This window comes from Streptomyces sp. STR69 (assembly GCF_024519455.1).
Classification (GTDB): Bacteria; Actinomycetota; Actinomycetes; order Streptomycetales; family Streptomycetaceae; genus Streptomyces.
In genome coordinates, this window is record NZ_JALJRY010000030.1 from 29491 (window position 1) to 87161 (window position 57671).

Sequence of the window (57671 nt, forward strand, 5' to 3'; positions counted from 1 at the left end):
GGCCGGTGCGGCGGTTCCGCCCGGCGAGGCCAGCACCCGCCGCAGATGGGCGGCGATCTCATCGACGTGCGGCGGGTCGAGCAGCGACAGGTGATGCCCCGACACCGGTACGACCGTCAGGCGCGGGCAGACCTCGTCCCAGCCGAGTGCGTCGTCGTCCCGCTCGTACGCCGGGTCGCGCACGGTGTGCGGCGCCGGTTCCGTGGCCCGGTACAGCACCACCGGGCCCTCGTACCGGCCAGGGCGGTGTGCCTCGCCGATCCTCAGATCCAGGTAGGAGGCACGCTGGTGCTCCAGGGCGGCGGGCGGCACCCGTACGGCGCCGCGCAGGGTGCGCAGCACGGCGTCGATGCGTGCGCGGTCGTCGTCCATCGCCACGAGTTCGTCGTACGGCAGCGGCAGTTGGACGCCATACGTGTCGGCGATGTGCCGTGCGAAGCCCGTGAGATGGGCGCGGACGCGGTCGGCGGGGGAGCGGCCGGGTTGGGGGAGGGCGCGTACGGAATCGATGAGCGCGACGAGTCCGACGTCCCGCCCGGCGGCGACCAGCAGGCGTGCCGTCTCCTGGGCGACGAACCCGCCGAAGGACCAACCACCCAGCACGCACGGCCCGTTGGGGTGGACGGCGGTGATCTCGTCGACATAGCGCCGCGCCTTCTCCGACACCGTACGGGCGTCCTCGATCCGGTCGAGACCGTGCACCGGCCGTTCGTCGCCCAGGTGTCGGGCGAGTGCGCGATAGACGTCGGCGGTGCCGCCGGCGGCGTGGAAGAGGAAGAGCGGGGCGTGCGTGCCGCCTCCGTGCAGCGTGCGGAGAGGGCCTGATGTGTCGGTCAACTGTCTTATCCGGTCCGCCACTTCGTCGATGGTCGTTGCGTCGAACAGGTCACGCAGATGCAGCTCGATCCCGAACTCGCGGTCCAGAGCGGTGCGGATCCGGACGGCCATCAGGGAATCCAGACCGAGGTCGGCCAACGCGGTGGTGGGGGTGATGCGGGCCGGGGAATGCCCGGTGACGGCGGCGATGTGGTGGCTCAGCCGGGCGACCACCGAATCGGGCGCGGGCTCCACGACAGCGGCGGGTTCCGGGACAGCGGCGGGCCGTGCCGGCCGGTCCCCTGTCACACGCCCCCGCCCGTCCGTCCACCAATACCGCACGTGCCGCCAGCGCGGCAGCGGAAGGTCGACAACTTGGCCGGTCGGCACGGGCAGGGACAGCCCCGCCGCGTACAGGGCGCCCAACTCCCCGAGAAACGCCGCGGATCCGGCCGCGTCGCGGCGCAGCGTGCCCACGGTGAGCGCGTCGGGCACGGTGTCGGTGATGGACCGGGCCAGGACCGGATGCGGCGAGATCTCGACGAAGGCGGTACGACCGTCCGCCGCAGCCGCCGCGAGGGCCCGGTCCAGCCGTACCGGCCGGCGCAGGTTGGCGGCCCAGTGGTCGGCGCCGAACTCGCAGGCGCCGCGCGGGTCGTCCAGGACGGTGGAGTAGACGGGGATACGCGGCGACCGGCCTCGGAGGTCCGCGAGGGCCTCGACCAGCTCCGGCAACAGCGGGTCCACGTGCGGCGAGTGTCCGGCGCCGACGACCCGCATGGCCCGGGCGGCCCGCCCCCGCTCCTCCATCCGGCGCACCAACCGGGCCACCGCGACCTCGTCACCGGTGACGACCTTCTGCCGGGGCGAGGAGTGCACGGCGACCTGGACACCCGGGAACTCCCCCTCCAGGTCGGCCAGTTCACCGTCCTCCAGTTCCACGACGGCCATCGCGCCCCCGCGCAGCCCACCGAGCAACCGGGCCCGTACGGCGACGACCCGCGCCGCGTCCACCACGTCCAGCGCGTCCGCGCAGACAGCGGCGGCCACCTCGCCCAGGGAGTGGCCGATCACGGCGGCGGGTTCGACGCCGTAGGACCGCCACAGCTGGGCGAGTGCCAACTGGGTGCCGAAGAGGACTGGTTGGGAGACATCGAGCCGGTCGAGCGGTCCGGCGGAGGTCAGGTGTGCGCGGAGCGAGAAGCCGAAGACGTCGGCGAGCCGGGCGTCGAGTTTCTCCACTGCGGCGGCGAAGGCCGGTTCCTCTGCGAGGAGTTGACGTCCCATGCCGGTCCACTGGGTGCCGTATCCGGAGAACACCCACACCGGACCGCGCCCCACCCGGTCGCGGTCGCCCGTGAGCACCCGCGGGTCCCGGTCGCCCTGGCCCAACGCGCCCAGTGCATCGGCCAGTTCACGTCCGTCGCGGGCGACGACGGCGGCGCGCACCGGCCCGCGCCCGGTGCGTCCCGCGAGTGTGCGCGCCACATCGGCGGGCCGGGCCGCGCTTCCGACCGGTGTGCGCAGCCACGCGGCGAGCCGGGCGGCGGTGTCGCGGACCCGCTCGTTGTCGATGTCGGAGAGGAGATGCAGACGGGCGGTCGGCTCCTCGACCGACGTCCCCCCGACCCCCTGAGTCGCAGGCACGGTCGGCCGCCGTTCCTCCACCACCGCATGGGCGTTGGTGCCGCCGAAGCCGAAGCCCGAGACACCGGCGGTGGCCGTGCCGCTGTAGCGGGGCCAGGGTTCGGGCTCGGTGACCAGGCGCAGCCGTGGGTCGGGGTGCGAGGTGCCGTGCAGCGACGGCGGGACGAGGTCGTGATGGAGGGCGAGGACCGTCTTGACCAGGCCGGCGAGACCGGCCGCGGATTCCAGATGACCGAGGTTGCCCTTCACCGAGCCGAGCAGCAGGGGCTGTTCACGGTCACGGCCCGCGCCCAGCACCGCGCCGAGCGCGCCCGCCTCGATCGGGTCGCCCAGCGGGGTACCGGTGCCGTGCGCCTCCACGTAGTCCACGTGGGCCGGGACGAGTCCGGCCCGCCCGTACGCCGTGGCCAACAGGGCTTGCTGCGCGGCCGGGTTGGGGGCGAGCAGGCCACCCGAGCGGCCGTCGGAGTTGACCGCCGTGGCGCGGATCACCGCGAGGACACGGTCACCGTCGCGCTCCGCGTCGGACAGCCGTTTCAGCAGCACCGCCACGCAGCCCTCACCGCGCCCGATGCCGTCGGCCGTCGTGGCGAACGGCTTGCAGCGGCCGTCCGGCGCGAGCGCCCCCGCCCGGGCGAAGGCGACGCCGACGGTGGGCGAGAGCAGGACGTTGACCCCGGCGGCGATCGCCGCGTCGGTCTCGCCGTCGCGCAGGCTCACGCAGGCCTGGTGAAGGGCGACCAGGGAGGACGAACAGGCCGTGTCCACCGCCATGTTGGGACCGCGGGTGTCCAGGACGTACGCCAGTCGGCCGGCCGTCACACTGAGGGCCGCGCCCGCCGGGGCCCAGGGGTCGACGGCGTGCGCGTCGGCGCCGGTGAGGCGGCCGTACTCCGGCGCCGAGACTCCGACGTAGATGCCGGTGGCCGTGCCCGCGAGGGCCGTGGCCGGGACGGCGGCGTGGTCGAGCGTCTCGCGGACGACTTCCAGGAGGATCCGCTGCTGAGGGTCCATCACCGCGGCCTCGCGCGGGGTGATCCGGAAGAAGTCGGCGTCGAATCCGGCGATGTCGTCCAAGTAGCCGCCGTACAAGGGTGCTTCGGCGGGCGGAAACGGCGTGAAGTCGCCCCATCTGTCCTCGGGGACGCGCCTGATCGCGTCGACGCCGTCGATCAGCAACTGCCAGTAGTCGTCCGGGCCGCGCACTCCGCCGGGCAGTCGGCAACCGACCCCGATCACCGCGACGGGCTCGCCGGGCGCTGCCCGCACGGCCGGTGCGGGGACGTGACGCGGGTCGGGCCGGGGGTCCGTACCGCACACCCGCGCCACCAGCGCGTCCACGGTCGGCGCCTCCCACAGCAGCGTCGCCGGCAGTTCGTGCCCCGTCAGCAGCGACAACTCGCCCGCCAGCACGACCGCGTCCCGCGAGGACATACCGAGTTCGGCCAACGGCCGGTCCGTCGCCACGTCATGGGCCGGCGTGCCGTGCCACTCGGCCACCCGCTCCAGGATCCGGCGACGCAACGCGTTCTCGTCGGCGGCCGTCATCCGTTCCCCTGCCCGGTGGTTCGGCCCGCTCCCGTCGACGGCCGTCATCCCGTGGTCTCCGTGGCGTAGTCGCCCTCCAGATACCGGGCGCGGGTCAGGGCCCGTGACACCTTGCCGCTGGAAGTGCGGGGCACGGTGCCGGGAGCGACCAGGACGACATCGGCGAGCCGCAGCCCGTGCCGCGCGGAGACGGCCGCGCGCACGGCACGCGTCAGGGCCGGCACGTCGAGGTCGGCGAGGCTGGTGCCCCGCGTGTGTTCGGCGACGACCACCACCCGCTCGCCTGCGCCACCCACCCCGCCCGTTCCACCCGGCACCCCGAACGCGGCGAGCCGGTCCCGCCGTACGGCCCGGTGCGCGTCCTGCGCGGTGGCCTCCACGTCCTGCGGATAGTGGTTGCGGCCGTCGACGACGATGAGGTCCTTGAGCCGGCCGGTGACGATCAACTGCCCGTCCAGGACGGTCCCCAGGTCACCGGTGCGCAGCCAGCCGCCCGGCGCTTCGCCGCCGAGCGAGGCGCCGAACACCCGTCGGGTCTGCGCGGGGTTGTTCCAGTAGCCGCGCCCCACGTTGGCACCCTGCACCCAGATCTCCCCGACCTCCCCCTCGGCCAGCACGGCGTGGGCGACCGGATCGACGATGCGCACCCGCTGCCCCACCGGAGTTCCGCACCCCGCGAGGAGCACGGCCCGCGGATCCTCGGGCCGTGCGGGCAGCGCCTTCCCGGCGGCGAGGGCGTCCCGGTCGAGGGCGAACCGTCCGAGCGGCCGGCCGGGCCGGGCGGCGCTGACGAACACGGTGGCCTCGGCGAGCCCGTACGACGGACAGTGCGCCTCCGCCGCCAACCCCTGTGCGGCGAACGCGGCGTGGAAACGGTCGGCGGTGCCGGGCCGGACGGGTTCGCTGCCGTTGATCAGCGCGGCGACCCCGTCCAGCCGCAGCCCCTCCTTCTGCGCCTCGGTGACGGTGGAGGCGCAGTAGTCGTAGGCGAAGTTCGGCGCGGCACTCAGCGCGCGCGGATGCGCGGCCAACAGCCTTAGCCAGCGCGCCGGTTCGTGCAGGAACGCGGTCGGATCCATGAGGACCGACGGCACTCCGCGTACGACGGGGGCCGCCACGCTCAGCACCAGCCCCATGTCGTGGTACAGCGGCAGCCAGCCCACGCAGGTCACCGGATGCGCGTCGGCGCCGTAAGCGGCAAGCGCCTGGCGGGCGTTGGCGACGACATTGGCGTGAGTGATCTGCACGCCCGCCGGAGCCCGGGTCGACCCGGAGGTGTACTGGAGATAGGCCGTCGCGTCCGAATTCGGCTCCGGCGCCAGCCAGTTGAGGGCGGCGGTGTCGGGCACCCGGTCCGCCGCGAGGACCGGCACCTCCGCACGCTCACAGAAGTCCGTCACCTCGGCCAGGACCCGGTCGGTGGTCAGCACGACCGCGGGGCGCGCGTCCCCCAACACCCCGACGAGCCGGTCGCCCTGTCCCGGGAGACCGGGCGGATACAGCGGTACGGCGACCATCCCGGCGGCCAGTGCCGCCAGGAACCCGGCGATGTAGTCCGTCCCCTGCGGGCACAACAGGGCGACCCGCGCCCCGGGTTCGGCCTGCTCGGTGAGCCGGGCGGCCAGTGCCCGTACCCGCAGATCGAGCCGCTGCCAGGTCGACGTGCGGTGCACACCACGGGAGTTGGGGGCGGGATGGTCGACGAAGGTGAACGCCCGGCGGTCCGGGGTGAGTTCGGCCCAGTGCCGCACGTACTCGGGCAGGGTCCGGTACGCGGGCGCGAGCGGCGGGCGGCGACTGTCCATCGGACGGGCTCCTCACGAACAGCAGGGCGAGCGGCGGGGGAGTGGCGTGAAGGGGGTGAACTCAGCGGTCAGAGCGGGATGTTGCCGTGCCGCCGCTCCGGCATCGGGGCTCGCTTGCCCCGCAACGCGCGCAGGGCGCGGCCGACATGGACCCGGGTGTCGCGTGGCGCGATGACGTCGTCGACATACCCGCGTTCGGCGGCGAGGTACGGAGTACCGTGCGTGGCCTCGTACGTGGCGACCAGGTCCGCCCGCAGCGCCTCCGGGTCGTCCGCCGCGGCGAGTTCACGCCGGTGCAGCACGCCCACGGCGCCCTCCGCGCCCATGACGGCGATCCGCGCGGTCGGCCACGCGAGGTTGAGGTCGGCGCCGAGATGCTTGGAGCCCATCACCGCGTACCCGCCGCCGTACGCCTTGCGCACCACCACGGTGACCTTGGGGACGGTCGCCTCGGCGTACGCGTACAGGAGTTTGGCGCCGCGCCGGATGATGCCGCCCCGCTCCTGGCACACGCCGGAGAGATAGCCGGGGACGTCCGCGAAGGTCAGCAGCGGGATGCCGAACGCGTCGCAGAACCGCACGAACCGCGCGGCCTTCTCGGAGGCGTCGATGTCGAGGACCCCGGCCGAGTGCAGCGGCTGGTTGGCGACGACCCCGACACTCGCCCCCTCGACCCGGGCCAGCGCGCAGATGATGTTCGGCGCGAACAACTCCTGGACGTAGAGGAGTTCACCGTCGTCGACGACCGCGCGCAGGATGTCCCGCATGTCGTAGACGTGGCCGAGCCGGTCGGGCACGACCTCGTCGAGCGGGGCCCCGGCGGCGACGGCTCCGGGCGCGTACTCCGGGGGCGGCTCCAGGTTGTTGGCGGGAAGGTACGACAGCAGGTCGCGTACGGTGTCGAGCGCGTCCTCCTCGTCGGCGGCGAGGAAGTGGGCGTTGCCGTTCACGGAGTTGCTGGTGCGGGCGCCGCCCAGCTCCTCGGCGGTGGCGCGTTCGCCGGTCACCGCCTCGATGACGTCCGGCCCCGTGACGAACATGTGCGAGGCGCCGTCCACCATCACGGTGAAGTCGGTGATCGCGGGGGAGTAGGCGGCGCCGCCCGCGCACGGGCCCAGGACGACGGAGATCTGCGGGATCACCCCGGACGCCTTCACATTGCGGCGCACCAACTCGGCGTACAGCGCGAGGGAGTTGACGCCCTCCTGGATGCGGGCGCCGCCGGAGTCGTTGAGCCCCACGACCGGACACCCGGTCTTCAGGGCGAGGTCCATGAGGGCCACGGTCTTCTCGCCGAAGGCCTCGCCCATGCTGCCGCCGAAGACCGTGGAGTCCTGCGCGAACACACAGACCGGCCGTCCGTCGACCGTGCCGTACCCCGTCACGACCCCGTCGCCGTACGGCCGTTGGGCACCGTCGCCCGCCGTTCTCGCCCGCACGAACACACCGGTCTCCGCGAACGAGCCCGCGTCCAGCAGCCGTTCGATCCGCTCGCGCGCACCGAGGGCCCCGCGTCTTCTCGGCGCGCCGGTGACCACCGCCCGTGCCCGTCGCTCCGCCAGGTCGGCGATGCGTCCGGCGGTGCGGTCCGCCGCAGGTGTCACTGCCGTCAGGGATGTCGTCGCCTCTAGCGTCACAGCCACCTCCGAAGTGGTTCTCGAATATGGCAGCGATTCGGCGACGGACCGGAGGATCGCCGTTCTGTTTGCGGGAGTTGAGTCCTGGGCGACGGAGGTTCGTCCTGAGGTGACAACGGAGCGGCAGGGGGCCGCGAGGGGCCGGGGGGTTCCGTGGTCCAGACCATTATGTTGTCATGGCAATGGAAACGTTGCCCTACGGGAGGACACCGGATGAGATCACCACTGGCGCCGATCGGCGGAGCCGAGAACCCCCGCCGGCGCCGACTGGCCCTCGCACTCACCGCACTCCTGCTCGGTGTGGCGGCACTCCTGGGAACCCCACACCCCGCCCAGGCCGCGGCGGGGACCGTGACGGCGTACCCGGTCCCGTCCATCTACCCGGCGTCCACCGACTACAAGTTGACCGTCAACGGAACCTCCGTGCCCGTCACCAAGTACACGGGCTACGACATCGCGCAACTCGCCCTCGGGACCGGCACCGCCCCCATCTCGGTCACCAAGCTCAACAACACGGCCATCGGTGCCTACAGCATCAGCCCGCAGAAGCTCGGCATCACCGGGACCGTCAGCGGCCCGACCCTGACCTTCACCGTGCAGAACGACGAGTATCTGATCGTCAAGCTCGACGGCCGCCCCGAGCTGGTCATCGCCGCCGACCCGGCCGAGACCAACCGCCCCGCCACGAGCGGCGCCGGCATCTTCAACGTGCAGAGCGTGCCGTACTCGGCCCAGCCGAACACCGGCGCCTACACCACAACTCCCTTCCAGAACGCCCTCAATGACGCCGCCGCGTACGGCTCCGCGAACGGCACCCAGGGCATCGTGTACGTCCCGGCCGGTGTCTACACCCTCGGCAACCTCTACCTGCGCAGCAACCTCGCGCTCTACCTCGCACCCGGCGCGGTACTCCGCTACACGGGCGAGGCCGCCCACTATGTGGTGAACGGACACAAGAACTCCCAGGGGCGGGACCTCACTTGGTTCATCTCCACCCGGTACTCCTCGACGAACATCAAGATCTACGGCCGCGGCATCGTCGACGGCAACGGCCAGGCCGCGCTCGCGCCCTCCAACCTCGGCGTGAACCTCCTCGCCCCGATCTACACGAGCGGCTTCACCGTCGACGGGATCACCTTCCGGGAGTCCAGCAGTTGGGCGGTCATCCCGCTGCGCTCCTCGGACCTGGCCTTCCGCAACATCAAGCTGTTCAACAGGTTCGACATGGGCGAGAACGACGGCATCGACGTCATGGAGTCCACGAACGTCACCGTCGACCACGCCATCGGCATCGGCCTCGACGACCCCTTCAGCACCAAGACCTGGCCCGACGTCGCCGACATCTACAGGACGGTCCCCGGCACCGCCCGCCCTCTCGACGACGTCACCTTCAACGACCTTGTCTCCTGGACCTATTGCTACGGCGTCAAGGTCGGCCAGGGCGTCTACGAGCCGCAGGACAAGGTCACCTTCCAGCATGTCGTCGTCTACGACGCGGCCGTGGGCATCGGCGTCCACTACAAGTACGGCACGGCCGCCGCGACCAACCTCAAGTTCGACGACATCGACATCGAACGGCTCAGCTACAAGAACGACGACAACCGCACCTGGCTCGCCCTGATGACCGGCAGCACGGCGGGCACCGGCCCGGTCACCGGCATCACGATCTCCAACGTCCGCGTCCGCAACGCCGGTACGACCGCCGCCCGCATCAACGGCCTCCCGGGAGCGCCCATTTCAGGCATCACCCTGAGCCACATAGTGATGCCGGGCACCACGACCGGGGCAACGACTCCGAGCCAACTGAACCTCACCAACCTGTCGGACTACGACGGCCTCACGATCACGCCGTGAGGCCGGCCAGGCGGGGGCGCCGCTCCTCCGGCCGGGATCAGCGCTGGCCGGCAGGCTTGCTGGGCAGTTCGGCGCGGCTGCCCCGGCATGAGTAGACGATCTCCACCGAACCACCGGGGAGGGCGCGCTCGCGTTGGAAGACCAGCCCGGTGTCGGGACCGAGCATGGGGGTGAGTTGCATCCCACCACCGAACAGCATCGGCAGTACGACCAGTTCGAGGGTGTCCAGCGCGCCAAGGGCGTGGAACGTCCCGATCGTTCTCGGGCCCCCGATGAGGTGGACGTCGCCGCCCCGGTTGGCCGAGCGGAGCTTCTCCAGCAGCCGTACCGGGTCGCTGTCGGTGATGACGTGGTCAGGGGTGCCGTCCGGACGGTGTGAGCCGAGTACGAACACGTCGAGGTCCGGCCATGGCCAGCGGTTGTTGGTGAGCGCGGGCTCGAAGGTGGTGCGGCCCATCAGCGCCGCCTCGCAGCCTTCGAGGAACTCCCGGATGCCGTGGCTCTGGCCGGAGACGAACGCGGGGTCGGCGGTCTGGGCGGGCCACCCGTTCGGTGTGGTCACATAGCCATCGGCACTCATGCTCATACGGGCGCGGATCTGCATGACTTCTCCTCGGGGCGTCCGGCAGCCGGCCATACGGTCGGCAACCCGAACCTCTCGTCGACGAATGGACAGTACTTGCTGATCACAGAGCCGCGGCCCGTCCGGATTCCGCCTCGCGGGCCGCGCCTCCACCCACCCGTCGAACGGGGGATCCACCGATCGACACGCTGCCGAGGAATTTTTCTAAGAAGTCAGGAGCCCCCGAGCCCGCGGATGCACCGGAAACAGCTGCCGCACCCCCTCCCCGCACACCTCAAGCGCCAGCTCGCAGAACATCGCGTTCGCCCAGCCGAACCACTCCCGGGTGAACCGGCCCGGCGCGTCGACATGGAAGCTCTCGTGCATCAGGCCGGTACCGGCGGTGGTGGCCGCCAGGATCTCCAGGGCCCGAGCCGCCTCGCCCGCGTCGCCCGTCAGACCGGCGGTGGCGATCGCCAGCGGCCAGACGTGGCGGCCGGGCGTGTGCGAACTGCCGATCCCGGACGCGTAACTGCCGCTGAAGTAGGAGGGGTTGGCCGGGGAGAGCGCGAAGCGCCGGGTCGGCGGGCGGCGCGCCGTTCGCCGACGACGTCCACCACCCCACCAAGACGACCATCGACACGACGTACACCGACGGTGTCCGCAAGGTCGCGGCGGGCATCAAGAGCGGGGCCGTCGCACCGCCCGGATACGACATCAGCAACCAGCAGGCGCTGTTCGCCGCCGGGCAGATCCCGATGCTGTGGAGCGGCCAGTGGCTGGCCGCCGGCTTCCTCACCGACAAGCCGAAGATCAAGTACGGGTTCGCGCCGCTTCCCCAGCAGACGAAGCCGGCCATCCTGTACGACGCGGTGGGCATCTGCACCCCGTCGTACACCCAGAACGCGGACGCCACCTTCAAGGTCCTCAAGTACCTCGACTCCACCGTGTGGACCAAGGTGCTGCCCGACTCCCCGGTCGCGGCCCCGGCCTATCTCTCGGCGCAGAGCGCCTACTACGGCGCCCTCGACAAAGCCGGTCTGACGACCGTCGAGTCCACCGTCAAGGCGGGCCTGAACACACCGACCACCATCGGCGTGCGCTTCACCACGCAGTGGGCCAGCCAGTCCAACGACTTGATCACCGCCTACTGGCCGGACCTCCTCAACGGCAAGAAGCCGCTGTCCGACCTCCAGACGATGACAGGCAAGATCAACGACGTGATCAAGAGCAACGGTTAGGGCCCCGGGCCGAGCGGCGGGCCGGGACCCGATACGTATCCTGAGGGCGGTCCCGGCCCCCGGTACGCGATGGAAGGTTGGTCTTCAACTCACGTGAGAAGTCGTCCCCCGCACAGCCAGAACACCAGGCCCACGATGCGCGACGTCGCGGAGCGCGCCGGAGTCGCCGTAGTCACCGTCTCCCGCGTCGTCAACGGCATCGGCACGGTCCGCGAGGAGACGGCCGAGCGCGTGAACGCGGCGATCACCGCCATCGGCTACCAGCGCAACGAGATCGCGCGCTCCCTGCGCCCCGGCCAGAACTCGATGACCATCGGGCTGCTGCTCGGCGACCTCACCAACCCGTTCTACGCCTCCCTCGCCAAGGCCGCCGTCGACGTCGCCAACGAGGCGGGCTACGCAGTGCTGTTGAGCACCGCCGACGAGGACCCGGAGGTGGAGCGCCGGGCCGTGGGCGAGCTGATCGGACGCCGGGTCGCCGGGCTCATCATCGTCCCCGACCAGGGCGACCACGCCTTCCTGAACGAGATCAACGGCCACGACCACGTGCCCATCGTCTTCGTCGACCGCCCGGCCACCGGCGCCGAGGCCGATGTCGTCCTCGTCGACAACGAGGAGGGCGGACGCAAGGCCACCCAGCACCTCGTCGACCAGGGCCACGACCGGATCGCGATCCTCGTCGCGCCCTCCTACTACAGCACCGGCCGCCGGCTGCGCGGCTACCGCAAGGCGCTGCGCCGCAGCGGCATCGAGCCCGACAACGACCTGGTCGTCACCCTGCGCGCCGGCACCACCGAGGAAGCAGAGGCCGCCACCCGCACCCTGCTCGCCTCCGCGAACCCGCCCACCGCGGTCTTCTCCACCACGGGCTTCCTCACCGAGGGCGTGCTGCGCGCCTGCCGTGAACTCCAAGTCTCCGTGGCGGTGGTGGGGTTCGACGACTTCAAGCTCGCCGACATGCTGCCCACCCCGGTCACCGTCGTCACCTCCGACACCGAGGAACTCGGCCGCAGGGCCGCCCACATCCTGCTGGACCGCATCGACGGCGACGACTCCCCCTCCCAGCGCACCGTTCTCCCGGTCGAGTTGATCGCGCGCGGCACGGGGGAGATCGGGCACCCGTAACGTCAGTAAAGCGTCCGCCACTTGGTGCGCGACCAGGCGAGCACGGCGTAGAGCTGCACCAATGCCGCCTGCTGGATGGCCTGGGTGCCACCGGCCGTGTCGAAGTGCACGAGCCCGGTGGCGGGATCGCGCATCGTGTCCCACACCTGGTCGGCGTAGTCGCTCATCGCCCGGTGGTAGGTGTCCTTCCCGGTCACCGACTCCAGGAGCAGCAGGTTCTTGAAGAAGATCGAGTTGAAGAACACGGGCTGGGTGAACAACCGCCCCTGCGTGACGTAGTAGGCGTACGCGGCGGCGGCAACCCGCTCCGCCCGACGCAGGTGGGCGCGGTCGCGGGTCACCTGGTACAGCAGCACCGCCACACCGACCGGCACGCCCTGGTTGTAGGACCAGAAGGTCTTCTCGATGGTCCCCTGGAGGTCAAGGTGGTCCCAGTACAGGCCACTTGGGCTCTGGAGGTGGGTGTTCGTCCAGTCGTAGAGGCGCTTCGCCCAGTCCAGGTAGTCGGCCTCGCCGGTGATCTGGTGCAGGCGCAGGGCGAGTTGGGCGCCCGGCATGTTGGAGACGGTGTTGCGGTCGTGGCTCCAGCCGGCCTGCGTCCAGAAGACCCCGCCCGGCGCGGCATGACCGCTGTCGGTGTCCCAGCCGGACCGCACCAGGGCGAAGATCTCCTTGGCGCGGGCCAGCGCGGCGGTGTCCCCGGCCTGCAGATACCGCTGGACCTTCGCCAGGCCGACCCATTCGTTGTCGTCGTAGAACATGTCCCCGCCCGAGCCGTACGGCGCGACGGGGTAGGAGGCGTAACCGGGGAGGCCGGTGGTGCCTCCGCCGGCGTTCCAGTAGTGCTCTTGCGCCGCCGCCCGTCGTGACAGTTCCGGCTCCGACTCCGGGTCCACGGCGGCGAGATCGAGGGCGGCGATGTGCACCTGCGAGAAGGGCCATTCGTACGAGTACGGGTTGTCGCCGCCGGCCGCCGGGATCTGCTCGCGGACGAGCCCGGAGCCGTCCGTCGTGTCGAAGTGTCTTTTCAGCGCGGAGTAGGCGTCTCTCGCGCGGGACAACGCCCTTGCGGAGCTCGGGCGTTCGGCCGCGTCCGCCGGTGCTGCGGCTGTCGCCGTCAGCGCGGCCAGACCGGAACCGATCAGCACTCGCCGGGAGGGGCGCAGGGACATGGTGGCCTCCAAGGATGCGGGTGATGGAAACGTTGTCATCGACTCAGGAGGCCGTCAACGCCTCTGCCGGCACGGGCAGTTCATCGCTGGGACATTCTGGTTCGGACCATTGACGGCCGAACCCGGCTGGTGGAACCCTCACGATGGTTACGTTTCCAACGGTGAGTTCGTCCGGCCCCACACGGCGAAGCAGGAGACCTCGACATGACCGTTCCCGCACCGTTCAAGAGACGCCTGAGCGCCGCCCTCGCCATGGCGCTGCTGCTGGCCCTCGTCCCGGCCCTGCTGGTGCTGCGCGCCGCACCACCCGCCCAGGCCCTCGACAACGGCCTCGCCAGGACGCCCCCGATGGGCTGGAACGACTGGAACGCCTTCGGCTGCAACGTGACGGAGCAACTCGTCGAGCAGACCGCCGACTATCTCGTCTCCTCCGGGCTGAAGGACGCCGGGTACCAGTACGTCAACATCGACGACTGCTGGATGACCTCGTCCCGCAACGCGGCGGGTCAACTCGTCCCCGATCCGGTCAAGTTCCCGAACGGCATCAGCGGCACCGCCGCCTACGTGCACAGCAAGGGCCTCAAGCTCGGCATCTACGAGAGCGCCGGCACCGCCACCTGCGCCGGCTACCCCGGCAGCCTCGGCCATGAGCAGACGGACGCCAACAGCTTCGCCGCCTGGGGCGTCGACTACCTCAAGTACGACAACTGCAACCACCAGAACGTGCCCGACCAGCAGCGCTACACCGCGATGCGCGACGCCCTCGCGGCCACCGGCCGTCCGATCGTCTACAGCCTCTGCAACTGGGGCCTCGCCGACGTGTGGACCTGGGGCGCGGGCGTCGGCAACAGTTGGCGCACCACCGACGACATCAACGTCAACTTCTCGACCGTGGTGTCCATTTACAAGGCCAACGTCAAACTCGCCGCGTACGCCAAGCCGGGCGCCTGGAACGACCCCGACATGCTCGAAGTCGGCAACGGCATGTCGTTCACCGAGGACCGCTCCCACTTCAGCCTCTGGTCGGAGATGGCCGCGCCCCTGATCGCCGGCACCGACCTGCGCAAGGCCACGGCGGCCACGCTCTCCCTCTACGGCAACAAGGACGTCATCGCCGTCGACCAGGACTCCCTGGGCAAGCAGGGCACCGAGATCTCCAACTCCGGTGGCCTGCACGTCCTTTCCAAGCCCCTCGCCAACGGCGACGTGTCGGTGGTCCTCTTCAACGAGAACTCCTCGGCGGCCACCATCACCACCTCCGCGACGGCGGCCGGCCTCCCGTCGGCGTCGTCGTACAAGCTCAACAACCTCTGGTCGCACGTGATCAGCAGCACCACCGGCACCATCTCGGCGAGCGTCCCCGGCCACGGCTCGGTCATGTACCGGGTCTCCGCAGGGAGCGGCACCAGCGTCGGCACCACGCATCCCCTGATCGGCGCCTCCTCCAACCGCTGCCTCGACGCCTACAACGGCGAGACCGCCCCCGGCACCAAGATCGAGATCTGGGACTGCGGCGGCGGCACCAACCAGGCCGTGACCATCACCGCCGCCGGTGAACTCCGGCTCTACGGCAGCACGCAGTGCCTGGACGCCTACAACAACCAGACGAGCAACGGCACCAAGGTGCAGCTCTACACCTGCAACGGCGGCGCCAACCAGAAGTGGAGCCTCAACCCCAACGGCACCATCACCGGCACCCAGTCGGGCCTCTGCCTCGACGTCACCGGTGGCGACCAGCCCGCAGGCAACGTCAACGGCATCGCGCTCGAGCTCTGGTCCTGCAACGGCGGCGCCAACCAGCAGTGGCGCCTGGGCTGACCGCTCCCTTTCCCCCACCTCGATGGAGCCGGCATGAACTCAACAGCAAGACGCATCAGGCGAGTCGGGACCGGCCTCATCGCCGCCCTGGCCCTGTTCGTGCCGGTCTCCACCGGCGTCGCGACCGCCGCCGCCGAGGCGACGATCTGCAACAAGTACTGCGACGCCCGCGACCCCGCCCTGTCCCCGGTGGACCGCCAACCGGTGTCGGCCACCATCTACTCCCGCACCCTCACCCTGCACTTCGACGACACCGACGCGATGGGCTGGGCCTCCGTCACCAACGGCAGCCCCGGTGACGAGGTCTGGCTCGACCGCTCCTTCGACGGCGGGCGCACCTGGAGCTCGGGCAGCAAGCTCGGCGACACCACCATCCCTGCGGGGCAAGGCGGTTGGCGCACCCTGATGTACAACGTCGACGACTGGAACGCCCTCGGTGTCGGCGCCCTGCGCGCCTGCGGCAAGGCCGGTGACCGGGCCGAGATCGCCTGCACGCAGTGGGCCCGGACGACGTGGAACGCGGGCAGCCGCCCAACTGCCGCCGCCACCGCGCTGATGCAGTCCTACAACCTGGGCACCGGCCTCTTCGACACCACCGGCTGGTGGAACTCCGCCAACGCACTGACCGCCCTCATCGACAACATCCGCGTCACCGGCATGGGCAGCTACAAGTACGCCATCGCCAACACCTACGACCGCAACCTCTCGGCCCAGGGCGGCAACTTCACCAACGACTACATCGACGACACCGGCTGGTGGGGACTGGCGTGGGTCGACGCGTACGACCTCACCGGTGACTCCCGCTACCTCAACACCGCCCGCGCCGACGCCGATTACATGGCCCGCTACTGGGACTCGACCTGCGGTGGCGGGGTCTGGTGGAGCACCGCCAGGACCTACAAGAACGCGATCGCCAACTCCCTCTACCTGGAGCTGAACGCGGCCCTGCACAACCGCATCGCGGGCGACACGACGTACCTCGGGCGCGCCAACGCCGAGTGGTCGTGGTTCAAGGGCACCGGCATGATCAACGGCTCCCATCTGGTCAACGACGGCATCAACCTGGCGACCTGCGGCAACAACGGCGACACCACATGGTCGTACAACCAAGGTGTCCTGCTCGGCGGTCTCTCGGAGCTGTACCGGGCTACCGGTGACTCCACCCTCCTCACCACCGGCCGCCAGATCGGCGACGCCTCGACCACGTCGACGGCCCTCAACTCCGTCGGCATCCTGCGGGAACCGTGCGAGGCGAGCGGCTGCGGTGGTGACGGGCCGTCGTTCAAGGGGGCCTACATCCGGGGGCTGAGTGCCTTCAACTCCCGCCTGTCCGACCGCCCTTACACCTCGTACATCGCGCGCCAGGCCACCGCCGCGTACGCGAACGACCGCAACGCCCTTGACGCGTACGGGCTGCACTGGGCCGGGCCGCTGGACTCCACCGACGCGGCCCGGCAACAGAGCGCGCTCGACCTGATGAACGCGGCGAACTGACGGTCCGTCACATCCGTTTCGCGGATGCCACCAAGGCCTTGAACTCGTCCCACCGCACCCGGGGGCGAGCCAGGCCGCGCCGTTCCAGATAGCGGGCGGTGGCGCGGCGGGTGTCGCGCAGGACGCGGATCGCGTCGGTCGGGCGGCCCGTGCCCATGGGTTCCACCACCTTGGCGGGGACCAGCAGCCAGCCGTCGTCAACGGCCTTCAGGGTGCCCCGGACAAGGGCGTTGTGCATGTGGTTCAGCCGCTCGTCGTGCCGGTGCACCAGGAGCGAGGCGGGACCCGCGGTCGCCGCGCAGTCGGCCGGCACCTCCACCGCGAAGCCGTCCTCGGTCGGCACGGGCCGGGTCCGGGCGAGCACCGGTGCCCCGGACGCGTCGCGTGCGGCGAGCACCGCCGAGGAGAAACCGGCCAGTTGGGCCGCGCCCGGCAGCGAATGCCCTGCCTTCGCGCCCTGTTGGTCCGACGCGGGGAGCGGCGGTCGTACGACGATCTGGTCCGGGGTGACGGTGATCAGCAGCCGGAGGTAGTACCAGGTCATCAACGACCGCAGGGGAGCGGCGACATACGACCTGCTGTGCGGCTGCCGTTCGAAGAGCATCCGCCAGTAGTCCTCGGCTCCCCGAGGGCCCGTCATGATCTCGTCGGGGCACTCGGCACGGCCGCCGACGAAGATCTGCGGGGCGTGGTCGAGGCCGCTGCCGGTGGGGTCGGAGAACAGGAGGGCCACGCGGCCGTCCCGGCGGATGTTCAGCGCCTTCTGCGCGAAGGCCAGGGACGTGCTCAGCAGGAGCGTGCCGTCCTTCCGCCGCCGCACGGCGGTCGGCCAGGCCAGCGGTGTTCCGTCGCGGCCGAGGGTGACGAACTCGCAGGTGCGGTAGGCGTCCAGGACGTCGAGCGGCGCGGAGTCGAGAAGGGTCATCGGCTCTGCTCCCCGTCCAGCGGGCCGCGTATCGCCCGGCAGGCGGCGGCGTACTGGCGGCGGCCCACGGCCTTCCACAGCAGTCGGCCGACCAGCGGGGTCCTGTCGAGGAAGTACGCCCGCTCCTCGGGCGTGGCGTCCTCCAGGATCGCGCCGAGCGCGAGCAGCAGCCTGTTCCTGGGGATCCGTTCCAGCCCACGGCGTCCGACCAGGTCCCATTCCTCGGCCGACAGCTGCTCCGCGACCAGGGGCAGCACCAACTGCTCCTCGTCGTCGAGGTGTTCGAGCAGCACTGCGGAGTGCTGTTCCAACGCGAGCGCCAACTCCTCGCCGGCGATGGGGTCCGCGGCCCGCTGCCAGGCGGCCGTCCACTCCGTCACGACCGTCAGGCTCACGTCGATGTGCTGGTGCTGTTGCTCCATGCGCGACACCAACTGGGCGTCTGCGGCGCGGCTTTGAAGGTGCGGCCAGATGAGGTCGTCCTCGACGGAGTGGTGGCTGTGCAGTCCCGTCACGTACTCGCGCAGGTGTTCCGCGACCTTCCTCGCGCGGGCCGTGTCGCCGTCGGGGACGGCCCGTACCAGGCGGGGCAGATACGCCGACTCGCGGCGGAAGACCCGGTGGATCACGATCATCTCGTGGGTGTACGGACGCTCGGCCGTGGGAAGTTCGTCCGTGGTGCTGGTGGGTGACACGCTTGCTTGCTCCAACGATCGGATATCGGCAACAGCCTCCCAGGGTCGTACGGCCCTCTTGGCGTCCACTTGGCGCGATGGCTTCGTTGATCTCCGCAGGCCCGTGGGAACGGCGTTTATCGTCTGTTGACTGGTCTGCACCACGGCTCGGGTAGATTCCCGCGCCGTGCTGCGTATTCGAGTCCTGGGTTCGTTGGGCGCCGATGACGAGGGGCGACCGGTCGGACTCGGTGCTCCGCGCCAACGGGCCGTGCTGGCGCTGCTGATCGCGGCCCGCGGCACCGTCGTACCCGTCGACCGGATCGCGGACGCGCTGTGGCGCGGCGCACCGCCGGACCGTGCCACGGTCTCCCTGCACACCTACGTGTCCCACCTGCGCCGCTCCCTCGAACCGGGCCGGCCGCCGCGCACCCCGGCGACCGTGCTGGTCACCTCGCCGCCCGGCTACGCCTTGCGGCTGCCCGAGGACGCGGTGGACGCGTGGCGCTTCGAGACCCGGGTGGCCCGCGCCCGGAACGCCCCGGCCGAGGAGGCCCGCGCCCTGCTCGCCGAGGCGCTCGCCTGGTGGCAGGGCCCGGCCTTCGCGGAACACGCGGACGAGGCATGGGCCGAGCCGGAGGTGACCCGCCTGACCGCGCTTCGCGCCGAGGCCCGCGAACTCGCCGTCGCCGCCGACCTGCGCACCGGACGCCCGGCCGAGGCGGTTCCGGCCGCCGAACTCCTCGTACGGGAAAGCCCGTTGCGGGAGGAGGGATGGCGGCTGCTCGCCCTCGCCCAGTGGGCCTGCGGACGACAGGCCGACGCCCTCGCCGCGCTGCGGGGCGCGACCCGGGTGCTGCGCGAGGAACTCGGCTGCGATCCCGGCCCGGCACTGACCGAACTGGAACAGGCGGTACTGAACGGACGGCTCGACGTGCTGCGCGCCCAGGTGCCCCACCACGGCGAACTGCCCGCCCCGTCAAGCGTGTTGGCCGACAGGCGTGGCGAGCACCCGCCCGGGTCCGACGCGTTCAGCGGCGAACCGGGCGCGGACACCGACCTCGTCCTGAGCCACGGCGGTGAACCACGCACCGGAGCCCCCCTCTTCGTGGGCCGTGACAGTGAACTGCACGCGGTCGACACCGCCGCGCGGGCCGCCCGGCGGCGGGGCGGTGTCGTGCTGGTCACCGGTGAGGCCGGGGCGGGCAAGTCCGCGCTGCTCGGGCGGGTCGAAGGGCGGCTGCGGTCGGCCGGATGGACGGTGGTGGTCGGGCGGTGCCCTCAGCACGAGGGCGCGCCGCCCGCCTGGGCCTGGGCGGAGGCGCTCGGTGCGCTGGCCCGCGAACTGCCGCCCACGCGCCCCGCCGAACTGGCCGTACTGCTGCGCGAGCAGGACAGCGGGGCCGTCACGACCCGGGACGAGGCGACCGCCGGCCGCTTCCGGATGCATCGCGACTTCGCCGCCTGGCTCCGCGCGGCGGCCGGTGAGTTCCCGCTCGCCGTCGTCCTGGAGGACCTGCACCGGGCAGACGGCGAGACCCTCGCCCTGCTCGAAGCCGCGTCCACCGTCACGGGCGTACCCCTGCTCACCGTCGCCAGCTACCGGCCCGCCGAGGCGGGGGAGCACCTGGGCAAGACCCTCGCCCACCTCGCCCCTGCCGCACCCCGGCGCATCGCACTGAGCGGTCTGGCCCCGCACGACGTGGCCACCGTGGTCGACGCCGTGTGCGGTGAACCGGTGGACCCGTGGACGGTCACGGCCCTCGCCGAACGGACCGGCGGCAACCCGTTCTACGTCCTGGAGAGCGCACGGCTGCTGGCCGGCGAGGGTGCCCTCGTCGCCGTCTCCGAGGTCCCGCAGGGCGTACGCGACGTCCTGCGCAGACGGCTCGCCCTGCTGCCCGCCACCGCCCGCTCGGCCCTGCGGCTCGCGGCGGTCGTGGGCCTGGAGGCCGATGCGACCGTCCTGGTCGACGCGGCCGACGCCGACGAGGACGCCGTACTGGAGGGCCTCGACGCAGCCCTCGCCGCGGACCTGCTGACCGAGTCAGGACCCGGACGCGTCCGGTTCGTGCACGCGCTGGTCCGCGACACCGTGTACACCGACCTGTCCGGCGTACGACGGGCCCGGCTGCACGCCCGTATCGCGCAGGCGCTGCGCCGCCACCGGCCGCACGAACTCGCCGCCCTGGCCCACCACTTCGCGCACTCCGGCAGCACCGCGCACGCGCCCCTCGCCGTCGACTACGCGCTCCGCGCCGCCGAGGCGGCCGAACGGCGCTACGCCCACGACGTCGCCGTGGACCTGATCCAGCAGGCGATCGAGACCCATACCGTGGCCACGGGACCGGCCGCCGAACCGGCTCAACTGGACGACACCGTAGGCCTGTTGGTGCGGCTGCTCGGCGCGCAGATCAGGGCCGGTTCCACCGACGCGGCCCGCCGCACCCGGCAGCGCGCCGTCGAACTCGCCGAACAGGCCGACCGGGGCGACCTGGTGGCCGCGGTCTACGGCGCCTGGACCGAACCCTCGCCCTGGCGCAGCAGACTGGAAAGCTTCTGCGACCGGACCACGCTGGAACGCCTGGAACGCCTCGCCTCCGATCCCGGCCTCGACGACCCCACCCGCGCACGGGTGTTGCAGGTCTACGTCGAAGCGGTGGCGGCCGAGAACCCGCCGCACGCCCTGGAGGCGGCCCGCACCCAACTGGCGCTGGCCCGCGCCAACGGCGAACCACGCCTGCTCGCCGCCGCGTTGATGATCTCGGCCAGGCTCCTTCCCCTGGAGACGCAGGCCGCCGCGCGGACCCCGCTGGTCGCCGAACTCCGCGGGCTCGCCCACGCGCACGACCTGCCCGCCTACCGCTGGGTCTGCGAACACCTCGACGGCATGACCGCCGGCACGCTCAACGACCCCGCCGCGGTACGCCGGCACACCGCGCTGGGACTCGAACTCGCCCACCGCTACCGCATGGTGTGGGCGCAGGGCCTGGGTGTCGCGACCTCGGCCATGCTGGCGACGGTCGCCGGCCGCTTCGACGCGGCGGAGGCCGGGTACGCCGAGGCCGACGTACTCCTGCGACGCGTCGGCTCGCACCACGCCCGCGGACTGCGCACGCTGGGACTGGTCACCATCCGGCTCGCCCAGGACCGGGCGGCCGAGATCGAACCGGTGATGCGGAAGGTGTACGAGTCCGTCGGTGCCCCCGTCGGAGTGGCGCTCGCCCTCATCCTGGCCCGCCTCGGCAGACTGGACGAGTCACTCGCGGTGCGCTGCCCGCCGGAACCGGTGACGGACCATCTGCACGGCCTGGAACTCGACTTCCGCGCCCAACTCGCGGTACTCCACGGTGACTTGGACATGGCGTCGGCACTGGTCCCGCAGCTGCTGCCGGTCCGTGACCAGCTCGCCGGCGCGGCCGGAGCCGCCTATGCGACCCGCCCCCTCGCCCACGCCCTCGCCGACCTCTACCGGCTCCTGGGCGAGGACGGTCCGGCGGCCGACAACTACACCCTGGCCGAGCACATCGCCCTCGCCTGGGGCTCGCCCCACCTGGCCGACCGGGCCCGCGAGGCGATGGCGGCCCTGGCGGCAGCGCGGGCAGGACGCCGGACGTTCGCGACGTAGGACGAGCGAGGAGCCGTAGCGCTGCCCCTTCTCATCCCTGCCCGGTCAGCAGCCTGCGCGGATTGGCGATGCGGAAGGCGTACGCCGCCGCTCCGCCCAGCCCGTGACCCGGATGCCGCGGCGGCTCGGCGTACGGCCGGTCCGAGCCCTGGACCACGGCGTTCACACCGAGGGCGCGGACGGTCGCCTCGACGGCGGTCGGGCCGTAGGACGACGTCTCGACGAACACCCCGAGGTCGGCCCGCCCGGGTCCGCCGCCCCGGGCGGCCAGCCGTTCCCCGTGCAGCGGGGCGAGTCCGGCCAGCAGGGCGAAGCACACCCGCAGGCCCGGATGGCGCGGCCGGCCGAAGGCGTGGAAGGCGTACCAGGCGGCGTGCATCTGCTGGACGTACGGCACCATCGCGGGCCACCAGCCGGGGTCCGCCGAGGAGCCCACCGCGGGCCCCGGGTGGACGAGGAGAGGGAGGCCGCGCTCTTCGAGCAGGTCGAGGAGCGGGGCGCAGCGGTCGTAACCGGCCGCGTCCGCAAGGGAGTTGGCGGGGAGCTGGAGACCGGCGAAGCCGCGGTCGAGGTCCTTCGCGGTCGCCGTCGCGTCGATGTCCCGCACACAGGCAGCGGCCCAGGCGCCGAACGGCTCGGGCAGCGCCGCCGCGCCGTCGTGGTAGGCGTCGAGCAGCGGCCGTGCCTCTTCCGCGGGCAGCCACTCCACGCCGATCGGGGCGGACAGCGAAACGAGCACCCGGTCGAGACCGTCGGCGGCGGCGAGTTCCGCGCGCCGGGCGATGTCATGGTCGGTCGGCGATATTTCGAAGGGCGGTTCACCGTCCAGGAACAGGGTCCAGCCGTCCAGATACGGCGGTTCGCGGCGGGCCCGCAGCGCCGTCACCAGCGAGGGGGTCCACAGATGCTGGTGTACGTCGACGTTGGTCATGTCGCTTCTCCCGCCAAGGCGTTGAGTGTGCCGTCGACGACTACCACGGTCACCCATGGTCTCTCCCCATGTCCTGTCATGAGTGAACCTAGCGGCTCGGCCGCTGATGATCGAGTGGTGGGGAGCGGGGGCCGGGCGTACCGTCGAACGGTGAGCATCCGGTGGGCGTGACCGTCCACTGACCTCTCGCGAGTGCGAAGCACCATGAGCAGCGGCCCTCGGCAAGTCTCCCCAGCGCAGACCGCCACCACCCGGGACACGGGCGGTGGCGGAAACACCATGGCGCTGCTGGTGATCGCCTCCTGTCAGCTGATGGTGGTCCTCGACATCACCATCGTGAACATCGCGCTCCCGCACATCCAGAGCGCGCTGGGGTTCTCCACCACCAGCCTGGCCTGGGTCGTCAACGCCTACACCCTCACCTTCGGCGGTCTGCTGCTGCTCGGCGGCAGGGCCGGTGACATCCTCGGCCGGCGGCGGGTGTTCGTGTTCGGCGTGCTGCTCTTCGTGCTCGCGTCCCTGCTCGGCGGGTTGTCCCAGAACTCCGGCGAACTCCTCGCCGCCCGTGCCCTCCAGGGCGTCGGCGGTGCCATCGCCTCGCCGACCTCCCTCGCCCTCATCAGTACGACGTTCCGCGAAGGACCGGAGCGCAACCGGGCGTTCGGGGTCTTCGCCGGTGTCTCGGCGGGCGGCGGCGCGATCGGGCTGCTGATGGGCGGGATCCTCGTCGAGTGGCTGAACTGGCGGTGGGTGCTCTTCGTCAACGTGCCCATCGGACTGCTCATCGTCCTCGCCACCCCGCGCTGGATCCGCGAGTCGGAACGCCACCCGGGCCACTTCGACATCACCGGCGCGCTGACCTCCACCGTGGGCATGGTGCTGCTGGTGTACGGCTTCATCCGGGCCGCGCAGGAGGGCTGGGGGGACTGGCTCACCCTGGCCTCGTTCGGCGCGGCCGTCGTCGTCCTGGCCGGGTTCGTCCTGGTCGAGCGGCGCTCCCGGCAGCCGATCACCCCGCTGCACATGTTCCGCGACCGCAACCGGGCGGGCACGTACGCGATCATGCTGTGCCTCTCCGCGGCGATCTTCGGCATGTTCTTCTTCCTCACCCTCTTCGTGCAGGACGTGCTGGGCTTCAGCCCGCTCATGGCCGGCTTCGCCTTCCTGCCGGTCAGTGCCGTGATCGCGGTCGGCGCGGGCCTGGCCTCGCGGTTCCTGCCGACCTACGGGCCGAAGCCGTTCATGGTGGTGGGCGCGATCCTCGCCGCCGGGGGCCTGTCGTGGCTGACGCTGACGGACGTCCACTCCACCTACGCGGGCAGTGTGCTCGGCCCGATGCTGGTGTTCAGCCTGGGCATGGGCATGGAGTTCGTCTCGCTGACCCTGATGGCGCTCTCCGACGTCCCCGTCCAGGAGACCGGCGCTGCCTCCGGACTCCTCAACGCCATGCAGCAGGTGGGTGGTTCGCTCGGGCTGTCCATCCTGGTCACGATGTTCGGCACGGCCAGCAGGAACGAGGCGAAGGACCAGATCCCCGCGTTCCTGTCCCGGGCGACCCCGGCCGAGCGCATCCGTTTCCGGCGCACCGGCCAACTCCCGGGTATCTGGGGCGATCACGTCCTCACCGCCGGGGTCTCGGCCGCGTTCGTCATGGCGGCGATCTTCACCGTCGTCGCCGCGCTGATCGCCGTCGTCGTCATCCAGGTCCGGCCCTCCGACCTGGAACGCCTCAAGGGTGGCACGGGAGTCGGCCCGGTCTGAGCGTCAACTCCCGTGATACGGCGGCTCCTTCGGGATCCGCTGCTCGAACCACACCACCTTGCCGGTGCTCAGCCGTGTCGCCCCCCAGCGCTGCGCGAGCCGGTCCACGAGGAACAGTCCGCGACCGCCCTCGTCACCCGGCCCCGCCTCCCGCATCCGGGGCACCTGGGGCGAGTCGTCGGTCACCTCGCAGCGCAGCACGTCGGTGCGCAGCAGCCGTAGGGAGATCGGCCGCGAGGCGTACCGCACGGCGTTCGTGACGACCTCGCTGACCATGAGTTCCGTGGTGTCGAGCAGGGTGTCCAGGCCCCAGCGGCGCAGCACCCGGCGGGTCAGCCTGCGGGCCTGGCCGGCGGTGAGCGGGTGCGGGTCGAGGTGCCAGTAGCCGACGCTGTCCGGCGGGAAGCCCTCGAAGCGGGCGGTGAGCAGCGCGATGTCGTCGTCGCGGGGACCCGGCGCCAGCGCGGCGAGGATGCGGTCGCACAGCCGCTCCAGCGAGGACAGCCGGTGCCCGTGCCGGGTGGACTGGAGGTGGGTGCGCAGGGCCTCGACGCCCGTCCCCACGTCCATGTCCCGGGACTCGACCAGGCCGTCGGTGTAGAGCACCAGGGTGGTGCCGGTGGGCGCGGGCATCTCCACCGACTCGAAGACGACCCCGCCGACACCGATCGGCGCGCCCGGCGGGACCCGCAGGACCTCCGCGTGGCCGTTGGGGCGCAGCAGCACCGCGGGCGGATGGCCGGCGTTGGCCATGAGGAGGCGGTGCGAGATCGGGTCGTAGATCGCGTACAGACAGGTCGCGATGTGGTCGCTGCCGAGCCGCTGGGCCTGTTCGTCGAGGTGGTGCAGCACCTCGTGCGGGGGCAGGTCGAGACCGGCGAGGGTCTGCACGATGGTGCGCAGCTGGCCCATGATCGCCGCCGAGGTCATGGAGTGGCCCATGACGTCGCCGACGATCAGCGCGACCCGGTTGCCGGGCAGCGGTATCGCGTCGTACCAGTCGCCGCCGACCTGCGCGGTCTTCGACGCGGGCAGATAGCGGCTGGCCAGCTGGACACCGGTCGGCTCGGGCAGCGAGGACGGGAGCATCGTGTGCTGCAGCGTGTCCGCGACGGAGGCCTCGTGTCCGTACATCACCGCCTTCTGGACGCCGATCGCCGTGTGCGTGGCCAGTTGGGAGGCGACGAGCAGATCGTCGCCGGTGAACACGGAACGGTCGGGTCGGCGCAGCAGCACGACGGTGCCCATGACGTGGTGGCGGCCGTGCAGCGGGGCGATGATCAGCCTCCGGCCCTGGGGCAGCGTCCCCGGGGCGCTCGCCGTGGGCCCCAGCAGTTCGGCCACCGCGGGCCCGATGTCGTCCGCGTCGCCGAAGGCTGGCTGCCCGGCCAGCAGCAGCTTCGAGAGCCGGCCGTCGAGCGTCGGCTGCACCCGGTCGGTCACGTCCGCGTACTCCGCGTGCGGCATCAGCAGCGCCGTCCTCGCCTCCGGTGCCCGGTCGATGCTGTGCAGCTGCAGGACGACGGGCGCGGACGACTTCTCGTCCCCGACGGGCAGCGGATCGTGCAGGTGGATGACGATGGCGTCCGCGAAGGCGGGCACCGCCGCCCACCGCAGCTCCCGCAGTGTCTCGTCCAGGTCCATCCCGCGGGCGATCCGCCGGGTCGCCACGTCCAGGTACTGCAGCCGGTCGGTCTGCGGCACGGCCGCGAGAGGCACCCGGTCCCATCCCGGATCCGGCGGCGGGACCGGGGCCGGGCCGCTCGCCGAACCGCCTCGCCGGGCGGTTCCGGCGGGGCCTTCGCGGGGGCTGTGTGGCTCCGTCACGCTTCGTCCCGTCCACTGGTGCGGCACTGCCGCCGGGTCGGTGCTACGGCCTCAGTCGCGCCGTCGGCAGCAGAGGAAGACCTGTTCCTCGGGCGGGACGTCGGCCACCGCCGGGGCGTAGGTGTAGGAGGTCTCCTTCACGATCTCGAAGTCCGCGTCGTCCAGGATCTTGTGCAGGTCGTCGAGGAGGTAGCCGGAGACCCTGATCGTGTTGCCGAGGAAGGGGATCGCGAAGTCGTCCACATGGGCCTCCACCATCGACAGGGCAAACAGACCGCCCGGGGTCAGCAGGTGGTGGATCGTGCGCAGGGCGAGGGGGATCTCCGCGCGCGGCAGCATCAGCAGGGAGAAGAACGCGGCGACGCCGTCGAAACGGCCCAGGTCGGTCGGGCCGCCCGGGCGCAGGTCGGCCAGGTCCAGCTGGTGGAACGTGCCGGCCGGGACGTACTTCTGCGCCAGCTCCACCATCCGCCGGGACAGGTCCACGCCCACGAGCTCGAAGCCCGCCTCCGCCAGCTGCCGGGCGGTGGGCACACCGGTGCCGCAGCCGAGGTCCAGCACCCGGGAGCCCGGGCCGAGGGACTCGACCAGCCAGTCACCGGCGGCGATCTGGCCCTCCTTGTGCGGGAAGGCCTCGTCGTAGCGGTCCCCGATGGCGTCGAAGGCCTCGGCCTGACCCGAGCGGTCGAGCCGCAGGCTGCCGTATTCGGCCCCGTCGTTCGCTCTGCTCACTGAAGTGGCCTTTCATCCGCGCATAGAGGATTGTCCCACAAGTGGGGAAAGTGCGTTTCAAGTGGGGGAACGCCGTGAGGGGTGCCCTGGGGCACCCCTCACGCAACGTCGGGGGCGAGGAAAGCGAGCGGACTAAATTCATTAGGAAGATGAGAAGGAAGTCCGTTCATGGCCTCGCCACGGCCGACGATAGCAGTCAGGCGGGAATCAGGTCGCGCAGATTTTCCAGGGTCACGATCCGCGAGCCCTCCGGCAGCTCGTCCGGGCGGCGCAGGCCGATGTAGGTCACCGGACCGTCCGGCACCGTCTCGCCGTCCCAGAACGTCACCTCGGTCGCCTCCCTGCTCATCAGGCCGACGAGATGCCACACCGTGAGCTGCTCACGCTCCACGATGCCGCGCAGCAGGTTCGCCACCGTCACCCGGTTCTCCTCCACCCGGTTCGCGGACGGGCTGCCCTTGAGGTACAGGTGCAGCCACTTCGCCCGCCAGCGGCCGTCCTCCCCGCGCAGGAACACCAGCGGCAGCGCGACCCGCCCCGCACCGCGCAGCTCCGACTTCATGCGCACGGTACGCGGCTCGAACGGCCGCCCCCGCTGCTCGCCCTCGCGCAGCATGAACCCGAAGAACGACTCCTCGACCTCCTCGAAGCCCTCGCCCGCGAAGATGTTGACCTGCGGCACGACGAACGCCCCGCGCACGGCACCCAGCCGCAGATTGATGAACTCCGAGGCCCCGTCCGGCGCTTCGGTGATGTCACCGGAGTGCTCACCCTCGACGTCGGTGAGCGAGGTGTACGACAACCAGGTGTTCGTCGAGTAGTCCGCGTTGAGCATCAGCGCCGACAGATCGAAGTCGGTGCGCTGCTCGGACTCCTTCCAGTACACGAAGAAACGCAGCAACTCGCCCTCCACCGCCGACACGGACCCACGCGGCAGCACCCCGAGCCCGGCCGCCGTCGCCTTCCCGCTCAGCGGCAGCGCCACGTCGAGCACGTCCGGATCGATCAACAGCCGCTCCGGAGAAGGCAGTCGGCGCCGCGTCTCGTCGTCCAGCACAGCGATCAGCCGCGCCCGCTCCGCCGGCCCCACGACCGTCCGCTCGTCGTCGGTCACCCAGGCACGGCCGCGCCGGTTCACGAACACCCGCAACTCCCCGGTCTCCCGGGCCCTGTTGTGCAGATGCTCGCGCACCGACAGCACCACCCGGCCCGACACCTCGGGCGCGACCTCCTCGGCGGCGGCCACCACGGCGTCCCGCTCCTCCTGCGTGAGCGCGGTGCGCAGCAGCCGGTCCAGCGCGCGGAACAGCTTGCCGGGCGCGGACTTCAGCAGCTTCACCGCGCCCAACACATCGTTCTCCGCGAGGAGTTCCTCGACCCGGCCGTCGAACGACCGCGCCTTCAGCTCACCCCGTGCGACCGCGAACACGTCGGCGGCGTGCGGCCACCGCGGGTACTCGTGCGGGTGCAGCCGCTCACCGAGCCGCTTCCACTCCTCGCGGTGCGCGGCCACGTCGGCGAGCTTGGCGGGCGACGCGGCGACCACCGAGTCCAGCCCCGCGAGCAGCGCCCGCCGCGCCGGACGCGACAGCGACCGGAAGCGGGTCGGCTCCGCCAGCGTCACATCGCCGTCCGACAGCGCGCAGGCCAGCCGCAGCACATCGGTGACGGTGTCCAGCAGCAGGCCCGAACCCACCTTGAGGCGGGCCTGGTTGACGACCGCGCGGTTCTCCCGGACCGGGATCGCCTCGGGCTGCGGCCCGTCGGCGCACCGCTCGGCCAGCGCCCGCAGATCGTGCAGGTGCTCCTCGCCCAGCGGAGTGGTGCTGTCCGCCAACGCCAGGTACAGGGCGGTGAGTTCGCCGGCCAGGTCGCCGCCCGGGTGCAGCACCGTGATCCGGTCGCCGGCCGCCGCGATCAACTCGTCCTGGGCGGCCAGCATTTCGGCGTACGTGTGCTGGTACGTGCCGTAGGTCGGCAGGTCGAGCAGGTTCACCACGCCGGTCCGCAACTGCTTGAGCGTCGCGGCCGAGGTGTCCTCGTCGCGGAGCGCGTCGGCGACGCACGCCATCCAGAAGTCCACGGTGTCGGGCACGTCGGCAGGGAAATTGATGAAGTAGACGTTGTGCCGGACGTGGTCGCCGACCATCGCACGGACGGTCCGCAGGGTGCGGCCGGCGATACGGACGACCGTCTCCTCGGACAGCCCCGACAGTCGTGCCAGCAGCTCCGGGGAGAGCTTGAAGCCCACGGACAGCAGCACTGCGTCGAACTGCCGCGCGACGGTGGCGCCTTCACCCACGGGACCCGTGGGCGTGGGGACGCGGAGCGTGTGCCGGATGACCAGCGGTTCGAGTCGGTCGATCATTGCAGCATGCTCCCAGAACCGAACAAGCGGGCGCATTCGGGTTTCCCGCGGACCTTTTCGTGCGGCCCGTTCCTGGGCTGTTCTCTCGCTGCCCCGTAGGTCAGGTCAGCCAGTCGTACGCCCCCTGCGCGCTGAACTCCGCCTGGCCGCCCCGCAGCAGCAGCCCCGCCGTGGCGAACTCGGGGGCGCCGGCCTGCGCGGTCACGTACGGGATCGCGATGCAGCGCATGCCGGCCGCGTGCGCCGCCGCCGCGCCCGGAGCCGCGTCCTCCAGGACCACACAGTCGGCCGGAGTGGCCCCGAGCCTGCGGGCCGCCTCCAGGAAGACGTCCGGCGCGGGCTTGCCCCGCGCCACCTCGTCCGCCGACACCGCCGTCCGCAGTACCGCGTCGAGCCCGGTCCCCGTCAGGATCGCCTCGATCGCCTCCGGCGACGAACCCGAGGCCACCGCCATCGGCACTCCCTCGGCAGCCAGCAGCTCCATGAACTTCCGCATCTCCGGATACACGCGCGTGGCGGCCCGGGCCAGCGCCAGATAACGGCTGTTCGTCTCCGCGAGCAGCTCCTCCACCGGCGCCTTCAGGCCGTAGCGCTCCTTGAGGAGGGCGAGGGTCTCCTGGGTACTGATGCCGACGAAGCGCTCGTGCTGCGTCCAGGTGAAGTCCGGGACGCCGTGCTCGGCGAGGGTCTGCCGGGTGGCTTCGTAGTAGTTCGGCTCGCTGTCCACGAGTGTTCCGTCGAGATCGAAGATGACCGAAAGGCCGCCGAGGTTGCTCATGACCTCAGGATGCCAAGGGTCACTTGCCGGCCGCGCGGCCGACCGCCTCCACCAGTGGCAGCAACCGGTGCGGGACGCGCTCGCGCAACACCATCTCGGTACGGGTACGGACCACCCCCGGCAGGCTGATCAGCCGCTGGATCACATCCTCCAGATGACCGTTGTCCCGCGCCACGACCCGGGTGAGCAGATCCCCGCCACCCGTGATCGAGAACGCCTCGACGATCTCCGGTACGGCGGCCAGCGCGTCCCCCACCTCGTCGAGATGCCCCTGCGTCACCTCGATGTGCACGAACGCGAGCACCGGGTGACCGAGAGCGGCGGGGGACAGGAAGGGACCCGTACCCGTGATCACGCCGTCCCGCTCCAGCCGGTCGAGCCGGGCCTGCAGTGTGCCCCGGGCGACGCCGAGGAGACGGGCGTACTCGCGCACGCTGGTACGCGGCTGCTCCAGGAGCAGCCGCAGGATGCGGGTGTCGAGTTCGTCCACGCTCATGACACGTGACTGTACCAATGGCCCAAATGCATTGTGCTGTGCCAATGGACCAGCGATCCGGAGGTCACTTGAGCCACCCTCCCCGGTGATGTTGTGATGGGCGCGTCGATGGCGCTGCGGACCTCCGCGGCGCCTTTTTCGTGTGGGTGTGTGCAAGGGGCGGGGAAGCAGTGCTGAAGCGGGTGTTCGTGGCTCCGGACCCGGGGCGGACGCGGCTGCGGTTCGCCGCGCGAGCCGTCCTCGGCATCGGTCTCGCGGTGGTCGTCTGCGGGCTGATGGGGCAGTCCCTCGCGGGCGCCGTGACCGGCGGTCTCGCCGCGCTGCTCGCCCTGTTCACGGTCACGGACGCCACAGTGCGCGGCCAGGCCGTGACCACAGTCCTCCTGCCCTGCGTTGGCCTCCCGGTGCTCGCCGCCGCGGCCGAACTGCACGACCACCCCGTCGCCCGCGACCTCACCTTCCTCGCCGTCGTCGGCGCCGGCGTCTACGCCCGCCGCTGGGGACCGCGCGGCCACAGCCTCGGCGTGTTCGCGTTCATGACCTTCTTCGTGGCCCAGTTCCTGCACGCGACCACGGACCAACTGCCCGCGCTCTACGCCGCCGTGGCGCTCTCCGTGCTCACCGCGGCGGCGGTCCGCTTCGGCCTGTGGTGCTACGAACGCCGACTGCCCCCGCCCGCCGTACCCGCCCCGCCGGCCGGCCGCGGTCTGGCCCGGGTGACCACCCGGCAGGCCGTCCAGGCGACCGCGGGCGCCGGATTCGCCCTCGTGGTGGGCCAGTTGGTGTCCGGGCAGCGCTGGTACTGGGCCGTCGGCGCCACCTGGTGGATCTTCGTCAACACCGCCTCGCGCGGCGAGACGGTGGTCCGAGGCTTCCGCCGCGTCCTCGGCACGGTCCTCGGCATCGCCCTGGGCCTGCTCGTCGCCGTACCGGTGCACGGCGCCCCCGTCCCCACCGCGATCCTGGTAGCCGTCTGTGTCTTCGGGATCTTCTACTCGGCCGCCGTCTCCTACACCTGGATGATGCTCTCGGTGACCTTGATGGCCGAGCTGCTCTACGGCCTCCTCGGCGTCCTGAACCCCGGCCTGCTGGCCCTGCGGTTCGCGGAGACCGGGGTCGGCGCGCTCGGTGCCGTACTGGCCGTGCTCCTCGTACTGCCGGTGACCACCCACACCACCACGGACGCCTGGATCCAACGCGCCCTGCGCTGCGTCCACACCTGCACCGCCGAGGCCGCCACCCGCCTCGCCGGATCCGGCCGGGTCGACCCCGCCGCACGCGTCACCGAACTCGAACAACTCCTCGGCCGGGTACGGCTCTCCGTCGCACCCCTCGTGCACCCGCTGAACCCGATGCTCGGCCGTAAACGCCGTGCCCGCCGGGTGCTGGTCCTGCTCGACGACTGCGCCCGCGAGATCCGCGGCCTGGCCACGGTGGTCGCCGACCCGCAGGTATCCCACGACACCCGCCTCGCCGCCGCGTGCCGCCGCGTCGAGACCGCGGTCGAGGCGCTCACCGACGGCGATCCGTCGCCGCTCACGGCGACCGCGGCCCGGCCGCCGGCGGAACCCGCGCTGGCCCATCTGCACGGGCTGGAGCGGGCCCTCGCGGAACTCGCCGAGCCTTTGCGCGCGCGGTCGGGCATGTCCCGCTGGAACAGACTCGGCGCTTTGGTCTAGACCGCTCATGATCGACTGCTACCGTCACCCCGGACAGCACTGAACCGAGAGGGGACAGCGGTGACAGACGGCGGCAGGCGGCAACGGCGGGCTTTCATCGGGTCGTTCACGGCGGCGGGCGGCCCTGGTGTCGTCGCGGCGACCGTGGACGCGCACAGCGGCGCGCTGACCGTTCTGAGCAGCGTCGACGGCGTCCCCGACCCCTCGTATCTGGCCCTGGCGCCCGAGGGGGACACCCTCTATGCGGTCAGCGAGACGGCCGAGGGCGCGGTGGCCGCGTACCGCGTCAACGGCGACAAACCCGAACCGCTCGGCCCGCCCGTGCGTCTCGGCGGCGCGGGACCGACCCACCTGAGCCTGTACGCGGGGCACGTCCTGACCGCCGACTACGGCTCCGGCAGCGTCACCGCCGTCCCGGTCCGCCCGGACGGCACCCTGGCGGACCGCCCCTCCGGACAGCTCCAGCACAGCGGCTCGGGCCCGCACGAACGACGCCAACAGGGTCCGCACGCCCACCAGATCCAGCCCGACCCCAGCGGCCGTTGGGCCGTCGGTATCGACCTCGGCACCGACTCCGTGCTGGTGTGCACGCTGGACGACGGACGCCCCGTACTGCACCGCGAGATCGCCCTCAGGCCCGGCTCGGGCCCCCGCCACCTCGCCTTCCACCCCGACGGCGACCGTGCCTACGTCCTCAACGAACTCACCACGACCGTTACCGTCTGCCGCTGGGACGCCGAGAGCGGCGCACTGAAGCCGCTGGCCCAGACCCCGGTACTGCCGGGCGCACCGGCGGGCGACGCCGCCTACCCCTCCGGCATCGTCACCTCGCCGGACGGCCGCTTCGTCTGGACGGCGACCCGCGGCGAGGACGTGCTGTCCGTGCTCGCCGTCGAGGGGGAGGGGCTGCGCCTGGTCGGGACGGTGCCCTGCGGGGGCCACTGGCCGCGCGCCCTCGCCGAGGCCGGGGGGTACCTGTATGTGGCGAACGAGCGGTCCGGAGACGTGACCTGGTTCGCCGTCGACCCCGCCACCGGCGTCCCGCGCCCCGGCGGCTCGATCGACGTGACCGCCGCGTCCTGCGTGGTGTTCGACTGACCCCGCCGCTGTGCTCATGGCATGCCGAAGGGCCCGCTCCCGCTTGAGGAGGGGCCCTTTCGGCGCTACGGCGTTACACGTGCCAGGCCAGGACAAGCCAGTGCGGACCGGATCGGGTCAGCGAACCGGCGCGCCCTGCGGCTGCGGCGGCGCGATACCCAGCGCCGTCGTGTACTTGGAGAGCGCGAGCTTGCCGATCGCCGGGTACGGGCCGAGCGCCTCGGCGGCCGAACAGCCGGCCTCGGCAGCCGCCGCCTGGAGCAGACCCGGGTCGATCTCCGGGCCGATCAGGTAGGGCGCCAGCGCGAGCTGCTGGGAGCCGGACCCGCGCAGCTGCTCCGCGATGGCCGCGATCGAACCTTCCTGGTCCAGCGCCGCCGCCATCACCGGCACAGCGAGCCGCGCGGCGAGCAGCATGCCGGTGATACCGGCCGCCTGCACGGCCTCCTCGCCGCCCACGGACGCGAGGATGATGCCGTCCGCGGCGGTCGCCACGGTGAACAGCCGGGCACGGTCGGCACGGGCCAGCCCCGCCTCGGAGAGCCGTACGTGCAGCGCTTCGGCGAGCAGCGGGTGCGGGCCGAGCGAATCGGTCAGATCGGCCGCGACCCGGCTGTCCATGACGGCCTGGCGGACCTGGCGCAGCAGCGCGCTGTCCGGACCGGCGAGCAGCGGTACGACGACGGCCACGGGACCGTCCGGCTCCTTGACGTCGGCACCGGCGGCCCTGGCCTGCTCGAAGCGGGCGGTGCGCTCCTCGGCGGCATGCGCGAGCACGGCCGTCAGCGTGGGGAACTCGGCGTCGTCCCCGTCGAGGTAACCGATGCGCCCGTCGAGACCGGGCAGCTCGGAGCGCGCGATGCTCACGACCTCCTCGGCGAGGCTGCGCGTGGCGGCGCTGGGCGTGCCCGGCACGGCGAGCACCAGCGCGGGCGCGCCCTCGGGAGCCGCCAGCGGCTCGGGTCGGCGGTGCCGCCCGGGCTGGCGAGGTCGCGGCATTCGTACTGGCAGGCCGGACGCGGGCCCAGTGGGGGAGCTCATGGCGAGGCATGTTACTGGCTTCTTGGGCTCCCCTGTTCGGGGAGGGTGCAGGTGAGCGGTATCCGTCCTGTTTTGTCTGATGAGTTACGCACGGATCAGAAGTGATCACCTCGCCCCGCCCCGCTCACCACGTGCACCATCACGCCGTCGACCGGCAGGGTGAGCGCACCCGCCGCGAGGTCACGCGCGATTCGCACGGCACCGTCCAGCGGATCGCCCGCCGCCGCGACCGGCCGCGCGTGCGGCAGCCGTTTCGCCAACTCCTCGTGCACGGGTACCAGGAGCGGGTCGCCCATCCGGAACAGGCCACCGGTGAGGGCGACCTGAGGCTCGCCGGCCGTCGGGCAGACCGCGGCGGCCGACTCGGCCATGTGCCGGGCCGCGGCACGCAGAATGCCGGCCGCCACCGGATCGTCCGGGGCGCACTGGGCGACGCGGGGCGCGAAGGAGGCGAGTACGGCGGGACGGTCCGGCCGTGGATAGAGCTTGCCGGGCAGTTCCGGCATCGGCCCGAACTGCTTCTCGGCGCAGGCCAGCAACGGCCCGGAACCGCCGTCCCGCCCGTCGTGCGCCCGCAGCGCCGCCTCCAGCCCGGCCCGCCCGATCCACGCCCCGCCACCGCAGTCGCCCAGCAGATGTCCCCAACCGTCGGCCCGCCGCCAGCCGGTGAGATCGGTGCCGACCGCGATGAGTCCCGTACCGGCCGCGACCACGGCACCGGGCCGCGCCCCGAGGGCACCGACATAGGCGGTGACGGCATCGGCGACGAGCGCGACCGTCCGCACCCCGAACTCCCGCGCCAGCGCCCCCGGCAACTCGTCCCGCAACTCCTCCCCGAGGGAGGCGAGCCCGGTGGCCCCGATCACGGCCGTACCCCACTCGACGCCCCCGGCCTCATCGGCCAACGTCCGCACCATGGGCACCAGTTGCTCCATGAAATGCCCGGCGTCGATCCCCCGCGCACCGGTCCGCACCGGCTCCCCGGACGCGACCGGCGCGGACACCGGACGCCCGAGTTCCCCTACGACGGCCCGCAGCCCGGAGCCTCCGGAGTCCACGGCGAGGAACCCGGCGCCGGCATCCCGTGCGGGAGGGACAGCGGAGGGAAGCGGCCCGCCCGAAGCACCCGGTGATTCCGCCGCCCCGTCCGAACCGTCGTCCTCCGGACCGGTCACGGCAGGCGCCAGTCCACGGGTTGTCCTCCCTGCCGGACCAGCAGGTCGTTGGCGCGGCTGAAGGGGCGGGAGCCGAAGAAGCCGCGGTCGGCCGACATCGGGGACGGGTGGGAGGACTCCACCGCGGGCAGGTCGCCGAGGAGGGGGCGCAGATTGCGGGCGTCGCGGCCCCACAGGATCGACACCAGCGGCTTGCCGCGCCCGGCCAGCGCCCGTATCGCCTGCTCGGTGACCTCCTCCCAGCCCTTGCCGCGATGCGCGGCCGGACTGCGCGGGGCCGTGGTCAGCGCCCTGTTGAGCAGCAGCACCCCCTGCTGACTCCACGGCGTCAGATCACCGTTGGACGGCTGGGGCAGTCCCAGGTCCGTGTTCAGCTCCTGGTAGATGTTGAGCAGGCTCGGCGGCAGCGGACGTACCTCGGGGGCCACCGAGAAGGACAGCCCCACGGCGTGTCCCGGGGTCGGGTACGGATCCTGTCCGACGATCAGGACGCGGACGTCGTCGAAGGGCTGCTGAAAGGCCCGCAGGACATTCGGCCCGGCCGGTAGATAGGTGCGCCCGGCGGCGATCTCCGCGCGCAGGAAGTCCCCCATTTCGGCGACGCGTCCGGCCACGGGTTCCAGGGCTTTCGCCCAGCCCGGTTCGACAATCTCATGCAACGGTCGTGGTGCCACGGGCGTCACCCTACTGCCGCACACGGCTCGACGATCAACCGGTGGCCCGAGCCAGACCGAGAACGACCGGACTGTGGGCCCGCGTGAACGAAGCCTCCCCATAAGGCAGTTGCCCACAAGGCGGTTCCGGTCCCCGAGTTCGCCGGCGTCGCGCGCAGGGGAGTTCCCGTCCTCATGCGACCACCGCGGCGCGCACGCACAGCACATCGGGGAGATGGGACGCCAACTGCCGCCAGCTGTCCCCGTCGTCGTCCGACGCGTACACCTCGCCGTTGCGATTGCCGAAGTACACGCCCGCCGGGTCCGCGCCGTCCGTGCACATCGCGTCGCGCAACACCGTGCCGTAGTGGTCCTCGGTCGGCAGCCCTGCCGACAGCGGCTCCCAGCTTCCGCCCGCGTCGGCCGTACGGAAGACCCGGCAGCGGTGTCCGGCGGGCACGCGGTCCGCGTCCGCGTTGATCGGGAACACATAGGCGGTGTCGCCGCGATGCGGATGGGCCACGGCCGTGAAGCCGAACGTGGACGGCAGCCCCTCGCCGATGTCCGTCCAGTGCGCGCCCGCGTCGTCGCTGCGGTACACCCCCCAGTGGTTCTGCAGATACAGCCGGTCCGGGGTCGCCGCGTCCTGCGCGATCTTGTGCACGCACTGCCCGAACTCGGGGTTCGGTTCCGGCAGGAACACCGCGGAGACACCGGAGTTGGACGGTTCCCAGCTCGCGCCCCCGTCCCGGGTGCGGAACACCCCGGCCGTGGAGACGGCGACCGTCACGGCCTTCGGGTCGCGCGCGTCGGTGAGGACGGTGTGCAGCCCCTCTCCACCGCCGCCCGGCACCCAGCGCGAGCGGGTGGGATGCTCCCAGAGGGGACGGACGAGGTCGAAGCTCTCGCCGCGGTCCTCGGAGCGGTACAACGCGGCCGGTTCCGTACCCGCGTACACCACCTCGGGTTCCGCCGCGGCCGGGTGCAGCTGCCACACCCGCTCCAGTGAAGCCCCCGTGTCCTTCGGGAACTTGACGGCCGGCCGCTCCGGCTCGACCCACGTACGCCCCAGGTCGTCGGAGTGGAACACGGACGGACCCCAGTGAGCGCTGTCACCACCGGCCAGCAGTCTCGGCATGTGGCCCCGTGTGTCGACAGCGACCGAATACAGCGCCTGCGCGTTGAAGTACGGACTCTCGTCGAACTCCCAGACTCCACCCCGCCTGCGCCCGATGAACAGGCCTTTTCGCGTGCCCACCGCGAGCAGCACCTCGGTCATGACGATCGCCTCCACCATGTTTTTGGCCACTTCGCCCCCCTCACCCGCCAGTCTGCACCCGACCACTGACAGTCACCCCTGGAACCGACGTCACCGCAGGTCAGGACCCTGTTCAGGACCCGTCGGGCAGATCCCGGAAACACCTCTCGCGAAAAGCCCGCGCACACCTCGTCAACCATGGGACCGTCGAGTCGGGGTATTCGTCGTGAGCATCGAGGAGACGTCTCCCGTATGGGAGGGCGGTTCGGCGTGTCAGTGCGTTCATGAGGAGGATGCCTTCGATGGCGTTCCGAGGTCCGAAGGTGTGGCTGTGGCGGTGGCGGCGCAATCCGCTCAAGCGCCGCGCCGATGCGGTGGAGTCGTGGATCGTGCTCGGTGCTTGGCTGATCACCGTCCTGGCAGGCGTGCTGGCCGGTCTGACGGCGACCCGGTCCGTCGAACACGAACTGGCCCAGGAGCGCGTCGAGTGGAAACCGGTGGTGGCACTGGTGACCCAGGACGCGCCCGGCCCCTCCCCGGCCAACTCCGGCAGAACGAACAGCGAGCTCGTCTGGGCGAAGGTCCGCTGGACGGCCGTGGACGGCTCTTCGCACACCGGCCAGATCCGCGTGCCCTCCGGCAGCGGCATCGGCACTCCGGTGACCATCTGGACCGACCCGCAGGGCCATCTGGTCACCAAGCCCGCCTCCGTGTCCCAGGCCCAGCTGCGGGCCGCGCTGATCGGCACCCTGCTGGGCATGGGCGCGGCAGCCGTCCCCTTCATCAGCGCGCGCGCCCTCCGGATCCGGCTGCAACGCCGGCGCATGGACCAGTGGGACGAGGAGTGGGCACGCTTCGGTCCACTGTGGAGTCGTAAGACGGGCTGACCGCCCGGCATGACATGAGCGCCCCTGGCACGCAGGCCGGTGCGGGGGCCCTCGTCATGCCCGTTCCCCTCCCCGTCAGATCTCTCCTACCTGCCGTACCCGCCCGCGCTCACCTCCCGGCACATCCCCAACAACTGCTCGTCCGCCAGAACGTCCTGACTGCCATGCCCGCCGGCTCGCGCCAAATGCCGTCGCGGACCGGCGAGTTCGGCCTCCACCAGATCATGCAGGGGTGCCCCGGCAGCCCCCATGTCGACCAGGCACGCGGCAACAGCGCCCCGCACACGCGGATGCCCGGTCCAAGCCGACCGCAGCACCGGAAGGACCCTCTCCGTATCCCCGGTCACCCGCCACAGCGCCCGGGCCCCCGCGACCCGCTCCTCCGCGCACTCCGCCTCGACCATCCGCGCCAGCCCGTCCGGCGCGACCCGCGCGCAGACCCCGACCCGCGCCAGTACCTCCGCGGCCACCCGGCGCCGCTGTCCGTCCGAACCCGCCAACTCCCGCAACAGGCACGGCAGTACGGCCGACGCATCCCCCTCCACCGACCACAACGCACCCGCCGCGACACCTGCGCACTCGGAGTCCAACAGCCCCCGCAGCACCGGTACGACGCCCTCCGCCCCGACCCCGAACACGTCCAGCGCCCGCACCGCCGACGTCACGGCCCGCTGCCCGGACCGCGCCCCGTCCGGCATCCCGCGCAACAGGCGCAGCACCTCCGGTACGGCCTCCTGGTCGGCGAGCGCGGTCAGCGCGGACAGCAGGGGCAGGGCACGGTCGGACGTCTCCGGGGAGTCCAGGGGCACACGGCCGAGCCGGTGCCGCAACGCCGGAGCGAGCGGTCCGGCCGAGTGGCCCAGATGGACGACGACCCGTCCCAGGTCGTCGGGCACGACCGGCCGCGCGAGCACCTCGGCCAGTACCGGTGTCGCCCGTGGATCGCCGCTGCGGGCAAGGGCCTTGAGCGCGCCGCCCAGGGCCGGAGCCCCACGCTCCAAGCGCTGCGTCCACAGTTCGGGGCGCGCGATCACCAGCGCGTGCAGGCGATCGGCGGCCGGCGCGGCCAGGTGGAAGAGTTCCCCCAGCACCGACGCCGCGGCATCGCGCAACCGGTAGGCCTCCGTGCCCAGTTGCTCGCCGACCAGCGCGACGAGCGCCGAGTGGTCGCCCCGCCACTCGCGGAACAGCCCCGCCGACATCCACACCCCGTTGCATCGGTCGGTGGAGTCCGGAGCAGTCAACTGCCCTTCCAGCAGGGCGACCCGATAGGTCACCTGCCCGCCGAGCGCGGTGTGCAGCGTGCGCACGATCTGGGCGCCCTCTTCGTCCGAGGGGCGAAGCCGCCGTAACCGCCCAGCGAGGGTGTCCGGCTCGGGAGGGCCGCTCTCGGCCGGTGTCGAGGGCCCCGACCGACGCCGCTCGGACCGCTCCCCGAGCAGGCGCACGACCGTCGGGACCAGGTCGGCGGGAAGCAGATCGGGCGCGCAGCCGGCGAGTTGGCCGAGCGCGGCGAGCCGTAGCCCGGGGTCGCACGGCGGAACGCCGAATGCCAGCAGGGTGTCCAGTGCCTCGGCGGCGTGGGCCGGATACCGTCGTGCGAACAGACCGAGGCTCTCGACGAGGGCGAGCAGAACCCGGTCGTCGCGCTCGGCCGTGGTCCGCCGCCGTAACAGGTCCAGCACGCGCGCGGGTTGATCGAGGAACCGGACCAGCCCCTCGGCGGCGGCCCGGCGCACGCCGGGGTCCCGGTCGCCGACGAGCGCGACAAAGGCCTCGGCCCCCGCCATGAGGACGGCCTCAGCCGACCCGTGCCCCCGCCCGATGCTGACCAGAAGCTCCACCAACTCGCCCCGCTCCGCGACCACCTCGTCAGTGGCGAGCGCGAACAGAAACGGAACGCAGGCGAGTGTCGAGTCGTACACCAACCCCTCGTGGTGCACCGCGCCGTACATCCCGTCGAGCGCGCTCGCCCGCTCGACGGGGTCCGTGGCGGCCAGTCCCCTGAGCAGTCCGGGCACGTCCGCCGCACTGCCGTACGCATGGCGCAGCGAGGCCCAGTCGACCTCGTCGATCCCCGTGAACACGTTGCCCTCCCCAGACGAAGTGCCAACTGATCGCGAGTCTGCACCACGCCACTGACAACGAAGCGGAATCGGGAGGTGACCGAGGGTCAGTCCCCGTCGGGCAGGGCGCGGGAGAGGATCGCGCCGAGGTCGGCGGAGTCGGGGAGTGTGCCGAAGGCGTGCCCCCAGTCGCCGCCCAGCCGGGTCGCGCAGAAGGCGTCGGCGACCGCGGCCGGGGCGTGCCGTACGAGGAGGGACGCTTGGAGGGTGAGCGCCATCTGCTCGACGAGGCGGCGTGCGCCGGTCTCGGTCGCCTCGCTCAACGCGCCCCTCAGCCGGCTCACCGCCGCGTCCAGGCGGGCGTCCGCGCCCCGCGCCAGGGCGAGTTCGGCGAACAGCGCGTCCGCCGGGCCGGGGTCCCGGCTCAACGCCCTTAGTACGTCAAGGGCGTTGACGTTACCCGAGCCCTCCCAGACGGAGAGGAGGGGTGCCTCGCGATAGTGCCGGGGCATGCCCGAGTCCTCTACGTAGCCGTTTCCGCCGAGGCACTCCAGGGCCTCCGCCGTGAAGGCCGGACCGCGCTTGGTGATCCAGTACTTGCCCACGGCGGTGGCGATCCGGCGGAACGCGGACTCGGCGTCGTCCCCGCGCACCGCACGGTCGGCCGCGCCCGCCAGCCGCAGGGTGAGAGTCGTCGCAGCCTCCGACTCCAGTGCCAGATCGGCCAACACGTTGCGCATCAGCGGCTGTTCGAGCAGCCGCGCGCCGAACGCGCTGCGGTGGCGCACATGGTGGCCCGCCTCGACGAGCGTCTTGCGCATCAGCGTCGCCGACATCATCACGCAGTCCAGACGGGTGCAGTTGACCATCTCGATGATGGTCTTGACGCCGCGTCCCTCCGGCCCGACCAGCCAGGCGACGGTCCCGTCGAACTCGGGCTCGGAGGACGCGTTGGACCGGTTGCCCAGCTTGTCCTTCAGCCGCTGGATACGGAACACGTTGCGGCTGCCGTCGGGCAGGACACGCGGCACAAGGAAGCACGACAGTCCACCCGGAGCCTGGGCCAGCACGAGGAACACGTCGCACATCGGCGCCGACGTGAACCACTTGTGCCCGCGCAGCGTGTACACACCGGGTTCGGCGGTGGGCGTGGCCGCCGTGGTGTTCGTGCGGACGTCCGAGCCGCCCTGCTTCTCCGTCATCCCCATCCCGGCCAGCAGCCCGCGCTTCTCGGCCGGGACGCGCAGGCCCGGTTCGTACACCCGGCTGGTCAGCAACGGCTCGTAGACCGCGGCCAGTTCGGGCTGGGCGCGCAGCGCGGGGACGGCGGCGTACGTCATCGACGTCGGGCAGCCGTGCCCGGCCTCGGTGTGTCCCCACACCAACCCGCCTGCCGTACGGGCCACATGGGCACCGGGACGTTCGTCCGCCCAGGGCGCACCGGCCAGTCCCTCGGCGACGGCGACCCCCATCAGCCGGTGCCAGCTCGGGTGGAACTCGACCTCGTCGATCCGGTTGCCGTACCGGTCGTGCGTGCGCAGCTCCGGCTCGTGCCGGTTCGCCTGCTCGCCCCACTCCTGCGCCTCCGCGCTGCCCGCCGCCCGGCCGAGCCGCCGTACGTCCTCCTCGGCCCAGCCGGCGCCCTCCCGGCGGAGCCCCTCCAGGAGGGCCGTGTCCTCGGAGGCGTCGTACGGGGCCAGGGGCGGGGGCTGGTTGGTGACGTCGTGCGTGGCGTCCCGGGGCTGCGGCGGTGTGTGCGCGAGTGTCTGGGCCATACGGGAAGTGTTGCACTATCTCTGCGGTCGCATCAATGATGTAACACGAGAATCGACGCCGTAGAGTGCGAGGCCATGCTTACGAGGTCATGCGGATGAACGAGTCGGAAGGGCCCGGCGAGGTGGACCTGCGCCCGCTGTCCGCGCGGTCGGTCGTCCTCAGCCTGCTGCTGGGTACACATCCGCCCGAGCTGCCCGTACGGGATCTGCTGCGCGCCGTCGAACCACTCGGCGTCGCCGGATCCACCCTGCGGGCCGCGCTCAGCCGGATGGTCGCGGCCGGAGATCTGCGGAGTACGGACGCCGTCTACCGGCTCAGCGACCGCCTGTTGGAACGCCAGCGCCGCCAGGACGTCGCCGTACACCCCGAGACCCAACCCTGGGACGGCGACTGGGAGATGACCGTCGTCACCGCGACCGGCCGCGGCCCCGCCGAACGCGCCGAGCTGCGCGGGGAGTTGACCGCACTGCGGCTCGCCGAACTCCGCGAGGGAGTCTGGCTCCGCCCGGCCAATCTGCTACGACCCCGACCGGACGAACTCGGCACGGTGGCCCGGCACTTCACCACCCGCCCCGAGGAGCCCGCTCGCGAACTCGCCGCGAACCTGTGGCCACTTGAGGCCTGGGCGAAGACGGCCGAGGCGCTGCTCACTCGGATCACCGCCACCGCCGACCGCCCGGCCGATCGTTTCACCGTACTCGCCGCCGTCGTACGCCACTTGCTCGCCGACCCGGTCCTGCCCCCCGAACTCCTGCCCGCCGATTGGCCGGGCCCCGCCCTGCGCGCCGAATACACCCGCCACCGACGGGAGTTGATCGCGGCCGTGCTGGGAAACAGGGCGTGACCCCGAGGGGCCCGGCACGGCCGCCTTCATCGCCGTGGGCTCACTTGTAGGTGATGTCCGACGCCGAGTACTTGCAGTAAGTCCCGTCCGCGCCCGTGCCGTTGGTGGTCGGCTCCGCGCCCGTGTTGTTCCCGATGTACTTCTGACAGGGGATCATCTTCTTGCTGGTGTCCCCGACGATCGTGATGGCCTTCAGGGTCGCGCTGTCACCGTAGTTGGTGTTGATGCCGACGATCCGGCTGCCCTTGTACGTCGCCTCGATGGTGTTGAGGTTGATCGTGCGCTTGTACTGCGTCTTGCAGTTGCCGCAGGAGCGGACGAACGTACCGAAGGTCTGCGCCGCGAAGTTGGAGACGTTCAGCGTCCCGGCGCCGTTGAACTGGAACACCTTGTCGCTGGCCTCTTTCGCGCCACCGCCGGAGACGGTGTACACGTTGGACGACGAGGAGCCCAGGAAGGTCGCCGCGTCCTCGCCGACGTCCTCCCACCAGACGTTCTGCAGCGTGCAGGCGCCCAGGCAGTGGATGCCGTCGGCGGCGGGCGAGCCGATGATGACGTTCTTCACGACGGCGCCCGGGGCCAGCTCCAGGATGGGGCCCTGGTCCTCGTCCTGGCTGCCCGTGCCCAGGTCGCCGCTGCCGTACAGGCGCAGCATCCCGTAGTCCTTGGTGCCCGAGACCGAGATCGTCGAGGTCACCGCCTGGCTGCCGCTCGCGGTGGGCCAAGTGGCGGCACTGGCCGGCGAGAGGGTGCCGGATGCCATGATCATGCCAATGGAGAGGCTGAAGGTGGTCAGCGCGCCGGTCAGCACGCGTGGCCGTATGGAAGAAGTCATGTCCCGATTCCTTCTCCGAGGTGGGGGAGTGGTCAGAGCTTTCCGGTGCCCGCGCCGGACGTCACCGAGGCGACGACGGTCGAGGCGGGCTCGGCGGTGTAGCTGTACGGCGGGCTGGTGAACGTGCCCACCTGCGAGATCTCGGTGGCGGCTCCGCCGAGGTCGTTGCCGCTGAGGTTGGCGTAGCCGTCCACGTCGCTGTCCCGGTTCGTCGTGACGGCGACCTCCGTGTCACGGAAGACGTTGTTCTGGACGAACATCTGGGCGCCCATGCGCGAGTGCACAGCGGTCTCGGCGCCGACGACGTAGTTGTCGTAGAAGTGCCCGGTGCCGAAACGCAGGCTGGGGATGCGGGAGTTGACCTGGTCGAACCAGTTGTGGTGGTACGTCACCCGCAGATGCCCGGTGTCCTCGCTCGCGTTGTTGTCGCTGTGGCCGACGAGCGAGCCCTTGTAGTGGTTCTTGAAGGTGTTCCAGGAGACGGTGACGTAGTCGGAGGCGTGGCTGATGTCGACCAGGCCGTCGTAGTAGTCCTTGCCGTGGTCGAGGTCGGACGAGAAGGCGTTGTGGTCGATCCACACCTTCGTCGACGCCTGCACGGTGATGGCGTCGGCGGGCGCGAGGGGCTTGCTGATGTTCAGGTTGCGCACGACGACGTTGGTCACCTTCTTCAGGCGCAGCCCGCCACCGGTGAACCCGGACGCCGAACCCACGCCCAGGACCGTCGTGTTGGACCCGATGTCCACCTGACCGCTCAGCGAGATCAGGCCGTTGACCTTGACGACCTTCGAACTGCTGCCGGTGACGGCCGACTTGAAGGCGTCGAGCGTCGACACCGTGACCGCCGCGGCGCTGCCGCCACCGGTCGTCCCGGCGCCGAAGCCGACCGGCGAGGCGTCGGCCGCGGCGGCGGAGTGGGGGAGTGCGAGCACGGCGACGGCGGCGAGCGCGGCGGCCGTCAGGGCTGACCTTCGGGGGCGAGTGCGCATGCGGGTGCGTCCCTTCGGAGGGATCGGGTGATCGCGTACGTGAACGAGGTATGCCGGGAGGGGGCCTGCGGTCACACATCTGAACGGAACGTAGGGTGCAAGCGCTTTCTAGTCAACGCTCCGCGCGAAACTATTCGAAGCGTGGGAGCGCTTCCATGGGGCTCATGTCCATGTCACGATGCCGATGGTTCCCACCCGAACGACGTCGCACGAGCCGCACGAGCCGCGATCAGGAAGGGACGATGACGTGCGCCCCACAGCCGCCGACAACACCCTCAAGTCCGCCCGGAAGAAGCCGCGTTCGGTACTCGTCGCCCTCTTCGGAGCGCTGGTGCCGTTGCTCGCGGCCCTGACCCTCCTGGCACCCCCGGCCGCCGCCCGCGCCGAGGCCGTCCCCACCGCGACCCTCACCGAGGTCACCGGCTTCGGCACCAACCCGAGCAACCTGCAGATGTACGTGTACGTCCCGGCCGCCGTCACCGCCCACCCGGCGGTCGTGGTGGCCGTGCACTACTGCGGGGGATCGGGCCCCGCGATGTACTCCGGCACCGAATACGCCTCGCTGGCCGACCAGTTGGGGTTCATCGTCGTCTACCCGTCGGTCACCCGCGCCAGCAAGTGCTTCGACGTCTCCTCGTCCCAGGCCCTGCACCGCGACGGCGGCAGCGACCCGGTCGGCATCAAGTCCATGGTCGACTGGGTGAAGAGCGCCTATTCCGCCGACCCGAGCCGCGTCTTCGCCCTGGGCATCTCCTCCGGCGCGATGATGACGAACGTCCTGCTCGGCGACTACCCCGACGTCTTCGCGGCCGGCGCCGCCTTCGCCGGCGTACCGTTCGGCTGCTTCGCCACCACCGACGGCTCCGAGTGGAACACCGCCTGCGCCAACGGCACCGTCACCCACACCCCGCAGGAATGGGGCGACTTGGTGCGCGGCGCCGACCCCGGCTACACCGGCGCCCGCCCCCGGATGCAGCTGTGGCACGGCACCGCCGACGACACCCTGCGCTACCCCAACTTCGGCGAGGAGATCAAACAGTGGACGAACGTGCTGGGCGTCGGCCAGACCCCGGCCGCCACCGACTCCCCGGCCACGGGCTGGACCCGCACCCGCTACGGCGCCACCGGTGACCGGGCCCCCGTCGAGGCGATCAGCCTCCAGGGCGTCACCCACAACCTCTATACCTACGGCATGGGCGCCCGCGTCCTCACCTTCTTCGGCCTCTCCGGCGGCGGCACCACGCCCCCGCCCTCGACCGGCCCCTGCAAGGTGACGGTCACGACCAGCGCCTGGAACACCGGCCTCACCGCCTCCGTGACGATCACCAACACCGGTACGAGCACGGTGAATGGCTGGCAGCTCGGTTTCACCCTGCCCACCGGCCAGACCATCACCAACGGCTGGGGCGCCACCTACGCCCCGGCCTCCGGCACGGTGACGGCCACCAACGCGTCGTACGACGGCACGATCGCCCCGAACGCGAGCGTGACCATCGGCTACCAGGCGAACCACACCGGCAACAGCGCGGCACCCACCGCGTACATGCTCAACGGGACAGCCTGCACGGTCGGTTGACCCACACTCCGGCGCCCTTCGCTCTCAACTCCTTCCCGGGGAAGGTGGATTCCGTGCACGTCACGAGACGGACCGTGATCGGCGCCACGGCCTCGGCGCTGTCAGTCCCCAACTCGGTGCGTGTCGAGGGCAGTTCGACACGCACCGGCTCGCACTGGGTGAACACCTGGACGGCGATGCCCCAGCTCACCGAGCCCGGCAACCTGCCGCCCGCACCCTTCACCGGGACCAGGTCGGTCCTGGTCGACACCACGCTCCGACAGACGCTCCGCGTCACCACCGGAGGCCGGACGCTGCGCCTGCGCTTCTCCAACGCCTACGGCGACACCCCACTGCCACTCACCGCCGTGGTGGTGGCGCTCCCGCAGGACGGCAGGGCGGGCGCGAGCGCGATCGTGCCCGGCAGCGGCAGGCCGGTCACGTTCGCCGGACGCGGGTCGGCGACCGTCCCGGTGGGTGCCCAACTGGTCTCGGATCCAATGGACTTGGACCTGTCCGCCGCGTCCGTCCTGACGGTGACGACCTACCTGGCGACGGGCCAGCCCTCGCTCGCGCTCACCTCGCACCCGGGCTCGCGCACGACGTCGTACCTCCAGCTCGGAGACCGCGCACAGGACGAGGACCTGCCCGGTGCGACCCCGGTCGACCACTGGTATCTGCTGAGCGACGTCGAGGTGTTGGCCCCGCGCACCACCACGGCCGTGGCGATCCTGGGCGACTCGCTCACCGACGGCCGAGGCTCCACGACCAACGCCAACAACCGCTGGCCCGACCAGCTCCACGACCGCCTCCGCGCCCACCCCGCCACCGCCGACGTAGCGATCCTGAACCAGGCGGCGGGCGGAAACCGGGTCCTCCATGACGGCCTCGGCCCCAACGTCCTCGCCCGCCTGGACCGCGACGTCCTCTCCCGCAGCGGAGTCACTCGCCTCGTCGTCTTCGAGGGCGTCAACGACATCGGCACCGCGGACGCGACCCCCGCCGCCCAACACCAGCTCACCGAAGACCTGTTGGCCGCCTATGACCAGATCGTCGTCCGCGCCCACGCGCAGGGCATCCGCGTCTACGGCGGGACCCTGCTCCCCTTCGGCGGCAACACCTACGACGACCCGGCGGGCGAGCGCGAGCTCACCCGCCGGGCGGTCAACGCCTGGATCCGGACGAGCGGCCACTTCGACGCGGTCATCGACTTCGACCGCGCCGTACGCGATCCGGCCGACCCCCGCCGTCTGGTGGAGTCCCTCCAGGTGGGCGACCGGCTGCATCTCAATCCGGCGGGGTACGGCGTGCTGGCCGCGACGGTCCCCGCCCGATTGCTGCGTTAGACGACCGGCTCCTTCGCGGTGGCGGGGGCGGCGGACGAACTGCCCTTCACCGAAAGGTGGTTGAAGACCAGGTTCAGCACGATCGCCGTCAGGCAGCCCGCGCTGATGCCGCTGTTCATCACCGTCTGGAACCAGTCAGGGAACTGCGTGTACACCGTCGGCACGCCGACCGGCAGCATGCCCACGGCCACCGAGACGGCGACGACGGTGAGGTTGTGGTTGTCCTTGAAGTCGACCTGGGTCAGGGTGCGGATACCGCTCGCGGCGACCGTGCCGAACATGACCAGGCCCGCGCCGCCGAGCACCGGTGCCGGTATCGCCGCGACGACCGCGCCCAGCTTGGGCAGCAGACCGAGGACGACGAGGATGCCGCCGGCGACGGCGACGACCCAGCGGCTGCGGACCCGGGTCATGCCGACGAGGCCGACGTTCTGGGCGTACGCCGTGTACGGGAAGGTGTTGAAGACGCCGCCGAGGACGGTGGAGAGGCCGTCGGCGCGCAGGCCGTCCGCGAGGGAGCGCGGTTCGATCCTGCGGTCGGTCATCTCGCCGACCGCGATCAGGTCACCGGTCGTCTCGGTCATCGTCACCAGCGCCACCACCAGCATCGACACGATCGCCGAGGCATGGAAGGTGGGCGTACCGAAGTGGAACGGCGTGCTGATGCCGACCCAGTCGGCGTCCCCGACCCCGCTGAAGTCCGTGAACCCGAACACCACCGCGGCCACCAGCCCCACGGCCATACCGATCAGCACCGCGATCCGGCTCAGGAACGCGGGCGCGAACCGCTGAACACCCAGGACGACCACGAGCACGAAGGCCGCGAGCGCCAGGTTCTTCGGTTCACCGAAGTCCTTCGAACCCTGGCCGCCCGCCGCCCAGTTGCCCGCCGCGGGCAGCAGCGACAGACCGATGATCAGGATCACCGTGCCGGTCACGAGCGGCGGGAAGAAGCGCAGCAGCTTGCCGAACACCGGTGCCAGGAGCGCGATGGCGAGCCCCGCGATGATCACGGAACCGTAGATCGCGGGCAGTCCGCCGCCCGTCGTACCGATCAGCACCATCGGCGACACGGCGGCGAACGTACAGCCCTGCATGATCGGCAGCCGCACCCCGAACCGCCAGAAGCCGATGCACTGGATGAGCGTCGCGATACCGCACACCAGCAGGTCGGCGGTGATCAGATACGCCAGATCGGCGGCCGACAGCTTCATCGCCCCGCCGACGATCAGCGGAACCGCCACCGCGCCCGCGTACATCGCGAGGACATGCTGCAGCCCGAAGGCGGCCAACTGCCGTACGGGTGGGACCTCGTCGACGGGATGCACGGGTGTGGTCGCTGCCATGGGCACTCCTGAGCGGCGGAGAGGGAGGGAGGCGGGGAGGGGGAGAAACATGTGGACAGCACGAGACCGTAAGCGCCTTGAACAGTTTGTTGATTTCTGAGTTGTTGCCGCCGTGTGTCATGCCCATCCGCTAGGCGCGCGACGCGCGCACCGCCTCCCGAAGAGCCTCCCAGCCAGGCAGTTTGACCACGCCGCCACGCCCGAGCGAGGCCCCCAGCTCCGCCTCGGCCCGCTCGATGGCCTCCCAGCCGGCCCACTCGACCGGCTTGACCCCCTCGGCACGCAGCGCGAGGAGGGGGTCCTCCGAGGCTTCGTGCCGTACGAGCATGGGGGCGTCCTCCAGCAGGGACGTCACCGTCTCCTTGGCGTCCGGGCGGTTGGTGCCGATGACACCGGTCGGGCCCCGCTTGATCCAGCCGGCCACGTACTCGCCGGGCGCGGGCATCCCCTCACGCAGGACGCGGCCGGCCCGGTGCGGCACGACGCCGAGCTCGGCGTCGAACGGCAGCCCGTCCAGCGGCACCCCGCGATAGCCCACCGAACGCAGCACCAACTGCGCCTCGATGTCCTCCAGTTGACCCGTGCCGCGCACCCCGCCGTGCCCGTCCGGCGCGGTCCGTTCGAAGCGCACCGCGCCCACCCGCCCCGCGTCGGCGAGGAGTTCGACGGGACGGAGGAAGAAGCGGAGGCGGATACGGCGTGCGGCGCCCGAGGGAGGCAGGGTCGCCCAGTTGCGCAGCGTCTCCACGTTGCGGCGTTGCGCGGCGGGCAGGGCGGCGGGGTCAAGACAGTCCGGGTCGAGCGCCAACTCGGCGGGATCCACGGTCACTTCGGTGTCCGGCAGGCCGCCCAGTTCGCGCAGCTCCTTGGTGGTGAAGCGGGCCTGCGAAGGGCCGCGCCGGCCCACCATGTGGATGTCCGACACCCCGCTCGCGGCCAGCGCGGTGAGCGCCGCCTGCGGTATGTCGGTGCGGCTCAGCTCGGCCGCGCCGCGCGCCAGCATCCGCGTGACGTCCACCGCGACATTGCCCACGCCGATGACGACGGCCGAGCGCGCGCCGAGCACGAAACCGCCGGCGGCGGAGTCCGGATGGGCGCTGTACCAGGACACGAACTCGGTGGCCGACCAGCTGCCCGGCAGCTCCTCGCCGGGAATCCCCAGGTGGCGGTCGGTGGCGGCACCCACGCAGTACACGACCGCGTCGTACAGCTCCCGCAGCCGCGCGGTGGCCAGTCCGCCGGGCCCCACCGCCACCCCGCCCAGGAACCGCACCCGCTCGTGCTCCAGTACCGTCCGCAGATTGTTCTGCAGCGACTTGATCTTCTCGTGGTCCGGCGCCACGCCGTAGCGCACCAGACCGTACGGGCACGGGAGCCGGTCCAGGACGTCGACCAGCGCTCCGGGCTCGCGCTGGACCAGGCTCTGGGCGGTATAGACCCCGCTCGGCCCGGAACCGACCACGGCGACACGCAGCACGGCGGAACTCCTCACCCGTCAGGCACGCAGGAGATCGCTGACTCGCCAGACCGCTGGCAACTCCAGGGTCCCACCACCGGGGCTCCGCTGACAGGGTGCCGTGCGTACCCGTACGAGACGGGGGCGCGCGTGTCCGTTCGTATGGAATGTGATCATGCGGTTACGTTGCGTGTGTGCTAGAAGCATCCTTTGTTAATCTTTCCGATCGCTGCCCGGAGGACGGCGCGGTGTCCGTGTGGCCCGCGTGGGAAGTGCAGGAGCACGCCGGAGCCACCTCGTGGTTCCACGTCCGGCTGGCCTTCACTGACGGCGCCCGGGTCGACGCACTCGCCGTGGTCTCCGACCGGGGCGTCTCCGTCGAGGACGTACGGGCCCAACCGGCTCTGTCCCTCGACGACTTGACGGTGCTCGCCGACTGGATCGAGGGACCGCTCTTCGAAGCGTGCGGCCTCGAACCGGGGCACGTGTACGAGGGGGAGGAGGGAGCGGAGCCGGGTGGAGCGCGCCGGGCCCGGCCGCCCTGGCCGCGCGGCATCGAGGGGCGGTGGCTGGTCGCCCAGGAGTACCGCGCCGCACAGGAGGAGGGTGTCGATCCCGTCCTCGCGGTGATGTGCGCGACCGGACACAGCCGACGCCGCTCGCTCCGACTCATCTCCCAGGCGCGCGACGCGGGCTATCTGACACCTCGTCATGCGAGGCGTTGAGCCGGTGAGTTGGAGTCGACGAGTTGGGGCGACGGCTGGGCTGGGCGTCGGAAGGCTCCCCGTTGTGCTCTTCCGCGGACCGGTCGTCCGTCGCGAAGAACCGTGAGAGGTCCGTGTCGGCCGCCGAGCGCGGTGTGCCGGCCTCGGGCGGGATCCCCAACTCCCAGTCGAGCCCGTACCGTTCGAACAACTCGGTGCGCAGCACCGGGATCGGCATCGGTACCCCGGGCACCAGCGCCGCGTAGACCGCGCCCATGAGGAGGGCCCGCAGCATCGGGTAGTCGGACGGGTTGTTCCCCGACCTGTACCGCGCGATCGTCTCCCCGAGCAGTTCGGCCAGGCGTCGCTGCTCCGGGCACTGCACGAAGCCCTCACCCTGGAGCAGCCCCGCCATGTGCTGGCGCATCAGCACGGGCCGGTCGTGCGCGAGGCCCAGGATCGCGTCGATGGCCCGCGCCATGCGCTCCCGCTCGTCGGTGGTGCGCGGCTCGCGCTCCAGCGCTTCTTCCAGCGTCCGGTGCATCAGCCGGTGCACGGCGGACTGCACGAGCTGGCGTTTTCCTGGGAAGTAGTACGACACCAGTCCGCGCGCCGAACCGGCCCGGTCCGCGATGTCACCCAAGGTCGTGGCCTCGAAGCCGCGCTCACCGACCAGCTCGACCGCAGCCTGCAGAAGCCGCTCCCGGGAACGCCGTCGCAACTCTTCATTGACCGAGGCGCTTCGCGGGGACATGCTGTAACTCCTGCGTTGACTGGCTATCAGCCAACTATACTCAGGGCGTACGGGTCCCCATCGCGGGGGCCCGGCGAATGCTGCCGTCCGTCTGGGGCGACGCGGGGGATCGTCTCAGGCGGGCGGCTCCTTTTCACCCCAATGGTTACCTGGGGCGACCTTTGGCCGGGCGTCCGGCGCCGCCTTCTCGCACATCTGTCGCACGGCACGTGATCCGTCCCTAGAGTGGGCACGGGTGACGAGCCGAGGAGGCGCACGGGCATGGACCAGGACCAGCAGATTTTCGCGCGGATCAACGAGATGGTCGACGACGAGCGCAAGCTCCGGGAGGCCCTGGCCTCCGGCACGATCGACAGCAGCACGGAGCACCAGCGCCTCGGCCAGTTGGAACGCGAACTCGACCAGTGCTGGGACCTGTTGAGGCAGCGCCGCGCCAAGGTGGAGTTCGGCGAGAACCCGGACGAGGCGCGGGTGCGCCCGGAGTCCGAGGTGGAGGGGTATCAGGGGTGACTTTGGGGGCGGGCTGCGGGGGCCGACCCTTGGGCTGGGGCCGGAGGTCGGCCTCGGCTCAGCCCTGACCGACCAGGTCGAGCACGGGGCGCAGGGCGTCCGGCCGTTCGGTCACCGGGCGGTGGTCCACGAAGTGCACCCCGCAGCCCAGGGCCGCCGCCCCGCCGTCCGAGCGTCGCTCGTCGCCGACCATCAGTACATCCTTCGGGTCGGCCCCGAGCGCCTCGCAGGCGACCGCGAACAGCCGCGGGTCCGGCTTCTGAACGCCGTGTTCGTACGACAGCACGTACGTGTCCACGTAGGTGTCGAGGCCGTGCTCGCGGAACACCGGCCGCAGATCCCAGCCGATGTTGCTCACCACGCCCACGCCGATGCCACGCTCGCGCAGTGTCCGCAGCACGACTTCCGCGTCCGGGTACGGCGTCCAGGCGGCCGGCGTCATGTGCCGGTCGTACAGCGCGTCGTGCAACGCCGGGTCGGGGAGCGGGACTTGGCGGGAGACGCCGGTGTACGCGGCCCGGTGCAGTTCCGCGCTCTGGTCCCGGATCGCCCACATCTCGGCGAACTCCGCGGGCAGCCGCTCCGGCTGCGCCCCACCCGGCATCGCCCCCGCCGACTCCAGCGCCCGCGCCGCCTCGGCCAACTCCGGCTCGGGCAGCGCGATCCCGGTCTCCCGCAGTACGGCACGCAGCCAGGACTCGGTGGACTCGATACGGAAGAGGGTTCCGGAGAAGTCGAAGAGGACGGCACTCATGCGGTGATCTTACTCAGCCGTTCACACCCACCGCCGTTCGTACCCTCCGACAGCCACTGCCACCACGAACGCCCCCAGAACCCAGCCGCCCAACACGTCCGACGGCCAGTGCACACCCAGCCACACACGGGTCAGTCCCACACCCGCCACGGAGATCACGGCCAGAGTCACGGCCGTACGCCACACGGCACGTCCGGCGTCGTAGCGGTGGAGCAGCCACAGGAGGAGGCCGCAGACCACGGTGGCGGTCATGGCGTGGCCCGAAGGGAAGGCCGCGTAGTGGGCGGAGTCGACGGGGTCGGGCCACACCGGGCGGGGGCGGTCGACCAGTGCCTTCAGGGTCTGCTGCAGCAGTGTGCCAAGCGCACATGTAGCCGCCAGCCATAGTGCCGTCCACCATGCGGAACGCCGCCACACCAGCCACACCATGGTGGCCGCACATACAAGGCGCAGGGTGAGAGGGTCCCAGACCCAGTCCGTCAGGATGCGGCACACCTGCGTCACCCTGTGGTCCTCGACCGCCCAACGGTGCGTCGTTACGGCGATCCGGCTGTCGAGGTCGATCAGCGGACGCCACTCCACCGCGACCAGGGTGAGAAGCAGCGTGGAGCACAGGGCCAGGGCCAGGGCGACGGTGGTGTGCCGGTGGGTCGGGCGGGACGGACAGTGCATACAACGATCCTCGCCGATCCATGCCGATCTCAGCCGAGCGCCCGCAGCCCCGGTACGAAGGCCACCAGCACCGGAATCACCGGCACCAGCGCCGCCGTGGCGGTCAGTCCCAGGCGGCGCGTCGGCGTGAGCCGGTCCTGAGGTGTGAGCAACCGGTGCACCCGCTGCGGGACATGGGCATGCGGGGTCGGGCACGGCCCGAACACCCCACGGTCCTCGTTGAGTTCGACGAGTGCGAGCGCGGTCGTGAGGCGGCCGAAGCGGCGGGAGGCCATGTCGTCTGCGGCGAGTTCGACCAGGCGGTGCATCTCGTCCCGGAACGCGGCGAACACCGGAACCTGCGGGAACCCCGTCGCCAACGCGGCCGAACAGTGCAGCAACCAGTCGTGCCGGGCCTGTGCGTGCCCCTGCTCGTGGGCGAGCAGGGAGTCCAGCTGCCGTCCCTTGAGTCGGCGCAACGCGGCTGTGGTGATGACCAGTTGAGGCGCGGGGCCGGACATCCACCACGCGTCCGGCCGCTCGCCCTCCAGTACGACCAGGGGCTCGGCGCCCGGCTCCTCGCCGGGCAACAGCGGTGCGCGGACGAGGAGTTCGGCCCTCCGCCGCCGACGGCGCGACCGGGCCCGTACGACCTCACGGACCAGCATCGCCACCGTCCACGCCCCGCCGCACGCGAGGGCCACCGCGGTCGCCGCGGCCCAAGGCCCGGTGGTCACAAGGGGATAGGCGTCCAGAACGGCGTGCGGGGCGTTGGCGAAGACGTGGCCGCGCACCGCCTGCCACGCGGCGGCGGCGCTCAACGTCATCGACAGGGCGCAGCACAGGAGGACGGCCGCCACGACGCACTGCCACACCCACAGCGCGAGCACCGGCTCGTGGTCCGGCCAGTCGGCCCGGGCGAGCAGCCGTGGGGCGACGACGGCGGCCAAGGCGCCGAGCAGCAACAGTGCCGCGGGGACCATCATGGGAGCACCCTATGAGCGCCGCGGTGATCAGGGGTACGGCTTGTTACGGCAAAGTGACGCAGACCACGATTTCGTACAGTGCCCCGGATTCCTGGATTCCCGGATCCTCAGAGCGTCAACAGCATCGCGACCATGGCGATCCCCATCGACAGCCGGCACGCCCGAGCCAACTCCGGCCGGTCGCCCCACCCGACACTCCCGCCGTCGCCGACGGCCGCGCCGGTGACGGGCACCAGTCGTATGCCCGACAGCAGCACGTATCCCACGAAGTAGAGGAGCAACACACCTGTCACGAGCGGGACTCCGGAGCCCTCGTGCTCATGGTGGTGACCGGGGGAGGCGCCCATCACGAGCGCCATGTAGACCATGGCGGCGGTGCCCAGCAGATGGTGCACATGGTGCGGGCTCCTGCGCGCGGTCCACAGGGCGCGCAGCGCCGCCGCGCCGAAGACCGCCGCATAGCCGGGCCAGGCCCACGACGGCGGTGCGAACACCGCGGCGGGCACGGCCATGGCGGCCATCCCGAAGCCCATCAGCGCCTCGCCGCCGGCGGCCCGTCGCTGTTCCTCGACGGGGCTGCGCATCCGCAACAGGCAGTACGCCCCGGTCGCGGCGCAGAGCGCGACCAGCAGCCAGCCGGGCGAAGCCGGTCCGTGCATGCGCATCCCCCCGTTCCACCCTTGTTCTCACTCTTCGTAGACGATCGGTCACAGGTTGCCCGTGCCACACGGGGCGCAATCGAGCGCAACGGTGTACATGGGGAGCACTCGGCGGAGTGCGGCAGGTCGGAGGTGCGTTCCGGGATGTGTTTTACGAGTAAAATACCTGCTAAACTTGCCCTTCATGAGCAGTGCGACCCCCGCCCCCACCCCGCGCGTCCGACGCCTTCCGCTCGCCGGTGTGCTCCGTCTCGGCCGGCCCTCCGACATCTGGTTCAAGCCCGCGCTCAGCGTGGTCGCGTCCGTCGCCCCGCCCAACCTGGCCCTGCTCGCCCTGGGCCGCCTCGACTTGGCGATGTACACGATGGCCGGCTCCTTGTGCGCGCTCTACGCCCACAACAAGCCCTACGCCGCCCGGGCCCGCGCCCTGCTCTGGGTGGTGCTCGGGATGATCGGCGGTCTCGCCGTCGCGCTGGTCACCGCCTCCCTCACCACGAACGCCGTCGTGCTGGTCACGGTCGGCGCCGCCCTGGCCGCCGTACAGAAGGGCCTGTGCGACGCGACCCGGATCGGCCCGCCCGGCAACGTCGTCCTCACCTTCATCAGCTCCGCCTCGCTCTTCGCGCCGCAGACACTCGCCCAGATCCCCGGTCACCTCGCGCTCGCCGCCGTGGCGGGCGTCTGGGCGTGGCTCGTCGGCATGGCACCCGGCCTCGTCCGGCCCCACGGCCCCGAGCGCCGCGCCACGGCCCAGGCGCTGGACGCCGCCGCCGTGTACGCCGTCACCCACGGCACCGGCGACGGCCACGCACGCGCGCGTGCCGCAACGGCAGCGGCCATCCAGGCAGCCTGGCAGTCCCTGCTCGCCACGGGTGCCCGCACCGAGCCCCGCCGCTCCCTCGAACGTCTCGTCGTCCGTGCCGAGGTCGCCCTCGCCGCGCCCGCGGACACCGACCCGGAGTTGCTTCGCATCTGGGCCCGCGAACTGCGCGGCAGCGGACCGGTCCCTCGGACCGACGATCCAGTGAGTGCCGTGGCCGAACTGCTCGGTGTGGACGCCGAACTCGCCACCTCCGCCCGCCCGTTGTGGACCAGGCTCGGCCCGCTCGCCCCCCTCGTGCTGCGCACGGGGATCGGCTGTGCCCTCGCGGGTTACGCCTCCCTGGCGCTCGGCGTGGGCCGTCCCTACTGGGCCCTCGTCACCGCCGCCTCCCTCTACCAGGTCAACATCACCCTCACCTGGGGCCGGGGAGTGCAGCGGGTCGTCGGAAACCTCCTGGGCGTGCTCGTCTTCGCCGGGGTGGCACCGCTCGCGCACGCCCGTCCGGCGGCCCTCGTGCTGTGCTGCCTCGCGTTCAACTTCGGCGCCGAGGCGCTGATCGGCCGCAACTACTGGCTCGGCAGCGTCTGCGTGACCCCGATGGCGCTGCTCATCACCGAGTTCGCCCGGACCCAGCAGTCCGGGGAGCTGATCACCGAGCGGGTCGTGGACACCCTCGTCGGCGCCCTGGTCGGCCTCGTGGCCGCGGTTACCGTCACCAACCGGCGCGCGACCGACCGTGTCGAGGAGGCGCTGACCGCGGTCGATGGGGCGCGCGGCCGGGCCGCGCGACTCCTGTGTGAGCCCGTTCCCGCCCCCGGAGCCCTGGATTCCGCGCACCGCGCGCTCGCCGCCGCCCTGGTCGAACTGCGGGCCACCGTCGACGCCGCGTCCGGCGAGTGGTGGCAGCGCGCTCTGCCCCAGGAGCGGGTCGTGCTCGCCGAGCAGTCCGGACACCGTACGCTCGCCGCGACGGTACGACGCCGGGGG

The 57671-nt window shown here is 71.6% G+C and carries 44 protein-coding genes and 1 pseudogene (1 of these 45 running past the window's edge); 16 read left to right on the forward strand and 29 right to left on the reverse strand.

Annotated features, from left to right (window positions below):
* From OC490_RS38950 to OC490_RS38960, 3 genes are all read right to left on the reverse strand, one after another.
* Positions 1–4011 (reverse strand): beta-ketoacyl synthase N-terminal-like domain-containing protein (locus tag OC490_RS38950; protein WP_410099234.1); only part of this gene is annotated, 4011 nt, incomplete at its 3' end.
* A gap of 44 nt (positions 4012–4055) precedes the next feature.
* Positions 4056–5816, reverse strand: a complete 1761-nt coding sequence (locus tag OC490_RS38955) for a fatty acyl-AMP ligase (RefSeq protein ID WP_262062771.1) — start codon at positions 5814–5816, stop codon at positions 4056–4058.
* 68 nt (positions 5817–5884) lie between these two features.
* Entirely contained in the window at positions 5885–7420 is a 1536-nt protein-coding gene (locus tag OC490_RS38960) for an acyl-CoA carboxylase subunit beta (RefSeq protein ID WP_262062854.1), read from the reverse strand.
* Between the two features lie 246 nt (positions 7421–7666).
* On the opposite strand from OC490_RS38960, the gene OC490_RS38965 reads away from it, so the two are divergent.
* Positions 7667–9307 (forward strand): glycosyl hydrolase family 28 protein, encoded by a 1641-nt coding sequence (locus OC490_RS38965; protein WP_262062772.1) that lies wholly within the window; start codon positions 7667–7669, stop codon positions 9305–9307.
* 37 nt (positions 9308–9344) lie between these two features.
* On the opposite strand, the gene OC490_RS38970 is transcribed toward OC490_RS38965, so the two are convergent.
* Both OC490_RS38970 and OC490_RS38975 read right to left on the reverse strand, forming a co-directional pair.
* Positions 9345–9911 carry a dihydrofolate reductase family protein gene (locus OC490_RS38970; RefSeq protein ID WP_262062773.1) on the reverse strand — a complete coding sequence of 189 codons (567 nt, stop codon included), beginning with the start codon at positions 9909–9911 and terminating at the stop codon, positions 9345–9347.
* Between the two features lie 183 nt (positions 9912–10094).
* Positions 10095–10391, reverse strand: a pseudogene (locus OC490_RS38975) (glycoside hydrolase family 125 protein); the annotation flags it as partial.
* A gap of 113 nt (positions 10392–10504) precedes the next feature.
* Between OC490_RS38975 and OC490_RS38980 the strand changes: the two are divergent.
* Together OC490_RS38980 and OC490_RS38985 are read left to right on the forward strand one after the other, a co-directional pair.
* The gene (locus OC490_RS38980; protein ID WP_262062855.1) at positions 10505–11110 is read left to right on the forward strand and encodes an extracellular solute-binding protein; all 606 of its coding nucleotides are present in this window, start codon (positions 10505–10507) and stop codon (positions 11108–11110) included.
* Between the two features lie 93 nt (positions 11111–11203).
* Positions 11204–12235 (forward strand): LacI family DNA-binding transcriptional regulator, encoded by a 1032-nt coding sequence (locus OC490_RS38985; RefSeq protein ID WP_262062774.1) that lies wholly within the window; start codon positions 11204–11206, stop codon positions 12233–12235.
* Positions 12236–12237: 2 nt separating this feature from the next.
* Here OC490_RS38985 and OC490_RS38990 read toward each other — a convergent pair whose 3' ends face one another.
* Complete coding sequence (locus tag OC490_RS38990) at positions 12238–13407, reverse strand: glycoside hydrolase family 76 protein (protein WP_262062775.1); 1170 nt, start codon at positions 13405–13407, stop codon at positions 12238–12240.
* 204 nt (positions 13408–13611) lie between these two features.
* On the opposite strand from OC490_RS38990, the gene OC490_RS38995 reads away from it, so the two are divergent.
* On the forward strand, positions 13612–15225 hold the full coding sequence (locus tag OC490_RS38995) for a glycoside hydrolase family 27 protein (protein WP_262062776.1): 1614 nt from the start codon (positions 13612–13614) through the stop codon (positions 15223–15225).
* Positions 15226–15258: 33 nt separating this feature from the next.
* Positions 15259–16719 (forward strand): glycoside hydrolase family 76 protein, encoded by a 1461-nt coding sequence (locus tag OC490_RS39000; protein ID WP_262062777.1) that lies wholly within the window; start codon positions 15259–15261, stop codon positions 16717–16719.
* A 7-nt stretch (positions 16720–16726) separates the two neighbouring features.
* Here the strand turns inward: OC490_RS39000 and OC490_RS39005 are convergent, their stop codons facing one another.
* Positions 16727–17644, reverse strand: a complete 918-nt coding sequence (locus tag OC490_RS39005; RefSeq protein ID WP_262062778.1) for a pyridoxamine 5'-phosphate oxidase family protein — start codon at positions 17642–17644, stop codon at positions 16727–16729.
* Positions 17641–18339, reverse strand: a complete 699-nt coding sequence (locus tag OC490_RS39010; protein ID WP_262062779.1) for a hemerythrin domain-containing protein — start codon at positions 18337–18339, stop codon at positions 17641–17643. Before OC490_RS39010 ends, OC490_RS39005 begins: the two co-directional genes overlap by 4 nt.
* Positions 18340–18589: 250 nt before the next feature.
* Here OC490_RS39010 and OC490_RS39015 point away from each other — a divergent pair, with 250 nt between their 5' ends.
* A complete protein-coding gene (locus tag OC490_RS39015; RefSeq protein ID WP_410099235.1) occupies positions 18590–21946 on the forward strand; it encodes a BTAD domain-containing putative transcriptional regulator in 3357 nt (1118 codons plus the stop codon).
* Between the two features lie 31 nt (positions 21947–21977).
* Here OC490_RS39015 and OC490_RS39020 read toward each other — a convergent pair whose 3' ends face one another.
* The gene (locus tag OC490_RS39020; protein WP_262062781.1) at positions 21978–22877 is read right to left on the reverse strand and encodes an amidohydrolase family protein; all 900 of its coding nucleotides are present in this window, start codon (positions 22875–22877) and stop codon (positions 21978–21980) included.
* A 279-nt stretch (positions 22878–23156) separates the two neighbouring features.
* On the opposite strand from OC490_RS39020, the gene OC490_RS39025 reads away from it, so the two are divergent.
* Positions 23157–24638, forward strand: a complete 1482-nt coding sequence (locus OC490_RS39025; protein WP_262062782.1) for an MFS transporter — start codon at positions 23157–23159, stop codon at positions 24636–24638.
* Between the two features lie 3 nt (positions 24639–24641).
* Here OC490_RS39025 and OC490_RS39030 read toward each other — a convergent pair whose 3' ends face one another.
* The 5 genes from OC490_RS39030 to OC490_RS39050 form a co-directional block, all read right to left on the reverse strand.
* Complete coding sequence (locus tag OC490_RS39030) at positions 24642–26357, reverse strand: ATP-binding SpoIIE family protein phosphatase (RefSeq protein WP_262062783.1); 1716 nt, start codon at positions 26355–26357, stop codon at positions 24642–24644.
* 159 nt (positions 26358–26516) lie between these two features.
* A complete protein-coding gene (locus OC490_RS39035; RefSeq protein WP_262062784.1) occupies positions 26517–27197 on the reverse strand; it encodes a class I SAM-dependent DNA methyltransferase in 681 nt (226 codons plus the stop codon).
* A gap of 196 nt (positions 27198–27393) precedes the next feature.
* A complete protein-coding gene (locus tag OC490_RS39040) occupies positions 27394–29565 on the reverse strand; it encodes a hypothetical protein (RefSeq protein ID WP_262062785.1) in 2172 nt (723 codons plus the stop codon).
* Positions 29566–29665: 100 nt separating this feature from the next.
* Positions 29666–30343, reverse strand: coding sequence for an HAD family hydrolase (locus OC490_RS39045; protein ID WP_262062786.1), 678 nt, complete (start codon positions 30341–30343; stop codon positions 29666–29668).
* 19 nt (positions 30344–30362) lie between these two features.
* Positions 30363–30839: an Lrp/AsnC family transcriptional regulator gene (locus OC490_RS39050; protein WP_262062787.1), complete on the reverse strand. Its 477-nt coding sequence runs from the start codon at positions 30837–30839 to the stop codon at positions 30363–30365.
* A 170-nt stretch (positions 30840–31009) separates the two neighbouring features.
* Between OC490_RS39050 and OC490_RS39055 the strand changes: the two genes are divergently transcribed.
* Both OC490_RS39055 and OC490_RS39060 read left to right on the forward strand, forming a co-directional pair.
* Complete coding sequence (locus OC490_RS39055) at positions 31010–32518, forward strand: FUSC family protein (RefSeq protein ID WP_262062788.1); 1509 nt, start codon at positions 31010–31012, stop codon at positions 32516–32518.
* A 60-nt stretch (positions 32519–32578) separates the two neighbouring features.
* On the forward strand, positions 32579–33616 hold the full coding sequence (locus tag OC490_RS39060; RefSeq protein ID WP_262062789.1) for a lactonase family protein: 1038 nt from the start codon (positions 32579–32581) through the stop codon (positions 33614–33616).
* Between the two features lie 117 nt (positions 33617–33733).
* Here the strand turns inward: OC490_RS39060 and OC490_RS39065 are convergent, their stop codons facing one another.
* From OC490_RS39065 to OC490_RS39080, 4 genes are all read right to left on the reverse strand, one after another.
* On the reverse strand, positions 33734–34657 hold the full coding sequence (locus tag OC490_RS39065; protein WP_262062790.1) for a sirohydrochlorin chelatase: 924 nt from the start codon (positions 34655–34657) through the stop codon (positions 33734–33736).
* Between the two features lie 95 nt (positions 34658–34752).
* Complete coding sequence (locus OC490_RS39070; RefSeq protein ID WP_262062856.1) at positions 34753–35715, reverse strand: N-acetylglucosamine kinase; 963 nt, start codon at positions 35713–35715, stop codon at positions 34753–34755.
* A gap of 113 nt (positions 35716–35828) precedes the next feature.
* On the reverse strand, positions 35829–36506 hold the full coding sequence (locus OC490_RS39075) for a uracil-DNA glycosylase (protein WP_262062791.1): 678 nt from the start codon (positions 36504–36506) through the stop codon (positions 35829–35831).
* Positions 36507–36678: 172 nt separating this feature from the next.
* The gene (locus OC490_RS39080) at positions 36679–37830 is read right to left on the reverse strand and encodes a WD40/YVTN/BNR-like repeat-containing protein (protein ID WP_262062792.1); all 1152 of its coding nucleotides are present in this window, start codon (positions 37828–37830) and stop codon (positions 36679–36681) included.
* 215 nt (positions 37831–38045) lie between these two features.
* Between OC490_RS39080 and OC490_RS39085 the strand changes: the two genes are divergently transcribed.
* Positions 38046–38630: a hypothetical protein gene (locus tag OC490_RS39085; RefSeq protein ID WP_262062793.1), complete on the forward strand. Its 585-nt coding sequence runs from the start codon at positions 38046–38048 to the stop codon at positions 38628–38630.
* 86 nt (positions 38631–38716) lie between these two features.
* On the opposite strand, the gene OC490_RS39090 is transcribed toward OC490_RS39085, so the two are convergent.
* Entirely contained in the window at positions 38717–40717 is a 2001-nt protein-coding gene (locus OC490_RS39090; RefSeq protein WP_262062794.1) for a HEAT repeat domain-containing protein, read from the reverse strand.
* Positions 40718–40803: 86 nt separating this feature from the next.
* Positions 40804–42471, reverse strand: coding sequence for an acyl-CoA dehydrogenase family protein (locus OC490_RS39095; protein ID WP_262062795.1), 1668 nt, complete (start codon positions 42469–42471; stop codon positions 40804–40806).
* Between the two features lie 89 nt (positions 42472–42560).
* Between OC490_RS39095 and OC490_RS39100 the strand changes: the two genes are divergently transcribed.
* Positions 42561–43316, forward strand: coding sequence for a PaaX family transcriptional regulator C-terminal domain-containing protein (locus OC490_RS39100; RefSeq protein ID WP_262062796.1), 756 nt, complete (start codon positions 42561–42563; stop codon positions 43314–43316).
* A 40-nt stretch (positions 43317–43356) separates the two neighbouring features.
* On the opposite strand, the gene OC490_RS39105 is transcribed toward OC490_RS39100, so the two are convergent.
* A complete protein-coding gene (locus tag OC490_RS39105; protein WP_262062797.1) occupies positions 43357–44151 on the reverse strand; it encodes a pectate lyase in 795 nt (264 codons plus the stop codon).
* Between the two features lie 32 nt (positions 44152–44183).
* Positions 44184–45140, reverse strand: a complete 957-nt coding sequence (locus tag OC490_RS39110; RefSeq protein WP_262062798.1) for a polysaccharide lyase family 1 protein — start codon at positions 45138–45140, stop codon at positions 44184–44186.
* A 247-nt stretch (positions 45141–45387) separates the two neighbouring features.
* On the opposite strand from OC490_RS39110, the gene OC490_RS39115 reads away from it, so the two are divergent.
* Together OC490_RS39115 and OC490_RS39120 are read left to right on the forward strand one after the other, a co-directional pair.
* Positions 45388–46716, forward strand: coding sequence for a PHB depolymerase family esterase (locus tag OC490_RS39115; RefSeq protein WP_262062799.1), 1329 nt, complete (start codon positions 45388–45390; stop codon positions 46714–46716).
* 53 nt (positions 46717–46769) lie between these two features.
* On the forward strand, positions 46770–48041 hold the full coding sequence (locus OC490_RS39120) for an SGNH/GDSL hydrolase family protein (RefSeq protein ID WP_410099231.1): 1272 nt from the start codon (positions 46770–46772) through the stop codon (positions 48039–48041).
* Here the strand turns inward: OC490_RS39120 and OC490_RS39125 are convergent.
* Both OC490_RS39125 and OC490_RS39130 read right to left on the reverse strand, forming a co-directional pair.
* The gene (locus OC490_RS39125; protein WP_262062800.1) at positions 48038–49387 is read right to left on the reverse strand and encodes a nucleobase:cation symporter-2 family protein; all 1350 of its coding nucleotides are present in this window, start codon (positions 49385–49387) and stop codon (positions 48038–48040) included. The two genes, OC490_RS39120 and OC490_RS39125, sit on opposite strands and share 4 nt — an antisense overlap.
* A gap of 130 nt (positions 49388–49517) precedes the next feature.
* Positions 49518–50864 carry an FAD-dependent oxidoreductase gene (locus tag OC490_RS39130; RefSeq protein WP_262062801.1) on the reverse strand — a complete coding sequence of 449 codons (1347 nt, stop codon included), beginning with the start codon at positions 50862–50864 and terminating at the stop codon, positions 49518–49520.
* A 227-nt stretch (positions 50865–51091) separates the two neighbouring features.
* On the opposite strand from OC490_RS39130, the gene OC490_RS39135 reads away from it, so the two are divergent.
* Entirely contained in the window at positions 51092–51568 is a 477-nt protein-coding gene (locus OC490_RS39135; protein WP_262062802.1) for a DUF6214 family protein, read from the forward strand.
* Here the strand turns inward: OC490_RS39135 and OC490_RS39140 are convergent.
* A complete protein-coding gene (locus OC490_RS39140; protein WP_262062803.1) occupies positions 51513–52301 on the reverse strand; it encodes a TetR/AcrR family transcriptional regulator in 789 nt (262 codons plus the stop codon). The genes OC490_RS39135 and OC490_RS39140 overlap by 56 nt on opposite strands.
* Positions 52302–52562: 261 nt before the next feature.
* Between OC490_RS39140 and OC490_RS39145 the strand changes: the two genes are divergently transcribed.
* Complete coding sequence (locus tag OC490_RS39145; protein WP_262062804.1) at positions 52563–52811, forward strand: DUF2630 family protein; 249 nt, start codon at positions 52563–52565, stop codon at positions 52809–52811.
* Positions 52812–52869: 58 nt separating this feature from the next.
* Here OC490_RS39145 and OC490_RS39150 read toward each other — a convergent pair whose 3' ends face one another.
* The 4 genes from OC490_RS39150 to OC490_RS39165 form a co-directional block, all read right to left on the reverse strand.
* Entirely contained in the window at positions 52870–53565 is a 696-nt protein-coding gene (locus OC490_RS39150) for an HAD family hydrolase (RefSeq protein ID WP_262062805.1), read from the reverse strand.
* Between the two features lie 21 nt (positions 53566–53586).
* Entirely contained in the window at positions 53587–54237 is a 651-nt protein-coding gene (locus tag OC490_RS39155) for a phosphatase PAP2 family protein (protein WP_262062806.1), read from the reverse strand.
* 29 nt (positions 54238–54266) lie between these two features.
* Positions 54267–55202 carry a M56 family metallopeptidase gene (locus OC490_RS39160; protein WP_262062807.1) on the reverse strand — a complete coding sequence of 312 codons (936 nt, stop codon included), beginning with the start codon at positions 55200–55202 and terminating at the stop codon, positions 54267–54269.
* Positions 55203–55309: 107 nt separating this feature from the next.
* Positions 55310–55861 (reverse strand): DUF5134 domain-containing protein, encoded by a 552-nt coding sequence (locus OC490_RS39165; protein ID WP_262062808.1) that lies wholly within the window; start codon positions 55859–55861, stop codon positions 55310–55312.
* 184 nt (positions 55862–56045) lie between these two features.
* Between OC490_RS39165 and OC490_RS39170 the strand changes: the two genes are divergently transcribed.
* A protein-coding gene (locus OC490_RS39170) for an FUSC family protein (RefSeq protein WP_262062809.1) crosses the window boundary here: on the forward strand, positions 56046–57671 show its 5' portion. Its footprint extends 63 nt past the window's final position; the window shows 1626 of its 1689 coding nt (coding positions 1–1626); it begins with the start codon at positions 56046–56048; its stop codon lies off the right edge, out of view.

Bases quoted from the DNA above. Each gene is read 5' to 3' on its own strand.
- OC490_RS38955 (WP_262062771.1), bottom strand. From the start codon at position 5,816: ATGGACAGTCGCCGCCCGCCGCTCGCGCCCGCGTACCGGACCCTGCCC.
- OC490_RS38965 (WP_262062772.1), top strand. From the start codon at position 7,667: ATGAGATCACCACTGGCGCCGATCGGCGGAGCCGAGAACCCCCGCCGG.
- OC490_RS38970 (WP_262062773.1), bottom strand. From the start codon at position 9,911: ATGCAGATCCGCGCCCGTATGAGCATGAGTGCCGATGGCTATGTGACC.
- OC490_RS38990 (WP_262062775.1), bottom strand. From the start codon at position 13,407: ATGTCCCTGCGCCCCTCCCGGCGAGTGCTGATCGGTTCCGGTCTGGCC.
- OC490_RS38995 (WP_262062776.1), top strand. From the start codon at position 13,612: ATGACCGTTCCCGCACCGTTCAAGAGACGCCTGAGCGCCGCCCTCGCC.
- OC490_RS39000 (WP_262062777.1), top strand. From the start codon at position 15,259: ATGAACTCAACAGCAAGACGCATCAGGCGAGTCGGGACCGGCCTCATC.
- OC490_RS39005 (WP_262062778.1), bottom strand. From the start codon at position 17,644: ATGACCCTTCTCGACTCCGCGCCGCTCGACGTCCTGGACGCCTACCGC.
- OC490_RS39020 (WP_262062781.1), bottom strand. From the start codon at position 22,877: ATGACCAACGTCGACGTACACCAGCATCTGTGGACCCCCTCGCTGGTG.
- OC490_RS39025 (WP_262062782.1), top strand. From the start codon at position 23,157: ATGGCGCTGCTGGTGATCGCCTCCTGTCAGCTGATGGTGGTCCTCGAC.
- OC490_RS39040 (WP_262062785.1), bottom strand. From the start codon at position 29,565: ATGATCGACCGACTCGAACCGCTGGTCATCCGGCACACGCTCCGCGTC.
- OC490_RS39045 (WP_262062786.1), bottom strand. From the start codon at position 30,343: ATGAGCAACCTCGGCGGCCTTTCGGTCATCTTCGATCTCGACGGAACA.
- OC490_RS39050 (WP_262062787.1), bottom strand. From the start codon at position 30,839: ATGAGCGTGGACGAACTCGACACCCGCATCCTGCGGCTGCTCCTGGAG.
- OC490_RS39065 (WP_262062790.1), bottom strand. From the start codon at position 34,657: ATGAGCTCCCCCACTGGGCCCGCGTCCGGCCTGCCAGTACGAATGCCG.
- OC490_RS39085 (WP_262062793.1), top strand. From the start codon at position 38,046: ATGGCGTTCCGAGGTCCGAAGGTGTGGCTGTGGCGGTGGCGGCGCAAT.
- OC490_RS39095 (WP_262062795.1), bottom strand. From the start codon at position 42,471: ATGGCCCAGACACTCGCGCACACACCGCCGCAGCCCCGGGACGCCACG.
- OC490_RS39100 (WP_262062796.1), top strand. From the start codon at position 42,561: ATGCGGATGAACGAGTCGGAAGGGCCCGGCGAGGTGGACCTGCGCCCG.
- OC490_RS39105 (WP_262062797.1), bottom strand. From the start codon at position 44,151: ATGACTTCTTCCATACGGCCACGCGTGCTGACCGGCGCGCTGACCACC.
- OC490_RS39110 (WP_262062798.1), bottom strand. From the start codon at position 45,140: ATGCGCACTCGCCCCCGAAGGTCAGCCCTGACGGCCGCCGCGCTCGCC.
- OC490_RS39125 (WP_262062800.1), bottom strand. From the start codon at position 49,387: ATGGCAGCGACCACACCCGTGCATCCCGTCGACGAGGTCCCACCCGTA.
- OC490_RS39140 (WP_262062803.1), bottom strand. From the start codon at position 52,301: ATGTCCCCGCGAAGCGCCTCGGTCAATGAAGAGTTGCGACGGCGTTCC.
- OC490_RS39145 (WP_262062804.1), top strand. From the start codon at position 52,563: ATGGACCAGGACCAGCAGATTTTCGCGCGGATCAACGAGATGGTCGAC.
- OC490_RS39150 (WP_262062805.1), bottom strand. From the start codon at position 53,565: ATGAGTGCCGTCCTCTTCGACTTCTCCGGAACCCTCTTCCGTATCGAG.
- OC490_RS39155 (WP_262062806.1), bottom strand. From the start codon at position 54,237: ATGCACTGTCCGTCCCGCCCGACCCACCGGCACACCACCGTCGCCCTG.
- OC490_RS39160 (WP_262062807.1), bottom strand. From the start codon at position 55,202: ATGATGGTCCCCGCGGCACTGTTGCTGCTCGGCGCCTTGGCCGCCGTC.
- OC490_RS39165 (WP_262062808.1), bottom strand. From the start codon at position 55,861: ATGCACGGACCGGCTTCGCCCGGCTGGCTGCTGGTCGCGCTCTGCGCC.